The organism is Acinetobacter variabilis, assembly GCF_000369625.1.
GTDB classification, from domain to species: domain Bacteria; phylum Pseudomonadota; class Gammaproteobacteria; order Pseudomonadales; family Moraxellaceae; genus Acinetobacter; species Acinetobacter variabilis.
In genome coordinates this window covers 389,504-447,174 of record NZ_KB850113.1, presented here as the reverse complement: position 1 = coordinate 447,174, position 57,671 = coordinate 389,504, and the positions used below count along the sequence as shown (strand labels likewise).

The 57,671-nt window shown below is 42.0% G+C and carries 43 protein-coding genes, 6 tRNA genes and 3 pseudogenes (1 of these 52 cut by a window edge); 23 read left to right on the top strand and 29 right to left on the bottom strand.

Translation table 11 applies throughout. The annotated features are described in order from the left end of the window. From F897_RS07770 to F897_RS07745, 6 genes are all read right to left on the bottom strand, one after another. On the bottom strand, positions 1-323 hold the 5' portion of the coding sequence (locus tag F897_RS07770) for an NAD-dependent malic enzyme (RefSeq protein ID WP_005234821.1). It extends 1,378 nt beyond the left edge of the window; the window shows 323 of its 1,701 coding nt (coding positions 1-323); the start codon lies at positions 321-323; its stop codon lies off the left edge, out of view. A 651-nt stretch (positions 324-974) separates the two neighbouring features. Next, complete coding sequence (locus tag F897_RS07765) at positions 975-1,736, bottom strand: energy transducer TonB (protein WP_005234819.1); 762 nt, start codon at positions 1,734-1,736, stop codon at positions 975-977. Beyond that, the gene (gene tolR / locus F897_RS07760) at positions 1,733-2,179 is read right to left on the bottom strand and encodes a protein TolR (RefSeq protein WP_005234817.1); all 447 of its coding nucleotides are present in this window, start codon (positions 2,177-2,179) and stop codon (positions 1,733-1,735) included. The genes F897_RS07765 and tolR overlap by 4 nt, the downstream gene beginning before the upstream one ends. A gap of 12 nt (positions 2,180-2,191) precedes the next feature. Beyond that, positions 2,192-2,890, bottom strand: a complete 699-nt coding sequence (gene tolQ / locus F897_RS07755; protein WP_005234816.1) for a protein TolQ — start codon at positions 2,888-2,890, stop codon at positions 2,192-2,194. 105 nt (positions 2,891-2,995) lie between these two features. Beyond that, positions 2,996-4,837, bottom strand: coding sequence for a phytase (locus tag F897_RS07750; protein ID WP_224213988.1), 1,842 nt, complete (start codon positions 4,835-4,837; stop codon positions 2,996-2,998). Between the two features lie 214 nt (positions 4,838-5,051). Next, entirely contained in the window at positions 5,052-7,538 is a 2,487-nt protein-coding gene (locus F897_RS07745; protein WP_005234812.1) for a TonB-dependent receptor, read from the bottom strand. 325 nt (positions 7,539-7,863) lie between these two features. Here F897_RS07745 and F897_RS07740 point away from each other — a divergent pair, with 325 nt between their 5' ends. Both F897_RS07740 and F897_RS07735 read left to right on the top strand, forming a co-directional pair. Next, on the top strand, positions 7,864-8,790 hold the full coding sequence (locus tag F897_RS07740) for a diguanylate cyclase domain-containing protein (RefSeq protein ID WP_005234810.1): 927 nt from the start codon (positions 7,864-7,866) through the stop codon (positions 8,788-8,790). Further along, a complete protein-coding gene (locus F897_RS07735; RefSeq protein ID WP_005234808.1) occupies positions 8,787-9,788 on the top strand; it encodes a helix-turn-helix transcriptional regulator in 1,002 nt (333 codons plus the stop codon). The genes F897_RS07740 and F897_RS07735 overlap by 4 nt, the downstream gene beginning before the upstream one ends. A gap of 72 nt (positions 9,789-9,860) precedes the next feature. On the opposite strand, the gene F897_RS07730 is transcribed toward F897_RS07735, so the two are convergent. From F897_RS07730 to F897_RS17470, 4 genes and pseudogenes are all read right to left on the bottom strand, one after another. Next, positions 9,861-10,550 carry a hypothetical protein gene (locus F897_RS07730; protein ID WP_224213987.1) on the bottom strand — a complete coding sequence of 230 codons (690 nt, stop codon included), beginning with the start codon at positions 10,548-10,550 and terminating at the stop codon, positions 9,861-9,863. A gap of 35 nt (positions 10,551-10,585) precedes the next feature. Further along, the gene (locus F897_RS07725; RefSeq protein WP_005234805.1) at positions 10,586-12,097 is read right to left on the bottom strand and encodes an alkaline phosphatase; all 1,512 of its coding nucleotides are present in this window, start codon (positions 12,095-12,097) and stop codon (positions 10,586-10,588) included. Between the two features lie 14 nt (positions 12,098-12,111). Next, complete coding sequence (locus F897_RS07720; RefSeq protein WP_034580891.1) at positions 12,112-13,728, bottom strand: alkaline phosphatase; 1,617 nt, start codon at positions 13,726-13,728, stop codon at positions 12,112-12,114. Positions 13,729-13,865: 137 nt separating this feature from the next. After that, positions 13,866-13,976 (bottom strand): annotated as a pseudogene (locus F897_RS17470) (IS5/IS1182 family transposase); the annotation flags it as partial. A 119-nt stretch (positions 13,977-14,095) separates the two neighbouring features. Here F897_RS17470 and F897_RS07715 point away from each other — a divergent pair. Next, positions 14,096-15,030, top strand: a pseudogene (locus F897_RS07715) (IS5 family transposase). A 118-nt stretch (positions 15,031-15,148) separates the two neighbouring features. Here the strand turns inward: F897_RS07715 and F897_RS07710 are convergent. The 3 genes from F897_RS07710 to F897_RS07700 form a co-directional block, all read right to left on the bottom strand. Beyond that, positions 15,149-15,239: transfer RNA gene (locus F897_RS07710), tRNA-Ser, on the bottom strand. 87 nt (positions 15,240-15,326) lie between these two features. After that, positions 15,327-17,363 carry an NADPH-dependent 2,4-dienoyl-CoA reductase gene (locus F897_RS07705; protein WP_005234798.1) on the bottom strand — a complete coding sequence of 679 codons (2,037 nt, stop codon included), beginning with the start codon at positions 17,361-17,363 and terminating at the stop codon, positions 15,327-15,329. Positions 17,364-17,510: 147 nt separating this feature from the next. Then, on the bottom strand, positions 17,511-17,864 hold the full coding sequence (locus F897_RS07700) for a hypothetical protein (protein WP_005234796.1): 354 nt from the start codon (positions 17,862-17,864) through the stop codon (positions 17,511-17,513). A gap of 243 nt (positions 17,865-18,107) precedes the next feature. Between F897_RS07700 and argG the strand changes: the two genes are divergently transcribed. After that, positions 18,108-19,451: an argininosuccinate synthase gene (argG, locus tag F897_RS07695; protein ID WP_005234795.1), complete on the top strand. Its 1,344-nt coding sequence runs from the start codon at positions 18,108-18,110 to the stop codon at positions 19,449-19,451. Positions 19,452-19,505: 54 nt separating this feature from the next. Here the strand turns inward: argG and F897_RS07690 are convergent, their stop codons facing one another. Further along, entirely contained in the window at positions 19,506-20,777 is a 1,272-nt protein-coding gene (locus F897_RS07690; protein WP_005234793.1) for a GGDEF domain-containing protein, read from the bottom strand. 152 nt (positions 20,778-20,929) lie between these two features. Here F897_RS07690 and pyrC point away from each other — a divergent pair, with 152 nt between their 5' ends. From pyrC to F897_RS07630, 13 genes are all read left to right on the top strand, one after another. Next, complete coding sequence (gene pyrC / locus F897_RS07685) at positions 20,930-21,964, top strand: dihydroorotase (RefSeq protein WP_005234791.1); 1,035 nt, start codon at positions 20,930-20,932, stop codon at positions 21,962-21,964. Next, positions 21,949-22,608, top strand: a complete 660-nt coding sequence (gene rnt / locus F897_RS07680) for a ribonuclease T (protein ID WP_005234788.1) — start codon at positions 21,949-21,951, stop codon at positions 22,606-22,608. The genes pyrC and rnt overlap by 16 nt, the downstream gene beginning before the upstream one ends. A 20-nt stretch (positions 22,609-22,628) precedes the next feature. Beyond that, a tRNA-Glu gene (locus tag F897_RS07675) sits at positions 22,629-22,704 on the top strand. A gap of 162 nt (positions 22,705-22,866) precedes the next feature. Beyond that, the gene (locus tag F897_RS17690) at positions 22,867-23,022 is read left to right on the top strand and encodes a hypothetical protein (protein ID WP_005234786.1); all 156 of its coding nucleotides are present in this window, start codon (positions 22,867-22,869) and stop codon (positions 23,020-23,022) included. Between the two features lie 132 nt (positions 23,023-23,154). Then, complete coding sequence (locus F897_RS07670) at positions 23,155-24,585, top strand: amino acid permease (protein ID WP_005234784.1); 1,431 nt, start codon at positions 23,155-23,157, stop codon at positions 24,583-24,585. A 213-nt stretch (positions 24,586-24,798) separates the two neighbouring features. Beyond that, positions 24,799-24,874 (top strand) — tRNA-Glu (locus F897_RS07665). A gap of 109 nt (positions 24,875-24,983) precedes the next feature. Further along, positions 24,984-26,396, top strand: coding sequence for an amino acid permease (locus tag F897_RS07660; RefSeq protein WP_005234782.1), 1,413 nt, complete (start codon positions 24,984-24,986; stop codon positions 26,394-26,396). 84 nt (positions 26,397-26,480) lie between these two features. Further along, positions 26,481-27,374: an alpha/beta fold hydrolase gene (locus F897_RS07655; protein ID WP_005234780.1), complete on the top strand. Its 894-nt coding sequence runs from the start codon at positions 26,481-26,483 to the stop codon at positions 27,372-27,374. A 248-nt stretch (positions 27,375-27,622) separates the two neighbouring features. Next, positions 27,623-28,534: an alpha/beta fold hydrolase domain-containing protein gene (locus F897_RS07650; protein WP_005234779.1), complete on the top strand. Its 912-nt coding sequence runs from the start codon at positions 27,623-27,625 to the stop codon at positions 28,532-28,534. A gap of 131 nt (positions 28,535-28,665) precedes the next feature. Continuing rightward, positions 28,666-28,741: transfer RNA gene (locus F897_RS07645), tRNA-Glu, on the top strand. Positions 28,742-28,765: 24 nt separating this feature from the next. Then, positions 28,766-28,841: transfer RNA gene (locus F897_RS07640), tRNA-Glu, on the top strand. A gap of 45 nt (positions 28,842-28,886) precedes the next feature. Further along, positions 28,887-28,962 (top strand) — tRNA-Glu (locus F897_RS07635). Positions 28,963-29,265: 303 nt separating this feature from the next. Continuing rightward, on the top strand, positions 29,266-30,687 hold the full coding sequence (locus tag F897_RS07630) for an iron-containing redox enzyme family protein (RefSeq protein WP_005234776.1): 1,422 nt from the start codon (positions 29,266-29,268) through the stop codon (positions 30,685-30,687). Between the two features lie 65 nt (positions 30,688-30,752). Here F897_RS07630 and F897_RS07625 read toward each other — a convergent pair whose 3' ends face one another. The 5 genes from F897_RS07625 to F897_RS07605 all read right to left on the bottom strand — a co-directional run bounded on the left by F897_RS07625 (position 30,753) and on the right by F897_RS07605 (position 39,355). Then, on the bottom strand, positions 30,753-31,997 hold the full coding sequence (locus tag F897_RS07625) for an NADH:flavin oxidoreductase/NADH oxidase family protein (RefSeq protein WP_005234775.1): 1,245 nt from the start codon (positions 31,995-31,997) through the stop codon (positions 30,753-30,755). A 130-nt stretch (positions 31,998-32,127) separates the two neighbouring features. Beyond that, the gene (locus F897_RS07620) at positions 32,128-33,138 is read right to left on the bottom strand and encodes an ABC transporter permease (protein ID WP_005234773.1); all 1,011 of its coding nucleotides are present in this window, start codon (positions 33,136-33,138) and stop codon (positions 32,128-32,130) included. Beyond that, a complete protein-coding gene (locus tag F897_RS07615) occupies positions 33,138-34,181 on the bottom strand; it encodes an ABC transporter permease subunit (protein WP_005234771.1) in 1,044 nt (347 codons plus the stop codon). The genes F897_RS07620 and F897_RS07615 overlap by 1 nt, the downstream gene beginning before the upstream one ends. Positions 34,182-34,203: 22 nt before the next feature. Next, positions 34,204-36,009, bottom strand: a complete 1,806-nt coding sequence (locus tag F897_RS07610; protein ID WP_420864482.1) for an extracellular solute-binding protein — start codon at positions 36,007-36,009, stop codon at positions 34,204-34,206. A gap of 43 nt (positions 36,010-36,052) precedes the next feature. Further along, positions 36,053-39,355, bottom strand: coding sequence for a LysM peptidoglycan-binding domain-containing protein (locus tag F897_RS07605; RefSeq protein ID WP_005234767.1), 3,303 nt, complete (start codon positions 39,353-39,355; stop codon positions 36,053-36,055). Positions 39,356-39,563: 208 nt separating this feature from the next. On the opposite strand from F897_RS07605, the gene dnaQ reads away from it, so the two are divergent. The 3 genes from dnaQ (at position 39,564) to nudC (ending at position 43,486) form a co-directional block, all read left to right on the top strand. Then, positions 39,564-40,937 (top strand): DNA polymerase III subunit epsilon, encoded by a 1,374-nt coding sequence (gene dnaQ, locus F897_RS07600; protein WP_005234766.1) that lies wholly within the window; start codon positions 39,564-39,566, stop codon positions 40,935-40,937. Between the two features lie 126 nt (positions 40,938-41,063). Then, positions 41,064-42,707, top strand: coding sequence for a hypothetical protein (locus tag F897_RS07595; protein WP_005234765.1), 1,644 nt, complete (start codon positions 41,064-41,066; stop codon positions 42,705-42,707). Further along, positions 42,707-43,486, top strand: coding sequence for an NAD(+) diphosphatase (nudC, locus tag F897_RS07590; protein WP_005234764.1), 780 nt, complete (start codon positions 42,707-42,709; stop codon positions 43,484-43,486). Before F897_RS07595 ends, nudC begins: the two co-directional genes overlap by 1 nt. Positions 43,487-43,557: 71 nt before the next feature. On the opposite strand, the gene F897_RS07585 is transcribed toward nudC, so the two are convergent. The 4 genes from F897_RS07585 to F897_RS07570 all read right to left on the bottom strand — a co-directional run bounded on the left by F897_RS07585 (position 43,558) and on the right by F897_RS07570 (position 46,637). Then, positions 43,558-44,436 (bottom strand): alpha/beta hydrolase, encoded by an 879-nt coding sequence (locus F897_RS07585; protein WP_005234763.1) that lies wholly within the window; start codon positions 44,434-44,436, stop codon positions 43,558-43,560. Beyond that, positions 44,426-45,118: a BON domain-containing protein gene (locus F897_RS07580; protein ID WP_004782863.1), complete on the bottom strand. Its 693-nt coding sequence runs from the start codon at positions 45,116-45,118 to the stop codon at positions 44,426-44,428. The genes F897_RS07585 and F897_RS07580 overlap by 11 nt, the downstream gene beginning before the upstream one ends. 136 nt (positions 45,119-45,254) lie before the next feature. Then, positions 45,255-45,668, bottom strand: a complete 414-nt coding sequence (locus F897_RS07575) for a YraN family protein (protein ID WP_005234761.1) — start codon at positions 45,666-45,668, stop codon at positions 45,255-45,257. Between the two features lie 9 nt (positions 45,669-45,677). Beyond that, entirely contained in the window at positions 45,678-46,637 is a 960-nt protein-coding gene (locus F897_RS07570; RefSeq protein WP_005234759.1) for a penicillin-binding protein activator, read from the bottom strand. 10 nt (positions 46,638-46,647) lie between these two features. Between F897_RS07570 and rsmI the strand changes: the two genes are divergently transcribed. Beyond that, positions 46,648-47,490 carry a 16S rRNA (cytidine(1402)-2'-O)-methyltransferase gene (rsmI, locus tag F897_RS07565; RefSeq protein WP_005234757.1) on the top strand — a complete coding sequence of 281 codons (843 nt, stop codon included), beginning with the start codon at positions 46,648-46,650 and terminating at the stop codon, positions 47,488-47,490. Between the two features lie 68 nt (positions 47,491-47,558). Here rsmI and F897_RS07560 read toward each other — a convergent pair whose 3' ends face one another. The 4 genes from F897_RS07560 to F897_RS07545 form a co-directional block, all read right to left on the bottom strand. Beyond that, positions 47,559-47,810, bottom strand: coding sequence for a hypothetical protein (locus F897_RS07560; RefSeq protein WP_004782870.1), 252 nt, complete (start codon positions 47,808-47,810; stop codon positions 47,559-47,561). A 174-nt stretch (positions 47,811-47,984) separates the two neighbouring features. Then, a complete protein-coding gene (locus F897_RS07555; RefSeq protein ID WP_005234756.1) occupies positions 47,985-49,232 on the bottom strand; it encodes an FAD-dependent monooxygenase in 1,248 nt (415 codons plus the stop codon). Next, a complete protein-coding gene (gene ubiH / locus F897_RS07550; RefSeq protein WP_005234755.1) occupies positions 49,229-50,437 on the bottom strand; it encodes a 2-octaprenyl-6-methoxyphenyl hydroxylase in 1,209 nt (402 codons plus the stop codon). The genes F897_RS07555 and ubiH overlap by 4 nt, the downstream gene beginning before the upstream one ends. A gap of 422 nt (positions 50,438-50,859) precedes the next feature. Continuing rightward, positions 50,860-51,300 (bottom strand): BLUF domain-containing protein, encoded by a 441-nt coding sequence (locus F897_RS07545; RefSeq protein ID WP_004782875.1) that lies wholly within the window; start codon positions 51,298-51,300, stop codon positions 50,860-50,862. 1,205 nt (positions 51,301-52,505) lie between these two features. Here F897_RS07545 and F897_RS07540 point away from each other — a divergent pair. After that, a complete protein-coding gene (locus F897_RS07540; protein ID WP_005234754.1) occupies positions 52,506-53,549 on the top strand; it encodes an acyltransferase family protein in 1,044 nt (347 codons plus the stop codon). A gap of 344 nt (positions 53,550-53,893) precedes the next feature. Further along, the gene (locus F897_RS07535; protein WP_079265503.1) at positions 53,894-54,919 is read left to right on the top strand and encodes an IS30-like element ISAba125 family transposase; all 1,026 of its coding nucleotides are present in this window, start codon (positions 53,894-53,896) and stop codon (positions 54,917-54,919) included. A 357-nt stretch (positions 54,920-55,276) separates the two neighbouring features. On the opposite strand, the gene F897_RS07530 is transcribed toward F897_RS07535, so the two are convergent. Together F897_RS07530 and F897_RS07525 are read right to left on the bottom strand one after the other, a co-directional pair. Then, positions 55,277-57,232 carry an alkyl/aryl-sulfatase gene (locus F897_RS07530; RefSeq protein WP_000693745.1) on the bottom strand — a complete coding sequence of 652 codons (1,956 nt, stop codon included), beginning with the start codon at positions 57,230-57,232 and terminating at the stop codon, positions 55,277-55,279. A gap of 81 nt (positions 57,233-57,313) precedes the next feature. Continuing rightward, a pseudogene (locus F897_RS07525) lies at positions 57,314-57,574 on the bottom strand (integrase core domain-containing protein); the annotation flags it as partial. Positions 57,575-57,671 lie beyond the last annotated feature (97 nt).

The window sequence follows — 57,671 nt, the reverse complement described above, 5'->3', positions numbered from 1 at the left end:
GTTGGCGTATAGATGATCGGCATCATTTCGCTTAAGTGATTTTCGATCAAATGATAGAAAAGCGTCTCATTGGTGTCCTGGATGTTACGTAGGTAAATATGCTTATTGATTGCATCATTGAATGAGCAATATTGCTGATACGAACGCTGACTTTGCTCCTCAATCGATTCGATCGCTTGGGGCAAAAGTCCATGTAAATTAAAATGAATACGTTCTTCTACAGAGAAAGCTGAGCCTTTATTCAGCAATGGGAGTTCAAGTAATGCAGTGCCTGCATAGGGAATATAAAGTGGACGTTTAGGATTCAGAGGTTCAGTTGCCATTTTTAACTCGCACTTTAAGATTCGACATGAATGAAAGCCGAAAAGAACAAAAAATTATCCTACTATCCTAGTCGACTTTCAGCTGTTTCAGTCATTCAGCGAATTAATAATGAAAAATGTTCTATTTAATAAACTGATAACGGCAATAAAATAAGCTTTAAATTTTTGTATCCTCTTGTCAGATAAAAATTTAGATCATACTTTTTTTAATTGAGACTTATTAGATACTTGTTATGTGCTCACCTCAAACAACTCAGTTAGTTCAAATTTTGGCAATAAAAAAAACATACTTAAAAAAGGCAGATAAGATGTGCAATTAAAGAAATAGTTGGTTTTATAATACAGTGCCTATGCTCATCAGTAAAAGTATTTAACTCAGACAGGCGCAAGACTTGTTCTAGACTTGCTTCTTTAGCTCATCTACACTGCCCAATTACACTAACTCAAATTAATATAATACTTTACAATATTCATTTTGGCCATATAGCTGATATTGGAGAATTCGCTACACTAGGTAACATCCATAATAATTCCAATATTATTTTACTGCACAAAAAAATCTTTCAAATTAGATATATTTGCTCCACTAAATTATGAAATCCTCATCAAAAATGATTATATATATCTAGAATTTTGGTTATTATTCAACAATTAAATTTCAATCCTATATTGGAAAGTATTTTTAACATTCGATACACTGGTTGGTTTGCCATCGACGAGACGAGGCTGGTATTTAAAAGTGAGTGCAGCCTGAATCGAAGGTCGTACAAACATCGGATGGCAGTCACCTTGTGCCTTTGGATTTTCTACCCGTCCTTTTTCATTCACGTTATACACCACCGTACAATCCCCCTCCAGCTTACGATCCAAAGCTTGTTCAGGGTAAGCTGGTGCTATTTTTACAACAGGTTGATAATTTTTAACATCAAATGATTCAGGATGAGTTTGTGCTTTAGGTTCTACTGATTTCTGGGTCTTCGTCTGAGTTGGTATATCCGCTTGGGACTGCGTATCTACTGTTTTCTGAGATTCCGCTACTGCCGTTTGCTTTTCCGTCACGACTTGCTGTGTCGGTTTAGCCGCTGTAGGTACAATTTTGCTACTCTGTGACTCTACAAACTTCTTGGTGGTTTTCGGTTGGACTTCAGTAGGTTTCTCAAGCTGTTTTTTGACAGGCTCATGTAAGGGTTTTTCTTCGACTATCGGCTCAGGCTTTTTAGGTTCAGGTTGTTGTTTGATTGGAGGGGGTATTTGCACAAATTGTAATTGAATGGTTTTCGGCTTGGGTTCCGCCAATGTTTCATGCATCTCAACCGTACATAACCATGCAATTAGCGCAATATGCAATCCAGCCGTGACCGAAAGTGCTAGACCTTGATCACGAAACCTAATTTTGGAAACGGTTGCCATCATGATTGTGGTTCCTCTGTCACTAGCCCCAAGTTCGTTACCCCACTTTTTTGCAAGGCTGCTATGGCCTGTGCAACCAGTTGATAATCAGCATTCTGATCGGCACGTACATAAAACTGTAAGCTTTTATCTTTTTGAATAATCGGAACGAGCTTTTGTTGCATAGTGGCTAAATCAATGGCCTGATCCGTAACTTTCTCGGTATTCACTTCTGATCCAATATTCCAGTAATACTGGCCATTGGCTTGAATAGATAAGGTTACAATACGCTGCTGTTGTGACGCGGGCATGACATTGGCATCCACTTTAGGCAAATCAATTTGAATGCCTTGCGTCAACATTGGTGCAGTCACCATAAAAATTACCAACAATACCAACATGACATCAATATAAGGAACCACATTCATTTCAGCATTGGGTTTTAATTTTTGAGGACGCTTAATCATGGTTCTTGCTCCTTAACGCGAAGTGCGCTCAGTGTGCCCCAACAAACGATAAATACGCGTTTGCAACTCATTGGCAAAACCGTAATAACGACTGGAAAGCTTGTCAGCACGTGCCGAAAAACGGTTATACGCCACGACTGCAGGAATAGCGGCAAATAAACCAATGGCTGTCGCAATCAGCGCTTCTGCAATCCCTGGGGCAACTGTATTGAGGGTTGCCTGTTCAACGGCAGACAGTCCTATAAACGCATTCATAATGCCCCAGACCGTTCCAAATAAGCCTATATACGGGCTGACTGAACCAACTGTTGCGAGAAAGGTCAGATTCTGCTGAAGCTTTTCTTCTTCCTCACTGATGCTACTGAGTAAACGACGTTCTACCCCATCAATCACATCACTTGTGGTGAGTTGCTCATCTTTGATCAATTGATGGTATTCATCCACCCCATGTTGAAAAATGCTGACAACGCCTTTTTGTTGTGCAGGCTGTTGGTAATCTTGCTGTAAAAGCTTGAGATCTTTTTGCTGTCTAAAATTCTTTAAAAAACGGTTCCAAAGCTGCTCTTGTCCACGAAGTAACATGCCGTGACGCACGATTAAATACCAACTTATGACTGAGGATAAAACCAAAATCAACATCACTACTTTTACCAACACACTGGCATGGCTAATCAACATCCAAACTGACATTTGATCCATCGTTGCTTGCATAACGCACTCCAATTTTTTTACTGCATGGTGCAGTACATATATATTTTTAAAATGGGCTGTGATTCTTTAGCAGCCCATGTACTCACTCAGGTACTAAAGCGCTATTTAGTCCAAATGCAGGGCTTGAGCGATTTTTTCCCAAGGCACATATTTAAAGTTCTGATTGGTTTCAGGCATACGTTTACGTCCGTCTTGCACCACCAACATGCCTCGCTTCCATTTGCCACCAAAATTTAGGGAACTCACATCCAGTCCATCTGTTTCAGACACAGCGTCAATGCCTTTTTCGGTATTGATGCCAATACGAAATGCGCCACGAACCGTGTAAGGTGCAGCGGCATCAAGCACCACAAAGCTGTCATTGCCTTGGCTTGAAACCACCAAATAACTTTGGTTTTTGCCGTGATAAAGTCCCATCCCCTCAATGTCATCATGCATCACATCTCCTACACCTATCACCTGCTGCATAGGAAGCTGAGTTTGTAGGTTGAGATCTTTTACCCACACCGCGACATCTTCTTCACCCAAGAAAATACGCCCTTTGGCATCGTCTACGACACAGCCTTCAGGTTGGGTTTTCACTGAAAAACGTTGTACTTCTTCAGCCCTTAATTTTTGCTGTGCAGCCGTGATGTGGTATTGAACAAAAGTCCCGTTTTTATCGTTGGGAATGGCATAGATTTCCCCTTGAGCGTCGCGGTACATGCAAATGCCATAGATATCATCCAATGTGGTTGCTAACTCGCCAAGCACAGAAACCTTGCCCGTTTTGGGTTGAATCGCAAAGAGATGCAGGCTGTTATGATCTCGGTTCGATGCCACCGCCAAATCGACTGTCTGATTGCCCCATTTGAAACCGTGGCGTACATCGACATTATTCAATCGCCCTACTGGCAAGTACTGCACAGTTTTACCCTGTAAGTCGTTAACCTGTAGACCACCTTGTTTATCTGTCGCTAGAATACGGGACTGACTCGGCTGTGCAGCGTTATGCCAAATCGCAGGATCATCAGCCGCGTCACCTGTACTTGGCACACCCTCCGTCTGCACTTCTGCTGGAATAGTAATGATATTTTGAGCTTTGGTCTGGGTCTGCGTTTCCCATTCTACATCTGTCACTTTCACGGTTTTATCATCTAAAATCAGCAAGGATTTATCAGTTAAATTACCTTGAACACTCAAAGTCTCTGCTTCTTTCACCGTGTCTAGTTGTAAAGGCGGCTGTGCTTTCCATTGCTTATCTTGCTTTTGATAACGATAAAGCAAAGGTTTTTCTGCATCGAGTACCGCGACATGATCATCTACAATCGCAATTGCAGAAGGTGAACCTTGAATCGAACCAAAGGGTTGCACGAGATCCACCGCCTGACGCACCATGTCTGCTTCAGAATGAGCTGGATATGCCCAAATGCCAACATTAGCTTCATTAATAAACAACTCTGCTGTGGCATCATTCACTTTGCATACACTACTAGCAGGTGGAAAACTGAGACGGCGTACCAACTGTGGTTGAACCAAAGCCTTCTCATGCTGAGCCACCAACCATTGTTCACCAAGCCCCTCTTCACCTACTAAAAAAGCAAAACTCAGCCCTTGAGCATCGGTATATAGGCAAACATCTTCAGACTTAAATGAACGCTTTGGAATAAAACTAGGCTTGTCCCATGCTTTATTTTTTAAGTTCATGCTCATCAGTTGAATTTGCTGTTGTTGCAAATTCGACGCAGCAATCAATAAATGCTCCGAACCAATCCGATAATCAAAACGCCCAAACTGACCTTGAATTTGATGTAGTACATTTTGTTGATCATCTAAAATTTGTAGCCCTTTATTTTTACTACTCAACAGTGCGGCAACTTCAGGCCATGCACTTAAGGTTAACCATTGCACATCCTCAGTTTTCGCCCCATTCATGTCGACTTCACGTAATTGCAACTTCGCTGCCATAGGCTGATCTATTGGTATTTCAACCGAGCTTAACGAATGGCTATTTTGCGGAGCTCGGGGCACGCTGTGCTGACTGCATGCGCTCAATAACAGCAAGCAACTGCTTAAAGCAGACCATTTAAAAGATGAAAATTTCATAGAGATACTCAAAATTGGGCAAGGAACCTCAGGTCTGCTTCTGTTGAGCAAACCTGAGTACTAAATTTAATTCGACTTAAAAATGGGTATAGGTCAGTGCCAGTTTGTAAGCTGGGCCATACTCTTCATATTGCGCGTTATAAGCCTTAGAACCTGCATAGTTGTAATAATGCTCATCGGTGATGTTTTGTACATCAAACTTGAGCTGTAAGTTTTTAGATAAGTTCACATGACTACTAAAATCAAGGAAGATTTGGTCATCGGTATAAATATCTTTTTCAGGCGTATCAATGTCACCAAGTTCATACAGATAACTCGATTTATAATTTGCTGAAAGTCGTACACCAAAACGTTCATTTTCCCAGCCAAGCATCGCATTCGCCACCACATCCGACTGATTTGGCAAATGAATACGACGACTCAGAAGTTCACCATCTTTCATCGAATCAATATCCGCCTCTGACTTACTAAAGGTGGTATTTAAACCCAACAAGAACCCGTTCCATGGTGCTCCTAAGTGGTCAAATTTTTGTGAATAGGCAAACTCCATTCCATAGAGTTTGGCACTTTGACCATTTTTATAAGTCACAGCTTCATCAAAGTCAGCCCACTGACCTGTCCCTGCAATATTGGTGTTATAGATAAAATTGTCGATATCTTTATAAAAACTATAAAAACTCACCATACTGGCTTTGCCAAAATACTTTTCTACACCCAAATCAAAGTTAGAAGACTCTAAAGGCTTTAACATTGGGTTACCAAACTCAGCTTCATCACCATCTATGTAAACACCTGGCGCACTTTGCGCAAAGTTCGGACGCACGACACTATTGGTCCATGCCGCACGCAGGTAGGTATTGTCCGCCAATTGATAACGCAAATGTAAGCTTGGCAACCAATGATCATAGTCATTTTCATATTTGGTCGCAGTGATCACATCATCATTAAACTCAAAACCACGTGCTTCAAATTTGGTATTTTCATAACGCAAGCCAGCAATCACACGCAATTGATCCAAATCAATCGTATTCATGACATAAGCCGCTTGTATGTCTTCATTTGACTTAAAGTCATTAATGATGGAGCCATCCGCAACCACATAGTCAGCAGCATTTAGCCCATTTATTTTGTCCTGAATGGCATTTTCATTGATGCTTGGACCAAACTGTCCCAGTTCATAGTGACTGTTTGAATTGAAATCTGAACTTGACGTGCTGAGGTCTTTATATTTCCATTCATCGGTATTATTGGTTTTCTCACGTTGACTGATTTTGCCCCCGAACTTCAATGCAGCAGGATAATTTCCCAACATATAGTCTTTTAAAAAGTCTAATTTACCGTTGTATTCTTTATCGGTGGTTTTAGACTTTTCCCACGACACCGAATCTAGCTCATAGTTGGCAGCATCATAAAAATCTTGATCTGCTGTTACAACTGGCTTTTGGGTACTGCTAAAGCCAACATTGCTAAACTCAGCTTTATATTTCGCCCCTGAAATACCGCCTGGGTTTTCCTCCGATGCTTCGCTATAACCGAGTTGGCCCTCAACAGTCCACGTGCCGAAACCTTGCTTGCCCCCTAAAACAAAGGACTGAATTTCTTGCGTTTCAACACGACTTTTTAATGAGCGAGTGACTTCGGCATCTCCACTTTGCCCTGCAAGTTGTGGATCGGCAAATTCAACTGAAACTTCTTGACGCGATTCGGTATCTTTAAATCGGCTATATAACGTTCTTAAATAGTATTCGCCTGTGTCATTGGGGCGGTAATCAAAATTTAACCCTGCACCAATGCGCTCACGCTCGATGTCATATTGGCGCATTGCGGTTTCTTCAAGTGCATCGCCATCCCAAGCCCCACCCGTTTCAACATTGTCCGAGCCAAATTTTCGGTTTTGATAACTCAGTGCCAGCGCTACCCCAAGGTTGTCTTGCCCCTCACCAACACTGAAACGGTTACTGATGGCACCCGATGCTTTAGGGCTATATTTTTCCCGTTTTTCATCATAACCACCTTCAACCGTTCCCGTATAAAACAAACCGTCATGGTCAAAGGCTGATAAACTTTCGACTTGCACCGTACCGCCTAATGAGTTGGCATCCATATCTGGTGTCAGCGTTTTCACCACAGCCAAAGACTGCACCAGCTCTGATGGTAAGACATCCAATGCCACGCCACGGCGATCGCTTTCAGGCGCGGGAACCAAAGTACCATTGATGGTCACTGCATTTAAGTCAGCACCTAAACCACGAACTGAAACAAAACGTCCTTCGCCTTGGTCACGCTCTGTAGATACACCCGGTATCCGTTGCAACGCTTCTGCGGCATTATCATCGGGTAATTGTCCGATGCCATCGGCATGTACCACACTGCTGATTTGGTCGGCACGTTTTTGTTCTTTGAGTGCTTTATCCATACTTGCAGCTTGACCAATGACCTGTACATATTCCACCGTGTTATCTTCGGCATGTAGATGCGTCATGCTCAGCATTGATAGGACCAGTGTACTGAGCTGAAAACCCGCACGCTTATGTTTCATGAAACGGCTCTGATTATTTTGCATTATGTTCTTCCCCTCAAGCCAAAGTGGCATGGTTTGAACGCACAATAGAAATTGAATGTGAACATGATGTGACAGTGCCTTTTACGATCTGCCCTTTTTATTTGTTTTTTGGTCATTTTCAGCAAAAAGTGAGCTAATTTGATCTGTATAGAGAAAATTCTGAGCATACAGAATGATGCATATTCACTACAAAGATAGGGTTTTTCAGCATTTTTATTCTCAAAAATCAAAAATACACTGATCTATTTTGACTCTAGCCTTTGCCATCAAACTTTCATCTAAATCTGTTTAGCTTGGGCGAAAATAAATCATTTCAAAAAATGCTATGCCTAAATACCTTGCTTACTACCGCTGGCCTTTGTTATGTGTAGCGACTGCCTGTAGCTTATCTCTCTGGTTATTTATCTTACTTGGGCAGAGCAAGTCGTTTGCTGAATGGAACTGGGTCGATATTTTAGGTGAAGGGGGAGCAACTGTTTTTATTGCTATTTGGATTTTCTTTATTATTAAAAGCCGTCCTTTGGGCCGTGTAACCAACTATATGTTTTATGGACTATGTTTTATTTTTTTCCATATGTGGATGGACAGCTTAGATGAGTTTATTCGCCTGCCTAAAGAAATCATGTGGGATGCATGGCTTGAGTCCATTCCTTTTCCAATTGGACTGTGCCTATTTACCATCGGGATTTATTTTTGGCATCAAGAAGAACTGGCGATTTCTAAACACATGCAAAAACGAGAACGTATTTATCGGGATCACCGTTTATTCGATGCACTCACCCCTTTAGCCGATGCTCATTACTTTAAAACACAGCTCAAAGCTGCAATTGAGCAAAACTTGCATGAACCCAGCGACATGTCCGTCATACTGCTAGATATGCATAATTTTAATCAGATTAATCAAACATATGGCTTTGATGAAGGCACATCTATTTTACAGCATGTTTCACAATTGATTAGCTTAAACTTACGACCACAAGACCTGCTCTGCCGCTTCGCAGGAGATCGTTTTATTATGTTGTTACCAGAGACGAAGCTACAACAGGCTGAAAAAATGGCAGCTCAACTTGAGCGCATGCTTATGGTCAGTGCTTATTATCAACGTGATCTGTCCGCACACATTCCTTTAAAAGCACTCACGACCTGCTGTTCAGTCGGGCAATACCAAACTGCTCAGCAACTTTTGAGTGCATTAAATCAGCAATTGCTCCAAGTGAAGCAATACTACTCACCAAAGCGAGTCGCGGTATGAGCTTTGAATGCGACTACAGTTACATTCCTGCGCATCATCAATTATCTATTTTAATTGATTTAGCAGTCAGCCATGAGGTCGAACATCACGTCCTACTTAGTGGTAGCGGTATTTTCTTGGAAGATATCTTTTCAGGGCAAAAGCTGATTAGCCAGCAACAGTTACAACAGGTTTTAACAAATGCTGAGCAGTGTTTTCGCAATCAGGACATCAGTTTTTTATTCGGTCAACGCAGCCTAACCACCCCCTTTAATGACGCCATTAAATCCATGCTGTATGCATCAACCTTCGATGAGGCGCTTAGCCGTTATTTAACATTTTCCGCATCTGTTTCACCGTGGTTATGCCCTCGACTCATGTATAGTCAAAGCCATATTCATATTTATTGGTTAGATGAAAACAAGCTTGAAAATCGTTTTTTAATCGAAAGCGCAATGAGTGCAATACAAGCATTTAGCCGTCAACTGTATCAAACCAAGTTAGCTTGGAAATTCGAATTTAATTTTTCTGAACCGGATTATATTGAACAATATTGGACGCATTTAGGCAGTGCTTTAGAGTTTAATCGCCCGATCAACATGATGAGCCTGCCTCGTGACTTGGTCCATGAAAAACTTCCCAATGCCTCTTCGACCTTAGCTGCAATCAGTTATCAACATGCGCTGAAAGAAATGACAGCTCAAAATATTCAACAGAGTTTTTTGCTCAGTTTGCATCAATACTTCATGCAAAATATTCAAAATAATATTCAACTTGAACAAACTGCTGATTATTTTCAAATGAGTTCTGCCACCTTAAAACGTAAACTGAAAAAGCATCAGACCCATTTTCAGGCGCAACTCGATCAAAGCCGTTTGCATACCGCCATCATTTTATATCGTGTGCATGGTTTTAAAACTGAACAGATTTCTCAGTATTTACAAATTAATGATGCCACTAATTTTCGACGTGCATTTAAACGTTGGAGTGGTTTAACAGTACAAGCGGCACAGTCCTAACCACCTATTTTCCCCAAAAAATCACGGATATTCCTGTTGTAACGCCGAAATTAAAAGCAAAAAACTCATCAGCTAATCACTAAAGTCCGCATAGTCACGTTCGCTGTATTTTTCTGTTTGCGTCCAAGGTGTAGCAACATGTTGGCCAATTTTGCGTACGGTAAAGGTTTTGGCATAGCCTGAGGTCGGTTTGAGCAATTCATATTTTTGAACCAGTTGATCCTGTTCACTCCATATAATATTCAAGGTTTGCCCAGCACTGCGTATTTGATAATGCGCTAACTTCGGATCACGTTGAATCAATTGTGCTCGCTTTAAAATGTCAGGATGAATCAAAGTGTATTCACAGCGCCAACAGTTTTTCATCCCTAGCATTTCTTGATCGACATCCTGCAATTGCACCCGCATTTTTTCATCTGGCAAAATATAAAAACGCTGAAACGGACTTTCTACGTTTGCTTGTCCGACTACATCTTTGCGCTGCATCCACTGAATTGCACTGTCAAAACTCTCATGCTCATGGGTGTCTGTTTTGGCAGACACATGAGCATTGCTATGTGTCTGGGCTTCGTCAGCATGCGTTTGAGTGTTTAAACGTTCAATCCAGATATTTTGCGCATCTCGAATCATTTTCTCACTGTATTTTTGAATGGTCGTGACCCCATTGGCATCCAACCGTTCAATCTGATAATCAATACGATATTCATCGGCCGACCATACCCATGGACTGAGCAAACTGAAAGACAATGCTAAGAACTTCATTTTGAATTTGAACGGCCGTATTAATCTTGTATCCATTAAAATCCAAATGCCTTTTTCAATTGCTCAAATACCCATGTATTTTCTTGTGTGCCTTTGAAAAGATTTGAATTCTTTCCTTCAGCAAACAGCATCACATCTCCGCCGCCATGTGTTTCGCTTTTCGCCAGTTGTACCCCGACTTCTTGTTTATAGTCGTCGGCAAAGGCTTGCTCGTTGCTAATACTGTCACGAATATCTAAACGCTTGCCCGTACCATTTCCAAAAACGAGCGTCGTTCCTGTTGCCCCATTTACATCGCGGTATGGATTATGTACTTGGCCATCAGCCAGCACTTTGCTGTAAGCATTTTGCTCTTTTGCAATATTATAGTCATAGCTCAGCCCCAAAATACCTGGATTAGTCTCCGTCGTTTGACCCGTTCGTGCGGCATAACCATTAAAGGTCATCACATGGTCATGGTCTGCCGTCACTACAACCAAGGTATTGCTCAAGTCCACTTTATCCAGTGCAGTTTGAATTGCATCATTAAATGCCTTGGTTTCCTGCAATGCCCGTTTGGCATTATTGGCATGTAGTGCATGGTCAATACGCCCACCCTCAACCATCAAGAAATAGCCTTGTCCATGACTCTGTGCTTGCAGTGCATCAATCGCTTTACTGGTCATCACCGCCAGACTCGGTTCAGTCTTTATATTCTTCTTGAGTCGATCCAAATCAAAATTTAAATGCGACTGTGTGGAGAATACGCCGAAAATTTTCTGAGTATTGACCGTCTGTGCCAAATCACTTTGGCTTAAAACGGTTTGATAACCCTGCTGTTTAAACTCTGCCAATAAATCACGGCCATCCAAGCGCCCTTTGGGGTTAGAGACTGCATCATAAGGCGTCCAGTGATTTAAGCCACCTCCCATAAGGACATTAATGCCATCCAATAAGTTTGGATTATAAGCTTTACCTTTTGGAACAGCTTGAAGCGCAATATCGTATTGTGCATCACGATGACAAATATGTGCATAGGTTGCCGCAGGTGTGGCATGGGTGAGTTCAGTCGTCGTCACTACGCCAACCGCTTTTCCCTGCTTTTTTGCCAGTTCTAAAATACTTAACGCAGGCATACCTGCGACCACACTACTGCCCTGTTCTGGACAACGGTTAATGGCTTTCGCTAAGCTTTTGCCATTCGACAATTTTCCATCTTCAGGTTCGACCGCAACCGTTCCTGTTGTCATGGCAATCACTTCATTTTTATTTTTCTGCCCAGTCATATAGGCGCCCATAGAGGGAGCGCTATCTGTGGTTTGACCATCCTCAGAATAGGTTTTAATCCGTGCTGCGTGCTTCATGCTGTCCATGGCCAGTTTGCCATTTTCCCCCACAGCATAAATACGACTTGCCGTCACTGTGGTTGGTCCCATGCCATCGCCTAAAAAGAATATAACGCTTTTCGTCGGTGTAACTGTGGTGTCAGCAGCATACAAAGCACTTGAAGAAATCGACGCTGTAAGCAGAAGCATCATGTATGGGATGCTTTTAAAAGTATGTTTCATGTGATATCCCTCTGCTATAAGCCTATGATCTTACGAATGAGGTGATTGACCTCAATATTTTCAAGGCTACCTGAGAACTGATCGGCTCCCTGACCAATTGCACCTAAAAACACATCTGCACCGCCATGTGTTTCTTTATCTTTATAGCCCGTTTGAATCACAGCTTCTTGTTGGAAATCATCCGCAGCAGTGCCCGTACACCAACCCGTTTCAGCCAAAGGATAGGTGAAACTATATTTTTCACCTTGCGGTGCCTTTGGCCCTTGTACAGGATGACAGACATCAGTGTCTTTTAAGTTCAGTACCAAGTCATCCATACGGTTTTGAGTGGGACGTTTTTTGCCCGTACCAAAACCGATAATCGGATAAGGTTGACCATGAATATCTTGAGCAAAGCCCGCTTGGTCATAATTTTTTACCAATCCAAGCACGCTGGTTTCCTTACCTTCGACGTATTTTCCTGTGCGCTTGGCATAACCATTTAAAACCAAGGTGTGATCATGGTCGGCTGTGATTACAATCAGTGTATTTTTAAGTTCAGGATCACTTCGTTTAAGCTTTTGAATGGTTGCTTCTAAAGCATCATTTAAGGCAATCGTGTCTTGTAATGCGCGCTTGGCATTGGTGTCATGCAGCGCATGATCTATACGCCCGCCCTCCACCATCAGGAAAAAACCTTTTTTATTTTGCGTCAGGATGTCTAAAGCAGACAGCGTCATTTGCTTGAGACTCGGCTCTGCCAAGTTTTTCTTGGTGCGATCCAAGTCGTAATTTAAATGGCTGTGATTAAATAAACCCAATAATTTTTCATTTTTCTCCAGTCGCACCTGGGAGAGTTGGTTTTTATCAAAAACCACCCTGTAGCCTGCCTTTTGCATCTCGGTAATTAGATTGCGCCCATCAGTACGTTCTCCACCTGCATCTTTAGGCAAAAATTGACGCTTACCTCCACCTAAAACCACATCGACCCCATCTTTAAGTTTGAGGTTATAGCGTTGATAATCATCGCCTTTTGAACTCGGGACCAACTGTGATGCAATGTCATTTTCAGCATCACGGTGGCATATATGCGCATAAGTCGATGCAGGCGTGGCATGCGTGATCCGCGTCGTGGTCACAACCCCTGTCCCCCAACCCTTTGCTTTGGCTAATTCGAGTAAAGTCTGTGTGTTTTGCTTATTTTGGTTTTGTGGGTTAGTCGCGCATTGGTTATTCCCTACTGAGTCAGGTTCAACTGCAATTGTCCCTGTCTGCATCGAGATCACCTCGTTTTTCATCTTCACACCAGTCATATATGCGCCCATCGAAGGTGCGCTGTCAGTGACTTGTGCATCCTCAGAAAAGGTACGAACAAAGGCCGACTCAGGCAGCCGATCAATCGCCAACTGACCATCTTCACCAACAGCATAAATACGTGAAGCGGTAAGCGTGGTAATGCCCATACCATCACCCAAGAAAAAGACCACACGTTTCGGTTGTTGGACTTTTTCTTGTTGGAGCTGTTGTGCTGTATTGGCCTGTTGATTTCGCGTTATCGTCGTACTTTGACAAGCAGTAAGCAATATAGCGCTGAAACTTATACATGCCACGCTGATTGTTTTTAATTGGAATTTTTCAAGAGAACAGATCATGGCATCAACCCATCTTAATATAGCTGGACCATACACAGCGGATATTTCAGTAAGATGACACATAAATATTAATACGATTTATTAAAAGCTTTATTGCAAATAAGATACCAATAGTGGATCACTTTCATAAGTGATTTTTAACTCAATCCCATATTGTAAATTCCAGTGATTAAAATAAATCTCAGACCAAGTCTTTTGCATCTATTTCGATAATGGTCAGCCAGAATTTCAAAGGTCTTAAGGCGACCAAATACGTACTTAATCCCGATTCTTCTTGTATTAATCTCTCGATTGTACATTTTAAGTTTAGGATGGCTTTGTTACACAAACCTATCTTTAAAGGCTTATTCCACAATATAATTTTCAAATGAATAAGCTTACACCTAAAATTTATCGTACAACCAATTGGTCTTCATATAACCGAGCACTCATTAATCGTGGAAATATTGCCATTTGGTTTGATCCTGCTACGCAATGGTATGCTCCATCAAAAGGCAAACAAGGACGAAATCAAACTACTCCGACACAGCTATCCAATGTTGCCTAATGATTAAATTTCTCTTTCGATTGTCCTTACGTATGGTCACTGGCTTTGTTCAAAGTCTCATCCATCTTTGTGTGTTAAATTGGGTAGCGCCAGACTACACTACAATTTATAGACGACAACAGCGTATTGATATTACGATTAGCTATCAAAAAAGTAGTAATGGACTACATCTGCTTGTCGACTCTACTGGCTTAAAGTTTATAGGTGAAGGTGAATGGAAACGAAAGAAACATCAGCCTGAATATCGTCAACAATGGCGCAAACTTCATATTGGTATATATGCTGAAACACTTCAAATACGGGCAGTTCAGCTCACAACCACCAACAATGTGAGTGATTCACAGGTGCTTGGCCATTTACTTGCTCAGATTCCAGAAGATGAGAGAGTTGATTCCGTGTATACCGACGGAGCTTATGATACTAAACAGTGCCGACAGGTCATTGTGGATCGGCAAGCACAAGCAGTGATTCCACTAAGAAAAAATGCGAAGCCATCGAAAGATAAAAAGATGGGCTCGCTAGAACGCAATGAATTGCTTCGAATAGTTAAGCGTTTAGGAAGAACTATTTGGAAGAAATGGTCAGGCTATCATCGGCGAAGGTTGGTTGAAACCAAGATGCATTGCATCAAATTGTTGGGGGATAAACTCAGTGGGAGAAATTTTCAAAGCCAAGTCAATGAGATTCATGCACGTGTGGCAGTATTAAATAAATTTACGGAGTTAGGCAGACCACATACCCGAGTTGTCACTTAAATTTGAGTAGATATGAGAAATCTTTACTTTTAATTCTTTGTGCAACAAAGCCGATAAAAAATAAGCCAAAGCCGATAAAAAATAAGCCCTTGTAAAAACAAGGGCTTATTAAGATATTTGGCGGAAGCGGTGAGATTCGAACTCACGGAGGGGTATAAGCCCTCGTCGGTTTTCAAGACCGGTGCATTAAACCGCTCTGCCACGCTTCCATGTGCGCAATAATACGGAGCTTTTAGGCGACTGACAAGTGAAAATTACAGTGAATCTCATCAACTGCATATAGTTTCATCAAATCCTTACAATTTTGCTGCCAATTCTGCCCCTTCACGAATTGCACGCTTGGCATCCAGCTCAGCAGCCAGCTTTGCTCCACCAATAATATGGTAATTCGCTAAAGTCTTTTGACCCTCTGAAGGCATGACATCTTTGACTGACTCCTGACCAGCACAAACGACGACCGTATCTACACGCAGCAACTGATCATGCCCATCCACTTCAATCCACAAACCTTCATCCGTGATCGATTTATAGTGCACGCCGCGTAACATGCGCACGCCATGTTTTTTTAGTTGGGCACGATGAACCCAACCTGTGGTTTTACCCAAACCTGCTCCTAAAGCAGTAGTTTTACGCTGTAATAAATAAATTTCCCGGACTGGTGGCTCGAGTTCTGCTGGCTGCAGTCCGCCTTCACTTACATAATTAGCATGCAGATCTACACCCCACTCCCGTTTCCATTCATCTACAGGTTGTGGTTGCGGCTGATGCGGGGGCTTTAATAAAAATTCTGATACATCAAAACCGATTCCACCGGCACCAATGACCGCGACACGATCTCCTACTGGTGCACCGCGCAATACTTCAGCATAAGACAGAACTTGAGGTGCATCACTACCGGCAATTTTCAATTCACGCGGAACAACGCCCGTAGCAACAATGACTTCATCAAAACCTTCGCGTTCCAATTGCTCCCGATTCACTCGAGTATTTAAACGGACATCTACCCCAGTTTTTTCCAGTTGTACTTTAAAATAGCGAATGGTTTCATGGAATTCTTCTTTGCCTGGAATCACTTTGGCCAGATTAAATTGCCCACCCACTTCACTAGTAGCTTCAAACAAAGTCACATCATGACCGCGGCTGGCAGCGACTGTGGCTGCGGATAAACCTGCCACACCACCACCCACCACGGCAATCCCTTTAGGCTTTTTGGTTTTGACATAAACCAGTTCGGTTTCATAACCAGCACGTGGATTCACTAAACAGGTAGCGCGTTTATTTTTAAATGTATGATCCAGACAGGCCTGATTACAGGCGATACAGGTATTAATTTCATCAACACGATTGGTTGCTGTCTTATTCACCCAGAATGCATCTGCCAATAGTGGGCGTGCCATTTGCACCATATCTGCCTGACCCGATGCCAAAATCGCTTCAGCAGTTTCTGGCATATTAATCCGGTTCGATGCAATGACTGGAACAGTAACATGCTTTTTGACTTCTGCGGTGTAATCTACGAATGCAGCACGAGGAACTGAAGTGACAATCGTCGGAATACGTGCTTCATGCCAGCCAATACCGGTATTCAGCAAAGTTATTCCAGCCTTCTCTAGTGCTTTAGCCACTGTAATCACTTCCTGCATAGTATTGCCATCATGCACCAGATCTAGCAAGGACAAGCGGAAACAGATAATAAATTTTTCACCAATTTCAGCACGGATTGCTTTAACAATCTCCACCGCAAAACGCATGCGGTTTTCAATTTCTCCACCCCAGCGATCAGTACGCTGATTGACGTGACGGCTTAAAAACTGGTTAATCAAATACCCTTCAGATCCCATGATTTCCACGCCGTCATAGCCCGCTTTTTTAGCCAGTTTTGCAGTTTTAACATAGTCCTGAACCGTATCCAGAATCTGGTTTTCAGACATCTGACGTGGTTTAAAAGGTGAAATTGGCGATTTGATCGGGCTCGCAGATACTACAAAAGGCTGATAGCCATAACGTCCGGCATGCAAAATTTGCAACAGAATCTTGGCCCCATGCTTATGCACGGCATGCGTAACCAGTCGGTGCGGTGCAACATCACCCAAGGTATTCATCGTTCCACCAGCAGGCAATAACCAGCCCTGACGGTTAGGTGAAATCCCGCCAGTAATCAGGAGACCCACACCACCTTTGGCACGTTCACCAAAATAAGCTGCCAGTTTAGGATAATTATAAAACCGATCTTCCAAGCCCGTATGCATTGATCCCATCACCACACGGTTTTTAATCGTGGTGAAACCCAGATGTAATGGTTTTAAAATATTTGCATAGCGCGTCGTTGTCATAAAATATCCCTGATTCTTATTTGGCTAAAAGCTTAAATCTTATCCATGTACTTTAACTGATTTTTAGAGGCTTTTTATGACTATCAGGTCCGCTTTCTCAGGCACAAATACCAATTGTGATATTTATGCCGTACCTTAATGGTGAATTTATTGCTGCCATTGATTTTTGCTCGATTTCCATAAGGCAATTACACCGAGTACTGTACCAATGGGAAAACTGAGCAGCATCAGGATCGCCATAATTCTGGACAAGGTGTGTCCTGAACCATTGCCCTGTTTTACCTTGAGACAGGCCTGAATATTCAAAACAATCAGCACAGCCAAAAGTAGCAACACAATAACCAGACTCAACATGGAAATCGTCGACTGCTGATATTCCAGATATAAAAATGCAACCGTACTAAAAACCAGCAAACCGGCATAGATTCCATGCACAATCGACAGGGTTTCATTTTTGGCAGCCGGTTGCAGATTAGGTAAAGGAGGAATATTTGGGCTCATGAGGGCTATCCTGAAGATGTTTTTTTAATGATGTTATTGAATCTTCCCAGATTTTCCTATTTTTTAAGCATTTGTCAAAAATACGGTAATTTTATGATTATCTAAGCCTATTGAATCAAGATTTTGAAACGAGTTTTTCTTTTCTAAAGCAAACCTAAATAAAATAATGATACAATTGACGCAATATGTGTTTTTTCAGGCCACCACTTCTGGCGTGCCTATTTCATATCATTAGGATGAACAATGTCTGATAATGCAACTATCTTGCAGAATGTCCCAGTAGGCAAAAAAGTTGGTATTGCCTTTTCTGGCGGTCTAGATACTTCTGCAGCTCTTTTGTGGATGAAACAAAAAGGCGCTGAACCTTATGCTTACACAGCAAACCTGGGTCAGCCAGACGAAGACGATTACGATGCGATTCCAAAAAAAGCTGAAGCTTATGGCGCAGTAAAAGCACGTTTGATCGACTGCCGTTTACAGCTTGCATTAGAGGGTATTGCTGCAATTCAATGTGGCGCGTTCCACATTTCTACAGGTGGCGTTCCATACTTCAACACGACTCCTCTTGGCCGTGCAGTAACAGGTACCATGCTGGTAACTGCAATGAAAGAAGATGACGTGAACATCTGGGGTGACGGTTCTACTTATAAAGGTAACGACATCGAGCGTTTCTACCGCTACGGTCTGTTGACTAACCCTAACCTGAAAATCTACAAACCTTGGTTAGACCAGACCTTCATTGACGAGCTAGGTGGCCGTGCAGAAATGTCACAGTTCCTGATCGACAATGGCTTTGACTACAAAATGTCAAAAGAGAAAGCTTACTCAACTGACTCAAACATGTTGGGTGCGACTCACGAAGCCAAAGATCTTGAATACCTGAATGCCGGTATCAAAATCGTTGACCCAATCATGGGCGTTGCATTCTGGAAAGAAGAAGTTGAAATCAAACCTGAAGAAGTATCGATTACTTTTGAAGAAGGTTTCCCTGTTGCAATCAATGGTCAACGTATCGAAGATCCAGTTGAGTTCATTCTTGAAGCGAACCGTATTGGTGGCCGTCATGGTCTAGGTATGTCGGATCAGATCGAAAACCGTATCATCGAAGCGAAATCTCGTGGTATCTACGAAGCTCCGGGTATGGCCCTTCTTCACATCGCTTATGAACGTCTGGTCACTGGTATTCATAACGAAGATACGATCGAACAATACCGTATCAACGGTCTTCGTTTGGGTCGTCTTCTGTACCAAGGTCGCTGGTTCGATTCTCAAGCATTGATGCTTCGTGAAACTGCACAGCGTTGGGTAGCTAAAGCTATCACTGGTACTGTGACTTTAGAACTGCGTCGTGGTAATGACTACACCATCATGAACACTGAATCTCCTAACCTCACTTATGAAGCTGAGCGTTTAACTATGGAGAAAGGTGATTCTATGTTCTCTCCAGCGGATCGTATCGGTCAGTTGACTATGCGTAACCTGGATATCACAGATACACGTGCGAAACTAGGTATCTATACAGATTCTGGCTTACTTGCAGTAGGTACAGGTTCTGCAGTACCTCAATTAAAAGACAAAAACAAATAAGTTTGTTAAGGTCAAAAAAACCGCTCATCTGAGCGGTTTTTTTATAGATTCGATTTAGGTATTCACACTGTTTGGATTTGCAGTGCGGATCGACTGATAATAAATCTGATTCCGTCCTAGCTGTTTGGCTCGATACAACGCCTGATCGGCAATTCCCAACAAAGCATCCTTATCAATGAAGTATTCACCACGATAAACGGTAATGCCCAAACTGATGGTGATATGGTTAGCTACACCAGATTTCTCATGCGGAATTTCCAGACGCTCAATTGCATTAAAGATATTGGAAGCCACTGCATAGGCGCCATGCGCATCAGTTTCTGGAAGCAGTACCACAAACTCTTCACCACCATAACGGGCCACAAAGTCCATATGCCGGATCGCATTTTTAATGGTAAAGGCAATACTGGAAATGACATCGTCCCCTTTTTGATGTCCATAAAAATCGTTATAGTTTTTAAAGTGATCGACATCGATAAACAAAATCGCCAAAGCATGCTGATTACGACGGGAACGTTCAAAAAAGATATCCAGTGTTTCATCGAAAGTTCGTCGATTAGAGATTTTGGTCAGTTCATCATGCTGGCTTAAATGCAGTAATTCTGTGGTATGAATCCGCTGAATTTTCTCACTGATTCTGGCCCGCATAGTATAGAGAAAAATCATTCGCTCACGGGCAAAAAGCATATAACTAATCACACATCCCAATAGGCTACTGCCGATCAGAATCCGTCCCAAGACCAGCGCATTAAAGTCGATCGATAATATGGATAACAGCCAGACTGTACAAAGTGCAGCAAATAACCCCGTGATTAACATCTGTAAAGGTTTTACTCCGGTCAGAATATAACCCAGAATGTAGATAATGGTGATGATCGCCATCGACTGATGTTGCAAGCTTACTGTTTGAATGGACATGGTCAGATAGGAGGTCGAGACTATCATCCAGAACATCAGCAGCATGGAAGCTTGCGGAAAAAAGCGTTTGATTTTAGGTAGACAGGAGAAGAAATAAAAAGCAAGTAAAGCTAGACTACCATTGATCAGCCCCAGCATACAGCGCACAAAATCTTGTACGAAATATTGTGAATCGATAATCCAGTAGTCCGTTGGAACCATAACGAGCAGAAAAATAAAATAGGTCAGTACACCTGCCCAAACATATTTTTCGACATGTTTACGTGCCCGCTCCAGGTTTTTGCTCCAGAACTCCTGTTCCAGATTCTGAGGGAAAATCGAACCTACACGCTGACTTTGCCGTGTGATTAATTCTTCTATTTTTTCTTTTTCATCTTGCAATTTTGCTAGATTGTACTTGTATTCCATTGCCAAGTAATTATGTAATTTTTTTATTAATTTTAAAATATCATACTTTTATAAATTAATTTATAGATATCCCTTATTTTGTATATATTTCTCGTTACCATTTTGGGCATAGATGCATTATCATTTGTTTTATTTCTCCGATTGAATTCGCCTTGAATACGATTACCCTTCTCCAGCCAGACGACTGGCATGCCCACTTGCGTGATGGTCTCGCTCTGCAACGCACCGTTCCTGATCTAGCCAAACAGTTTTCCCGCGCAATCTGTATGCCGAATCTTGTTCCCCCAGTTAAAACTGTGGAAGAAGCATTAAGCTACCGTGAACGTATTATGGCGCATGTTCCTGAAGGTAGCGATTTTGATCCACGCATGGTGCTGTATTTCACAGATAATACCTCTCCAAGTGAAGTCCAAAAGATTAAAGATTCTGAGCATGTCAATGCCATTAAACTTTACCCTGCTGGCGCAACCACCAACTCGGATAGCGGTGTAAGCGACATTCGTAAAGTATATTCAGTCATTGAACAACTCGAAGAGCATCAGGTGCCTTTATTGCTGCATGGTGAAGTGACGCATAATCATGTCGATATTTTTGACCGTGAAAAACGCTTCCTAGATGAAGTATTAGCACCGTTACTGAAACAGTTCCCGAAATTGAAACTGGTTCTAGAACACATTACTACCAGCGAAGCAGCTAATTTCGTGCTGGAACAGGATCGTAATGTGGCTGCGACCATTACTCCACAGCATTTACTGTTTAACCGTAATGATATGCTGGTTGGTGGGATCAAGCCGCACTTTTATTGCCTGCCAATTTTAAAACGTCAGACGCATCAGCAAACGTTGCTTGAAGTAGCAACGAGCGGTAATCCTAAATTTTTCTTAGGCACTGACAGTGCGCCGCACTCAAAAAATGCCAAAGAAAATGCGTGTGGCTGCGCAGGATGCTATAGTGCACCGACTGCAATTGAGTTATATGCTCAGGCCTTTGATCAAGTAGGTAAAATCGACCGTCTAGAAGGTTTTGCCAGCCACTTTGGTGCAGATTTCTACGGCCTCCCACGTAATACCAAAACCATTACGCTGGTCAAAGAAGATCAAATTATTCCTGAAAGTCTAGACTACTTGGATGGTGAACAAATCGTTCCGCTATATGCAGGAAAAACCATTCAATGGAGAAAAATGTGACAAATGAAACTCTTCCAGTCATTGGTCAGCGTTTCCGTGGATTTTTGCCTGTTGTTGTCGATGTTGAAACAGCAGGCTTTAATGCACAGACTGATGCCTTGTTAGAAATTGCGGCCATTCCAATTGTTTATAATGAAGATGGTCAGTTTGTGCCTGGTGAAGCTTACCATGCACATATCAATCCTTTCGAAGGTGCCAACCTGGATCGCCGCTCTTTGGAATTTATCGGGATTGACCCGTCAAATCCGATGCGGATCGCGATGGCTGAAGATGAAAAAACCGCGTTAAAACGTATTTTTAAATCAGTCAATGAAGTGCGTCGTCAGCAAGATTGTACGCATGCCGTTTTGGTCGGTCATAATGCGCATTTTGATTTGGGCTTTGTACAGGCCGCAATTGCCCGTACCGGAACCAAAAACCAGAACCCGTTCCACAGTTTTTCTGTGTTTGATACCGTGACTTTAAGTGCGGTGATGTTCGGTCAAACGGTTCTGGCTAAATCTTGTATTCAAGCCGGGATTGAGTTTGATGGCAAAGAAGCACACTCTGCGTTATACGATACGCAAAAGACTGCGGAACTGTTTTGCTATATTTTAAACAAACTCGCACCTCACCTGCTTGACACTTTGGTGGCGGATCAATAAGATACCGCCATCTTCTAAACGTCCCTATCGTCTAGAGGCCTAGGACATCGCCCTTTCACGGCGGTAACCGGGGTTCGAATCCCCGTAGGGACGCCATCTTATTTACCCCCACTCTTCTTTCATTTTTTCCAAGAAAACTCTTTTTCTTATTATTGCTTTCAATCCTATTGTTATAAATTCCGCATGACTGAGTTTGGTGCACTTTCTCGTTTGCTTAGGCTATAATCAAGTTGATGTTAGGTTTTGATCAATTTTCCCATGCTAAAGAAAATCTTGCTTGTTTTACTCATTCTGGCACCTTCAGCGCTTTATATTTATGTGATTAGTCGCGATGATAAAACTGCTGAGAATCAAGCAGAAACTACGCCTGCTGAAAAAACACCGACTGAGCAATACCAGACTCCAGATCACTAGTTTTTAAGAGGCTTTGCAAATATTTATTTTTCAAATTAAAAAAATAACTTTATGAGGAAATTCCAATTTATGTGATATTTCACATAATTAAAACTAAAATACTTTCTTTACATCTCTCCTTTTAATTGAGCTATGCAATCTCCCTCTCCACCTTCAGAGCATTCGTCTGTTGAGGGTCAAACTCCGTCATTAAAACGTGCCATGGGCACACGTCATCTGATCATGCTCTCCCTTGGTGGCGCAATTGGTACCGGCCTGTTTATGGGTTCTGGTGAAGTCATTTCTCAAGCTGGTCCTCTTGGTGCAGTCCTTGCCTATATTATTGGCGGCTTGATTGCCTATATGGTGATGCTCTGCCTCGGTGAACTGGCCGTACATTTACCTGTGTCTGGTTCTTTTGGTGCCTTTGCAACCCATTATATTGGCCCGGGTACAGGCTATATGGTGTCCTGGATGTACTGGCTGGGCTGGTCAGCCACCTTGGGTACCGAATTTACTGCCGCTGCGATTCTGATGCAGGAATGGTTTCCGCAAACTTCGATCTGGTTATGGACATTGATCTTTGCTGCAGGTGTTCTGCTCTCCAATCTAAGCTCAACCCGTACCTTTGCCGAATCAGAATTCTGGCTATCGCTGGTGAAAGTCGCGACTGTACTGATTTTTATTATTCTGGGCTTTGGTTGTATATTTGGCTTCATTCCATTTCAAGGTTATGAATCCGCACCGCTGTTCGATAATTTGACTGAACATGGCTGGCTGCCAAACGGTTTAATTCCGTTATTCACCACATTACTAATCGTGAACTTTGCCTTCAATGGTACCGAGATGATCGGGATCGCTGCCGGTGAAACCGAAAATCCTGAGAAAAATGTACCGAAAGCGATTCATGCTGCGGTATGGCGTCTGATGATTTTCTTTGTCGGGACCATTATCGTGATTAGCTCGCTGCTGACTTATACCGATGCGGGTTTACAGGTCGGTGGTCATGGGGGCTTAAGCAGCAGTCCGTTTGTATCCGTGTTTACCCAAATGGGTATTCCATATGCGGAAGACTTTATCCGTTTCGTAATTATCACTGCACTGCTGTCGACTGCAAACTCTGGCCTTTATGCAGCTTCACGTATGATGTGGGCATTGTCTTCACAAAACCAGTTACCGCGACTGTTTGCTAAAGTCAGTAAATCCGGCGTGCCTTATGTAGCAGTCTGGGTCACCATGATTGGCGGTTTGCCTGGTCTGCTCTCTGAGCAGTTTGGTGCAGATGTCATCTTTAAAAACCTAATGGGCGTGGCCGCTTTTACCATGGTGATTGTCTGGATGAGTATCTGCTGGAGCCAGTTTAATTTCCGTCGCCAATGGCTGAAGTCTGGTCATAGTGTCTCTGAACTAAAATTCCGTACACCTTGGTTCCCTTTAGTTCCCATTCTAGGTTTTGTAACTTGTACTGCAACCGGTCTGAGTATGGCAGCTGACCCTGAAATGCTCTCTGGTTTTATTGGCTGTTTATTGTTTATGGCAGCATGCTATGCAAGTTACTACTGGCTTTATCATAACAAAGCTTAATTTTTAGACTTCGGTATAGAGTTTTCTCTCTCTTTAATAAACCCAATTTCGATTGGGTTTATTTTTTCATATCAGGTAAATCCGTTCAGAAAATAACATATTAATAAAATAAAGTTTTTGTTTTGCCTAATGTTTAAACTGTTAAATACATTTTAGTAAAAACTCTTTTGACAAAGTCCGGCTTAGTCCTTAATATAGCCCTCACCTCGTAACGTCCCTATCGTCTAGAGGCCTAGGACATCGCCCTTTCACGGCGGTAACCGGGGTTCGAATCCCCGTAGGGACGCCATTATCTGATCGCACACGATCAAGTCTTATACATAATCCATATTAATACGTTGCAGATTTGTAGTTTTTCACTACAATAACCCGCTTCATTCTCTTATTTTTTGACTCCTATGCACTCATCTCCGAATGATGCTACGCATCAGGGCAATTCTGCGCCTTTAAAACGCGCTATGAGTACTCGACATCTGGTCATGATTTCGCTTGGCGGCGCAATCGGAACAGGCCTATTTTTAGGGTCGGGTGAAGTCATTGCACAAACGGGGCCTGTAGGTGCCATTCTTGCTTATCTCCTTGGCGGGATCATCGCTTACATGGTTATGCTATGTCTGGGTGAACTTGCCGTTCATATGCCCGAATCGGGCTCATTTGGCGCCTATGCCAAACGCTATATTGGACCAGGGACTGGCTACACCATTACCTGGCTATACTGGCTGACCTGGTCAGTGACCTTGGGAACTGAATTTACCGCTGCAGCTTTATTAATGCAGGAATGGTTCCCGGATAGCTCCATGTGGATGTGGACGTTGATTTTTGGTGCTTTCGTATTCGCACTGAATATGATTTCCACTCGCTGGTTTGCTGAATCTGAATTCTGGCTGGCACTGGTTAAAGTTGTTACTGTCGTGACCTTTATCCTGCTTGGCCTACTCGCTATTTTTGGTGTAGTAAGCTATCAAGGACAGGAAACTGCTCCGCTATTCAGTAACCTGACAGCTCAAGGCTGGTTCCCGGAAGGTCTGTTCCCAATCTTCACAACCATGCTGATTGTAAACTTTGCATTCTCTGGCACAGAACTGATTGGTGTGGCTGCGGGTGAAACCAAAGATCCTGCCAAAAATGTACCAAAAGCGATTAATACTGCAATTTTCCGCTTACTGATTTTCTTTGTAGGTACGATTATTGTGGTGACCTCCCTTCTTCCGCATCAGGAAGCAGGTCTGGCAGCTGAAGGTGTCAGTAGCAGTCCATTCGTGACAGTATTCCAGCATATCGGTATTCCTTATGCTGAAGATATTATCCGCTTTGTGATTATCACAGCATTGCTGTCTGCTGCTAACTCAGGTCTATTCGCTGCATCCCGTATGATGTGGTCATTGGCTTACAGCAAACAGTTACCAGCAGTATTTTCCCGCTTAAATGCGCGTGGTGTACCTTATATTGCAGTCATTGTCACCATGATTGGTGGTATGCCTGGTTTGCTGTCTGAACAGTTCGCACCGGAAACCATCTTCACTAACTTGCTAGGTATTGCAGCATTTACCATGGTAGTGGTCTGGATGAGCATCTGTCTCAGCATGTTCAACTTCCGCCGTGAATGGTACAAACAGGGTAAAACAGCGAAGGATCTTGATTTTGCTGCGCCATTGTTCCCGATCGTACCGATCCTGGGTTTTCTTTTCTGTCTGATTACCTGTATCAGTATGGTGTTTGATCCGAGCATGCGAATCAGTTTCTTTGGCTGTCTGCTGTTTATCGCGCTGTGCTATACCAGCTACTACAAGTTCTATCACAAAAATGCTTAAACATTAAAATGACTAAAAGAGCAGCTTCGGCTGCTCTTTTTTATTTATACTTAAAATGTTCTAGGCAGCCAGCGTGGTGTGTCGATGAAAATTATTTATATTCATGGCATGAACAAGCAGAAATTCAGCTCTGCTTCCCTGCGTCAACGCTGGCTCAGTCTGCTAAAACATGGTCTGGAACAGTCACATCAACAGGCACGTTTTGCTTATCTGAAACGACATGTTCGTATTCCTTTTTATGGTGACTTACTGTCCCGTCATCATTTACATAATGTGCTAAATGCCAGCACCTTGATGCCACAAGACTGGCCTCGCTTTCCCTTCCATCAGCCAGTTAAATCCCAGCCACCACCACCCCATCTCAATCAATATTCACCTGAAATTTGTGAAATTCCCGAGCTAAAGGTTGAGGATGCCATGACCTTTAACCAGAAGGTGAAGTTTATTAGTACTTTGAGCCGGAATACTCTATTACGGGATTTTGTGATCTTACTGAATCATTTCCCTCGCCTGCATGATACGCTGATCAAAAAATTTCTGATTGAAACCTATTCTTATCTGGCAAATTTCACATTCATGCAGCAGGTGCATCAGCGAATTGGCCAGCAACTGCATGGCGATAAACCCTGTATCCTGATAGCTCATTCCTTAGGAAGTGTGATTGCCTATCATTATCTGCTTCTGCATCCAGAACTGAATGTACAGCGTTTTATCAGTATGGGATCACCAATGGCTTTCCGGGTCATTCAGGAACATTTGCCACAGCCTGTTCACCGGCCAGAAGCTATTAAAGGTGACTGGATTAATTTTTATTGCAGTGATGACTTTTTAACTGCCTTTCCATTATCAGAACCGCCTTTTCAGTTTCAGCCTGCAATTATCAATCGGGAGATTCGTACTTCAATGTATCATCCGCATGATATTGATGGCTATGTCCAGCATCCGGAAGTCATCGAAGCCCTGCTGGAATTACTCTAAAAAGCATCTCAATTTACAGATTTAATTCTAATATTTTCTTTGTACTATTTTTCTGCTGAGTCAAATTCTTTATCCATACCTACTCATTTTCTGGTTTATTTATGACTTTTTTATAAATATACATATGTCTGTTAATTATTGTTTTATCAAAGATAATTTACACATTAACACCACAAAAAGCGCTGCTTTTGCTACGTTAATTTTTTCTATACTGTAAATATAATTCTATCGAACTCAGTGGGGTGTCGATGAAAGTTATTTTTATTCATGGAATGAATCAGCAACATCATAGCGCTGCCTCCATCCGCCAGCGCTGGCTCCATATACTTCAAAAAGGGATGCGCAAACACCAACAAGATGCCAGATTTAGCTATTTAAAACGTCACATTCGTATTCCATTTTATGGGGATCTGCTTTCACGTTATAACGTCCGCAATATTCTAGAAGCCGGCACCCTGATACCACAGGAATGGCCCAGCTTTCCTTTTCGCAAGCCAGCTCAACCTCAGCTTCCCGCCCCTGTTCCACGTCCTGGCTGGCGTAGGCCCACAATTACCGATTTTTCCCAACCCGGTTCAAGTGACACCATGGATTTCAGACAGAAATTCAATTATTTTACCGCTCTCGGCAGGAATGTGGCGCTTCGGGATTTTGCCTTATTACTCAATTATTTTCCCACTCTGCATCGCACTCTATTGCAGAGATTTCTGATTGAAACTTATCTTTATCTCGATAACCCTGATTTCATGAGAGAGGTACATGAACGGATTGCCCGACAACTGAGTGGTCGCAAACCCTGCATTGTCATTGCTCATTCTTTAGGAAGTGTGATTGCCTATAATCATCTCATCCAGCACCCTGAACTGAATGTACAGCGTTTTATTACTCTAGGTTCACCATTAGCCTTCCAAGTGATTCAATCCAGCCTGGCACAGCCAGTGGTACGACCTCAGGCAATTAAAGGCGACTGGATCAATTTCTATTCAACGGATGATTATCTTACTGCCATTCCGCTTACTCAACCGCCATTCAAGTTTGAACCTGAAATCATCAATCATGGCATTCGTACACATATTCACCGGCCACATGACATTACTGGCTATTTACTGCATCCGCAGGTCGTTGAAGCTATTCTGGAATTACTTAAAAATCCGGCTTAAATCCGGCATTTTTCAAGTATTCTACTAATATTGTTTTAAATTTATGCACTCAAAAGAAAAATTCCAAAAAACTCTGGAAAAGCGTTTGACACCCCCCTGTTTTCACCCTAATATACGCCCACCTCTGAAACGTCCCTATCGTCTAGAGGCCTAGGACATCGCCCTTTCACGGCGGTAACCGGGGTTCGAATCCCCGTAGGGACGCCAATTTCAGAAGTAATATTTTATTAAGTCCCTATCGTCTAGAGGCCTAGGACATCGCCCTTTCACGGCGGTAACCGGGGTTCGAATCCCCGTAGGGACGCCATTACTTCAAATCAAAAGTTCTGGTTTAAAATATCACTTCTATACTGTCCCTATCGTCTAGAGGCCTAGGACATCGCCCTTTCACGGCGGTAACCGGGGTTCGAATCCCCGTAGGGACGCCATATTCGAGATGGTTAATTTAATTAACTTCTCATAAAAAAGCCCAAGCATGATGACTTGGGCTTTTTTATTGCATGTTCCTTCATTCCTGTTTTTTAATGTTTGATCAAATTGTCTCGATTGCAATTTTATTTGTTTATAAATAATTCATTCAAAAATCTTATTCTTTTACATTTCTCTTCAACTCGTTATCCATTCATTCTCATTTACAGCAATCGCACTATAAATCCGAACAAAAAATCAACACCGGTGGTATAAGCATGCCATTAAGGTAGAAAGCATAATATATCTGCAAGGATCAGATTATGTTCGTCAGTACAAAGTTAAGTTCGCCTGAATCATCTATTAAAAATCATAATCATCAATTTAATAACTTTAAAGATTGGGTCAACTTCTTTCAAGATCAACAGATTTCGACGACAGTAAAGACCGAACAGGCCGAGAACTATTTAAGAGATTTAATCCATCAAGTTGATGTGGCTGGATTGGAATGGCTGGATCAACCCAGACATGTAGAGCAACATTTTCTGGAACAGCACCATCAAACCTGCGCAATTTTCCAGTCGTATGTAGAACGGCGTAAACAGCAGCAAGGACGTGAATACTTCCCGACTGTTTCACATGCATTTGAGTTCTTGGCCAAAGTCGCACCTGTAAAACTGGTAGACGGCTCATGGTTGTATTCAACTGTGCAAAACTGGAATCGTCCGGAAACCCAAGACCTGATTTATATCTATCTGGAAGAACTGGGCATGGGTCATACTCGTGCCAATCATGTCACCATGTATCAGGACTTGCTGAATCATTATGAGCTGAACAGTTATACTGAACAGCTGGATGCCAGTTACTATGAACAGGCGGCTGTCCAGTTGGCTCTGGCCTATGCGCCGCCAGAATATCTGCCGCTAGTGATTGGTTTCAATCTGGGTTATGAGCAACTGCCCTTACACTTGTTAATTACCAATTATGAGCTGTCTGAACTCGGTATTGATCCACATTATTTCAATGTACACATTACCATTGATAATGCTCACAACGGTCATGCACAAAAATCTCTGCAAGCGTATTTAGATCAGTATGCACTCGCTGAAGATCCTGCCCAGTATTTAGACCTGATTAAAAAAGGTTATGTGCTGAATGACATTGGCAAAAGTTCTGCCCAGATCATCAAGCAACTGGATACTGAAAAACTGGCTTTGAAAGTGTTCCAGAACAAAGCGCTGATTGGACAATATATCCATAACCAGAAATGCCAGTTTAGTGGCAAGACCATTAATGAATGGTTATCCGATCCGGCACAGATTGCGGATTTCCTGAAAGTCATGATTGAAAAAGGCTGGATTGTAAAAGATGCACCTGTAGAACAAAGCCGTTTCTGGAAAATGATTGATGATCCAGATGGCAAAATGTTTGGTGTATTTAATGCGACTGAAAAACAAATTATTAAAGACTGGATTCAAGGTGAGACTTTAGCTGCTCGTCTGTCATCACGTAGCAGATCTCAAGTACATAACCAGATGGAACCAGTGCTGAACCGTATTGACCAGCAACAGATCCATCAGCTGAAAAGTCGTCTGAATCGCTGTGCCGCTGCCGAACAAAAGATTGATTTATTGATTCCTTATGTAGCACCGCATATGCATCATCAGGAAGTAGGCTTGTGGGCAACACGTCAGCTTTCCCAGCTGCTCTTCCCTTTCCAGACCCAAGCCATGACTTATTCTTAGAAAGATCATTCATAAAAAACAGGGCATTGTATATGCCCTGTTTTTGCTTCAATACATTATGCACATTAAGCCGATTTACGTGAATTGATCTGACCTTTAATCACAGCTTTCACATTACCTTTTACGTAATTTAAAAATACCTTTAAAGGCGACAGTTTTGGATTTGGTCGATTACCTTTGGCAATTTCTTTAAATTGCGCGGCATACCAGATGATTTCCATAATCGCCATCTTATCGATCATTGGAATACCAGTTTTAATTTTCTCCACTGCATAACGTACATCCTGTCCTGCAACCAGACGGTTACCCAGATCAGGCTCGACTGCAAATGGACGTGCAATACCGACAAAATCACATGCGCCACTATCTAGGGCTGCATTCATACCTGTTGCGGTACGGAAGCCTCCCGTTACCATCAAATGACAATTAACTTCCTGACGGATCTTTTCGGCAAAGTCAAGGAAATAGGCTTCGCGGGCAACTGTTGATGCTTTACGTTTCTCTGCTTTTACCCCAGCCATTGCGGGTGCTTCATAGGTTCCGCCAGAAACTTCAATAATATCGATCCCGGCTGCATCCATCGCCTTAAAAACATAAATAACGTCTTCTTCACTAATGCCACCGCGCTGGAAGTCTGCCGAATTTAATTTCACTGAAATAACAAAATTTTCAGAAGTTGCTGCACGTACCGCCTTATAGGCTTCTAGCAAGAATCGACTGCGGTTTTCAATACTACCACCCCACTGGTCTTGACGTTTATTGGTCAGTGGCGATAAAAACTGGCTAATCAGGTAACCATGTGCCCCATGTAACTGCACGCCTTCAAATCCCGCCTTTTCACAAATAGCAGCTGAAGTCGCAAAGCGCTGGATAATATCTAAAATTTCATATTCACGCAGTTCACGTGGCGTACCGAAACTCATCACCAGTGCTGGACTGAAAGGTACAGCTGAAGGTGCTACGGTTTCTTTATTCAAGCCTTTTGGGCATTGACGTCCAGGGTGAGATAACTGTACCAGTTGTACCATACCATGACGTTTTCCGACATTCGCCCAGGCTTTTAACTTTTCCAGGTCACGTTCAGTTTCTATTACCACTACACCGGGTTCATTCTTGGCACGAAAATCCACCATGACATTACCTGTAATCGCACAGCCTAAACCACCTTTGGCCCAAGCTTCATATAACTTTAAATGGGCCTGATTAGGTTGGCCTGCATCATTGGCCAATGCCTCACTCATGGCACCTTTAATGATACGGTTTTTAAACTGGGTATTACGGATCTGGATGGAATCGGCCAATTGTGTCATGTACTTTCCTAAAATGTTTATCTTATTTTGTATGTGTTATAACCTAACTTGCCATAATTGACAATTCATATTGTCAAATGGATACAAATTTTATTTTTAGATATTAGGGGGTAGTCTTAAAAAAATCATTTTAAATTTTGGGATCGAAAGCATCTCGGATGGCTTCACCGATATAGATGAGCAAAGACAAGACAATGGCTAAGGTCAGAAACCCGGACAAAGCCAACCACGGCGCATTGATATTATTTTTGCCCTGCAGCAATAATTCACCCAAAGAAGCGGTTTCAGGCGGCAAACCATAACCTAAAAAGTCCAGTGCAGTTAGTGCGCTGATGTTGGCGGTCAGCATGAAAGGAAGTTGTGACAGACTGGAACCTATGACATTCGGCAAGATATGCCGAAACATGATCCGGCCATGCCCTGCTCCAATGCTTCTTGCTGCCCAGACATATTCCAGATTTCTGGCTCGTAAAAATTCGGCGCGCACCATCGACACTAGTGTCGTCCAGCCAAAAAACAGCATGATCACAAATAGCCAGTAAATATTTGGACTAAACACACTGACCAGAATCATGACCATAAACAGCATCGGCAGGCTGCTCCAGACCTCAAGTGCACGTTGCCCGATCAGATCAATCCAGCCACCATAATAGCCTTGAACTGCCCCAACCAGCACACCTAATCCTGCTGACAGTAAAGTTAATGCAAAGCCAAACAGCAAGGAAATACGCAAGCCATATAAAATACGTGCTAGCACATCCCTTCCCTGATCGTCTGTTCCTAGCCAATTTTGTCGGCTTGGAGGTGAAGGTACTGGAATATCGAGTGCCAAATTGGGTGTGTCATAGCCGAAGTGGATCACCGACCAGATTGCCCAGCCTTTGGCATTAATCAGCTGCTGTACCGTAGGATCCTGATACTCGGCTTCAGTTTCAAAGACACCCCCAAAAGTCGTTTCAGGATATGACTTTATTACTGGCAGATAATAGGAATCCTCATACTTGACCAGTAAAGGCTTATCGTTAGCGATCAGCTCAGCACCAAGTGACAAGATAAAAATAATGGTAAAGGCAATGAAGCAGGCAAATCCGGTTTTATTATTTTTAAAACGTTGCAGGCTGGCGCGTAGCATTGGTGACATTATTTTGACCCTCGCGAATCAAAATGGATCCGGGGATCAATCACCCGATACAGCACATCACTGATCAAACGCAGCACCAAGCCCAATAAGGTAAAAATAAACAAGGTTCCAAAAATGACCGGATAATCCCGCTGCAGAATCGCTTCAAATCCCAGCATGCCCAAACCATCCAGATTAAAGAGGATTTCAATAAACAGGTTCCCGACAAATAAAATACCGAGCAAAGCTTCTGGCAAACTGGCAACCAACACCAGCACAGCATTGCGCAGTACATGACGGTAGAACACTGCTCTGTCCTGTAGTCCCTTCGCTCTTGCTGCCAGCACATATTGTTTACTGAGTTCTTCCATAAAGGAAAATTTCACCAGATAAGTCAGCCGTGCAAAACCGCCGAGTACCATAGCCAGTAGCGGCAAAGCCATATGCCAAAAATAATCCTGAATTTTTCCAAAGAGGGATAATTCAGCAAAATTTTCCGAGCTTAAGCCTTGTAAAGGAAACCATTGCAGATAGGAACCACCTGCAAAAAATACAATCAGCAAAATGGCAAAGATAAAGGCTGGAATAGCATAGCCCACAGCCAGCAGCAAAGACGTCGTTTGATCAAACAGGCTGCCATGCTTTTTGGCCTTCTGGATGCCAAGAGGAATAGAGACCAGATAAATGAGCAAGGTACTCCAGAAACCTAGAGACAGTGAAACTGGCAATTTTTCCCAGATCAGTTCAGTCACAGCTTGGCCTTTAAAAAAGCTCTGGCCTAAATCAAACTGGGCATAGCTTTTCAACATTTCCCAGAAACGTAAATAAACCGGCTGATCAAATCCATACTGAGTCTTGATCTGCTCCAGCATTTCGGGCGTCAGGCCTTGCTGTCCCTGATACTGCAAGCCACCGATCGCCAAATTATTTGCATGCTGTGCCTGATAGATGGCCTGTTCCACTGGACCACCCGGTGCAAGCTGAATCACCACAAAATTGATTAGTAAAACCATCAATAATGTCGGAATCATAAGAAGCAAACGTTTGACGATATAAGTGCTCATGGCACTCCCCAAAGCTGGAAATCTAGCGATATTTTAAGTACGGCGCCACTTGTCTGGCTTTAGCTGCATCCACCCACCAGTAATCAATACCCGCAGAAAGCTTGGGCTTGATTTTAGGCTGCTGATACATATTCCAGTAAGCATACCAGTATTCACCCGTACCATAAGTCGGAATATGATAATAACCGGCTCGCAATAAACGATCTAAAGCTCGGCTACTATAAATCAGCTGCTCCCGGCTTTGTGGTTGAACCACCTGATCAATCACCCGATCAATCACCGGATTTTGAATACCGGCATAATTATAATTGCCAGGCTGACGTGCCGCCTGACTACCCCAAAACTGTTTCTGTTCCTGCCCCGGTGTCAGCGATTGCGGCATAGTATCCACAATCATATCAAACTGATAATTTCTAAGGCGCTCATAGTACTGAGCCGTTTCCACCATCCAAATGTACGCCTGAATTCCTAAACGTTTCAAATGGCGTAGATAAGGCATTAGATGACGCTGCTGTTCAGCCTGATGCAACAGAAATTCAATCTGTACAGGTTTACCTTGAGCAGTCACCAGTTTTCCCTGCTGATAACGGTAACCGGCATTCAATAAAATTTGTCGCGCCTGTAATAAATTTTTGCGGTTAAACCCGGAGGCATCTGATTGCGGATAATGCCAATCCTGTAATACCGTCTGACGTTGCACCGGATGCAATTTAGATAAATTTGGCTGTAATATTTTCAGCTCTTGGGCACTCGGCTTGCCTGTAGATGCCAGTTCACTGTTACTAAAAAAGCTGTTGAGACGCTGATATTCCCCATGAAACAAGGCTTTATTTAGCCATTCAAAATCATAGGCCAGAGTTAAAGCTTGCCGGAAGCGGATATCGGCAAAGGGCTGACGCCGCATATTAAAAATCAGGCTTTGGGTTGGAATCGGATTGTGATGGTGAAAACGATAGGTTTTGATCTGGCCTTGCTCTACCGCAGGAAAGCGATAATCACTTACCCAGCGGTTAACCTGTTTTTCTTCATGCAGTGTGAACTGGCCCGACTTAAAAGCTTCAAACTTGATTTCCGGACTACGGTAATAACGATACTGTATGCGATCAAAATTATAACGCCCACGATTGACCAGCAGATCTTTACCCCAGTAATGCGGATTACGTTTATAGGAAATACTGCGTCCTGCATCAATACGTTCAATCACATAAGGCCCAGAACCCAAGATCGGTTTCAGGTTAATGTCTTTGAAATTACGCTTTTGCCATTCCTGCTGAGAATAGATCGGCATCTGAGTCACAATCATGGCCATTTCCGGATTATGGCGAGATTTAAAACTAATCTTAACTTTTGAAGGTGACAGGACTTCGGTTTTTTTAATATCTGCCAGATACATCTGTAAGCCAAAATTAGACTGGGTCTGGTACAGATCAAAACTGTATTTCACATCTTTAGCCGTCACTGGCTGACCATTACTGAATCTGGCCTTAGGATTTAAATGGAAAATAATATAAGCAGTCTGCTTTGGATCGAAACTGACTTTCTCCGCCAGCAGAGGATAATAAACGCCGGGCTCATCCAGGGATTTCGACATAAGGCTGTCAAAAATATAATTAATCCCTTCAGTGACATTCCCCTTACCATTCATGCTGTTCAGATTATCAAAACTGCCATCGGCTGCCTGAATAAGAATGCCGCCTTTGGGCGCTTGCGGATTGGCATAAGGCAGAGATTTAGCCTGTGCATATTTGGGTGCACCATGCAGTGCAATATAAGGTGTCGTAATGACTGCTGCCCCGCTAGAACTGATGATCCAAGGGGCAGCAAGAATCCATAAGACATGGACGGGATTAAACAATTTCACGATCCAGAAATTAATTTGGAACCTTAATCACATCACCAATACGCAATTGAGTATTGGGTTTCAGCTCATTCATTTCTGCCAGCTCATTGGTTGCCATACCATAACGGGATGCCAGACCAATCAAGGTATCGCCACGCTTCACCTTGTATTCAGTGACCAGCTTTGGAAGCTGAAGCGTTTGGCCCACACGTAAACCAGCACGTGGACTAATATTATTCAGGCTCGCCAGATCAGTAACGGGTACTCCTACACGATTGGCAATCGCAATCAGTGATTCTCCGGATTTTACCGTATAGGATTCTGTCGCCTTAGAAGAGGCAGATTTTGTTGCGACTTTTACTACCGGCTCTTTTTTGGCAATCTGAATATCTTCATTAATTTTTAAACGCTGTCCAATCCGCACATTGCTATTGGTGCTTAGGCCGTTCAGGTCTGCCAGATAACGTAATTGTAGATGATATTGGCGGGCAATCGAGCTTAAGGTTTCACCAGATTTCACGATGTGAGTATCTGATTTGACATTGTTTTCCTGAGTCTCGGTGACCACTTCCTGCACAGGTTCAGGACTACCAGATAATTTCAGATGCTGACCCACACGCACATTGGCACTACGGGAAATATTGTTCAGGTTGGCAATCTGATCCATCGACAGATTATATTTTGCTGCAATCCCGGTCAGCGTATCACCCGATTGAACCGTATAACTGTCAGGAACCTGACTACCGGCCGGAATCTTGATGGTCTGACCAATGCGTAAGCCGCTGTTTGCAGAGAGGCCATTTAACGCTGCCAGTTCAGATACCGTCAATTTACTTTGATTGGCAATGCTGTACAGGGTTTCACCACGTTTGACCTGATAGCTTTCTGTTGGCGTATGATCAACCTTAACGTTCTCAAACTTCTGTTCGATTTTTTCGGTTTTCTTGCTGCTCGCAGTCAGTTCATCAACTTCATTGAGAGGAACATTAATCTTCTGTCCGATCATCAAACTGCTACCCGCGGTTAAACCCGGAGTTAGTGCAGCAAGTTCTGCATTCGACAATGCGTAGCGATCTGCAATCAGTTTCAGATACTCACCACGTTTAACGGTATAGGACTTGGTCTGGACTTTGACAGTTTCGACTTTTTTGCTGTCTTCAACTTTCGCTTTGCTGGTACTTTCTTTTAGGGAAAGCTTTTGCCCCACAAATAAACCACTGGTCGTACTCAGATCATTATAATCAGCCAACTGTTTAACACTCAGGCCGAACTGGCTGGAAACGCTGGTCAAAGAATCATTGGCCTGAACCACATAACTTTCCGGTTTCTCTTTGGCTTTCGGTACTTCCTGTACTGGGTTGGCATCATAGAGATAAATTGTGGTGCCCACATATAATGTAGAGTTTGGATCAATCTGGTTCCATTTCGCGACATCACGCCAGTTCACGCCATTCTTCGCTGCAATCAATGCCAGATTATCGCCCGGTAAAACCTTATAGGTACTGCGCTTACCTTTCGGTGCCACAACCACAACTTCTGAATCAGTTTTTACATAGTTTTTGCCCTGATTGAGTCGAGCTTCAACTGAATCTGCACTGGTGTTTACAGCGACTTCTTTCGGATATGAGAATCCTTTGGTCAGTTCCTTGCCCTGCTGCTCGGCAATAGACTGACTGGTCTGAATTGCAGTCAGTTTGATCTTGCCATCATAAGGGTCAACAATTTCTGTGCCTGCAGGTGCCAGTGCTTTCAACTCTTCAATGACCTGTGCCTGTTCAGCTGCAGTCGCCACAGGTTGTAAAAGCTCATCCACGGTCTTATTAATTTCTTCTGCTGACACCACTTTCTGGATTTGCTGACGTTCAGCTGCGGTAATTGGTGGCTCGACCTGGATAGGCTTCACTGAAGCAACTGGCGTCACAGCAACCGGAATACGTGGCGCGCTTGGAATAGGCAATTCACTTTTTGCCGCAAATTCAGCAAGTGCTTCGGAACCACGTGGTGTGCTGACCCGTTTGGTGGTTTGTGCAGTTAGATTAGGTGTCGTCGTGGTTGACACTGCTGCTGGTGCAGTCGTAGCTGGCTTTGGTGATGTAGTCGCAGTTGGAGCTTTAGTTGCTGTTGCAGTCTTAGCAGTCGTAGTGGCAAGCACCGGCGGAGTCTGCTTGGCAGGTACGATGGTGGTACTGGTTGATGCTGGTGCTACAGTTGGATTTGGAGTTACTGTAGTGGTCGTTTTAGGCGAGTTACTGACAGTACCTGCCCATAAGCCGCTTGAACTAGACTGCAGTTTTTTCAGTTTTCCATCAATCGATGGACTTAAGTCAGCCGGAATCAAAATACGGCGCGGACTTTCCGGATCAATACGATCACCACGATGCCCCGGGTTAAGCTGATACAGTTCAGCACGGCTTAAACCGGTAATGGCTGCAATCTCATTTAAATTGGCTGCACCGACAGTCACTTCACGAAAGTGAGGACGGTTGGCAATTGGTGGCAAACTCACGCCATAAGTACCCGGATTTTTCACAATCTGCGCAACTGCCAGGAAACGCGGCACATAGTTCATGGTTTCCTGAGGCAGTTTCAAGGACCAATAATCGGTAGGCAAGCCTGCGGCCTTATTACGGTTAATCGCCTGCTGGATACGGCCTGGACCGGCATTATAAGAGGCCAAAGCCAATTCCCAGGAACCAAACTGGTTATATAAGCTGCCTAGAAACTCATAAGCCGCACGAGTCGACTCAACGACATCACGACGGCCATCGTAAAGTGAGGTTTGTTTCAGACCATAAATACGGCCAGTACTTGGAATGAACTGCCATAAACCTGCTGCTGCTGCACTACTGGTCGCCGCCGGGTCATAAGAACTTTCAATGATCGGTAATAAAGCCAGCTCTGTAGGCATGCCACGGCGTTCTGCTTCTTTCACCGTATAATAGAGATAGCGCGATGCACGGGCACTCAGGCGGTCCAGATAAGGCTGACGGGAAATAAACCAGCCACGCTGTGCATCAATACGCGGATTCCAGGTATTCAGATCCATCTTGAAACCCACGGTCATCCGTTTCCAGATATCACCATGCTTCAAAATCAGTAAGCGGTCACCTTCAACCGCACGCATATCCGTTGCAGAAAGTAAATCTTCCAGCCCATCCAAACTGCTTGCATCTAGATATTGTGAGCCAACCTGCTTGCTTGACGCTTTTTGGGTCGCACTTTGTGTAGAAGAACAGCCCGTCAGTCCCAAGGAAGCGAGTGCCGTTCCAAGTACAGAAAATTTTAAAAATGTTGGTAATGCAGGCTGCCACAAAATTGCGGTTGGTTTATACATAAAGAAATCCAAACAATTCGTATATAAATTTATTTTTTAGATATGCCATTGTAGTGAAGCATGTCGTGGACACAAGGCATTAATTTACCCCGATTTCACGTTAAATGTTACAAGAAATTAAAAAAACTGGTGCATCTAGACGCATCAAGCGTATTTGCGTTATACAATATCCGCTTCAGCAAGTTCTTTTTTGATCGGATTTTAATTTATGTCTCACACTATCACGCTATATGTTGATGGCGCCTGTCGCGGCAACCCGGGTTTAGGCGGTTGGGGTGCGTACATAATTACCGAACAGCAGGAACACAAAATTTGCGGTGGCGAAGATCATACCACCAATAATCGCATGGAGCTGACCGCAGCGATCGAAGGCATTCAGTTCTGTCCAAAAGATGCCAAGCTGGTCATTTATACCGATTCCAATTATGTCAAACAAGGCATTACCGAATGGATTCATGGCTGGAAAAAGAAAAACTGGAAAGACGTTAAAAATCCGGATCTATGGCAAAAACTGGATGCCACCTGCCAAGGCCGCGATATTGAATGGCACTGGGTAAAAGGCCATGCCGGACATCCTGGCAATGAAATGGCCGATCAACTGGCCAACCAGGGGGCAGATGAAACTTTGAAAAAATCCAAATCAGTTACTGCAATCACTGAAAATAAAAAAAAATCTGAACCTGACTGGCTTCTAGACGACCCTTTCGGGCTGGATCTTGTCGATAGTGAAGAAGAACTCGAAGAGAGCATGGAAATGGCCGAAGAAGAAATGGAACAGACTGAAAATTTAGAAACAATTGAAAATACCGATGAGTCTGCTTCAGTCACTTCAGATTCAACCGAACTACATCCGCAAATTGTGATTACACCGCCGACCTTAGAGCTGCATGGCCCCCGTCAATTGATTCTGGATACGGAAACCACCGGTTTCTATTATCAGGATGGTGACCGGATCATTGAGGTGGGTGCGATCGAAATGATTAACCGGAAACTTACCGGCAGCTCAATCCATATTTATATCAATCCGAAAAAACCGGTTGGCGATTCGGTAAATGTCCACGGTATTACCGACGAGTTCCTGCAAGACAAGCCGCTGTTTGAAGAAATCTCACAGGTACTGTTTGACTATCTGCAAGGTGCCGAAATTATTGCGCATAACGCGACCTTCGATATGAACTTCCTGGATATGGAATTCAAGCGTGCAGGCTTTGTCGCACTTTCTGAAGTTTGTGAAGTAACCGATACTCTGGCAATGGCCAAATCCAAGCATCCCGGACAGAAAAACTCTCTAGATGCCCTCGTGCGTCGTTATGAAATTCCACAGCGTGACCGTACCTTCCACGGTGCCTTGCTCGATGCGGAAATTCTGTCCGATGTTTATTTGGCCATGACCGGTGGACAGGTCTCTTTTGATATGGATGCCCTGTCACATACCGAAGAACAAGGCGGCAGTTCAGGCACTGTCAAAATCGAAATTGAATTGCCTGTGATTCTTCCATCAGATGAAGAACTTGCCGAACATGAGAAATGGGTCAAACAATTTGAAGAAAAGCAGGGAACGCCTTGCCTTTTTGCCAAATAAAATCTAAATTTCAAGCAGTAATTTCGCTTTTAAAATACAGTTCTTCAGTTATAGTAATTCCAAAGAGGCCCCGTCCGATAAAGCGGGGCTCATATATAGATAATACTCAAGGAAAGGTGCAGATCCATGTCTTACCAAACCTCTATACATTTTGATCCAACAGCTTTACTGATAATAAAAAATGAGGTTGATAACTCGATCAAGTTAGTCGAATCAGCAGTAAGCACCTTGGTAGAAGATCAAACTTTACCTTTTGGCATTGACGATGCATTAAATCAGTTCGAACAATGTGCACAGGTACTGGCACTGATTGATATGCCGAATCTGGCACAAATTGCTCAATATTCAGCAGAACTGATGCGCAAGATTATGGGGAATCCGGCGCAGGTCAACACTCAGGATGTGATCGCATTGAGTGAAGGCACCACCATGCTGAAACGCTATATCGAATTTATCTGCTTGCGTGAAGTGAAAATTCCGCAGTTCCTGCTCGATACCCTGAACCGTCTGGAACTTGCGCTTGGCAAACCATTGACGACCGAAGGTCAGCATATTGAACCTTTGCTTGATCTGATTACTCCAGACTTCCAGTTACCCCAAGTACCAGGTCTGGAAAAATCGAAATATGTGCAACGCCTGTACAAGCTGTCTCTTAACAAACTGCTGAAACAGGAAGAAAGCGAAATGGACCTGCAGGCGATCAAACTGGTCGGTACTTATCTGGCAGGCCTTTCAGCAAATCATCCAAGCAAGCAATACTGGCATCTGGTACATGTTGCTTTTGATAATATTGATCACCTGCTCATCAATGAACCACGTTTACGTACTTTAATCAGTATTGAACGCAACATGGCACAGTACTTTAGTTCAGCCGACAGCTTCAAAGCCTCTCTGTCTGATCTGGCAAATGTATTGAGCTTATGTATTAGTCAGGAAGATGCAACTGCACAGCAAATCCGTAGCCAGCTGAATATTGGTGATGATCTACTGACAGATATGCAACTTCAGGTGTTCAGCCGTCACCTATATGGTCCGGACTTTGAAACCATGCATACCATTAGCGAGCTGGTGACTGCGGAAATGACCCAGATCCGCAATGATATCGAATACAACTATCAGCACATGACACCTGAAAAAACGCAGGAACTCCAGACTCAGCTGAATAGCTTGGCCAATACCTTCAAGGTTCTGAACCTGAACGAAGCCTATCATGATTTAAACCGTCAGGCAGCTTCACTCAGCCAGGCAGATATTCTGAAAGATGAGTCTTTTGCCCAGCAGTTGATGAATGTGATTCTATCCGCGATGAACTCGATTGGTGTATTGGAACGTCACCATACTTCGAGCCGTCTGCAGCTACGTGTGAATAACATGAATATCTCATTGGATCGTCTGGACGAAGCACATAACGCTTTGTTGAATGAAACCAAGGCACTGATTGAATTATCTAGCCAGATTCTGACTGATTATCTGCAGGATCAAGATCTGACCAAACTCGAACCTGTACCCATCCAGTTCTGTGAAATTGGCGGTGCTATGCTGTTCCTGAATGCTGAACATGTGAAAGCTGCATTCACTACAACTGCCCTGTTTATCAAAAACCGTATTGAACAGTCGGTCGCATTAACGCCAGCAGAAATTCATCATGCGCTGGATGCATTGGCTAGTGCCGACATGATGATCGACAACTTAAAGAACAAACAGCCTGTATTACAGTCCATGTTTAAGGTAGCATTAGACAGTAGTGAAAAACTGAAAATCGTTGCCTAATGTCTGAAAAATTATCACTTGCTTATATTTTCCAGCAGCAACAGTTGCTGGTCGACCAACACTTTCAACTGCCTCGAGTTGAAGCTCTGGCAAGTGATTTGCTGCTGAATCCGGGTGATCAGGTGATTGCCCGTGATCTTCTTCCAGATGAGCCAACTCCTGAAGGCTTGCAACTGGTTCCGATCCGTCAATTATTACAGTTCTGGAATGTTCAGCAATTTGAACAGGCCAGCCGTGCTGTGCAACTACTGGAATGGCGCCGGAATCACAAGTTCTGTAGCCACTGTGGCACCCCGACTGAAGCCCATGCTGTTGAATATGCCATGGTTTGCCCAGCTTGCCATTATCGTCAGTATCCAAGGGTGCAACCTTGTGTGATTACTGTGATTACCCGTGGTGAAGATGAAATTTTGCTGGCTAAAAATGCACGTAATACCAAAAGCCAGATGTATGGCCTGATTGCCGGATTTGTCGAAGTTGGGGAAACGCTTGAAGAAGCGGTACGTCGCGAGACGCTGGAAGAAGTCGGCTTGAAAGTGAAAAATATCCAGTATCTGGCCAGTCAGCCCTGGCCCTTCCCGAGTAATCTGATGATTGCCTTCAAAGCAGAATATGCTGGCGGTGAGCTGCAATTGCAGGAAGAAGAAATTAGCGATGCGAAATTTTTCAAGTTTGATCAGTTGCCGGAAATTCCGTTTAAAGGCAGTATTGCCCATGCCATGATCATGCATGTGACTCAAGGCACACCAGTCGCAGATGATACCCGTGAATGGCTCTAAGGTTTTCAATTAAAAAAAGCCCGGTTTTCATACCGGGCTTTTTTTGTGGGAATTACCATGATCACTGATCTTCACTTAAAAGCATCCTCTAGCGCCCACATCACACGTGGCTTGGTTTCAAAGAACCGGCTAAACAAACTGGACAATGAACCAATCATTGTAATATGGCCCAGTTTCGGAATCGTAATCAGCTCGCTATGATTGCCATGGTCTTTTAATACCCGATCCAGATCCTGACTGTTGAAATGACCGACAATATTGTCCCGCTCTGCCATGAACAGATAATGTTTGGTGGAGGTATTTTCCACAAAATAATATGGCATCACCTGCTGATACGGAATCGACTGGTCAAAAGCATCGGCACAAATTGGATCATCTTTATAGTTAAAATGATACGGTCCTGCCAGACCAATAATGGCGCGGATTTGTTCCCGCTCAATCATGGCCTTTTGTGGATGGTATAGCGCTGACATGACATTAAATGCCCCGGCTGAATGTCCCATCAAGACCAAATTTTCCGTAGAAACATTTAACTGGCCTGCATGCTGCTGCAAATGATTTAGCAACAGATGCAGGTCATTAATATAGATCGGGAAAATGTGTTCAGGCGCTAGGTGATAGTTCATCACCACCACATCATAGCCTTCTTTGGCAAAAGTCTCGCCAATGAAATGGTAATCCTTTTTATCACCGTGCAGCCAGGCACCACCATGGACAAAGACAATCAGGGGGCGATGCGCTAAAGGCTGATGACTTAAAAACAGATCAAAACGTTGACGGGCTCTTAAGCCATAGGCTAACTGGGTTTCAACACTATAACCCTGTTTTGGGGTTAAACGGTTCAGCGCATAACTGCCAAAATCATAGATCCGGAAATCTTTATAACGTTGCTGGACTTCAAGGATCCGATCTGAAAGCTGCGTTTTAAATTGACCGACCTTATGGAACATCAGTCGGTTCAACTGTATCAGGATCAATGGCGACTGGAGTCTGTTCAACACCCGACTGTGCATAAGATGCAGGCGCTGCAAAATTCTGGTTAGTATTATAACCAGAGCGCTGATCCACGTTGTCGATTAGCGTGACAATTTTAGTGATATTACCCACTTGTTGCAGTACCTGATTCAGATCATCGATTTCAGCACTGTTCAGACGTCCCATCACATACAGCACGCCATCTTCAGTATGCACATGCACTTTGCTGTCAGACACCACTGGTGCTTTCATAATCAGGCCACGGGTATTCGCCGTCACGGCGGTATCCTGCATGATCGTAGTGTAGCTGCTCTGGTTACCCACAGTAATAAAATTGTGCACCGCTTTGACGTCACTCATGGATTTGACATTATCTTCTGCCAATTGCTTGAGATGCGCATCCGGCACCTGCCCGGTCAACAGGACATTGCCATGGAAGCTTTCAATATTGACCCTTGACTGTTTAAAACGTGAATCCAGTTTATAAAGATTAATTTTTGCAGTACGTACAATAGAAGAATCGATAAATACCTGTCCTAGCGTCCGAGCTCCATTTTCGGTACCTACAGGAGCCGTACCAGTACCGCTAGAAATAAAGCTGGCACAACCCGATAAACTTGCGACACACAGCATTGTTATTGCAATACGCTTAACCACTCAGCAAGACTCCTTAATTTTAATCAGTCTTATTTCAATATAATAATCTGTTTTTTCAAGGCCAGATGTTCTTCATCATACTTGAACTTTCCCATGATGCTGCAAATTTTATCTACCGCATCAGATCTTATTTTATTCAAAGATTAATAAACTCTTGATCAAAAGTAAAAGCATTTTCAAACCAGTGCAGATCATAAGGGTATTGCGAAAAATCATGCTGTATGGTTTTTGCAAAATACCGATTAAAATCAAAACAAATCACATCAAAACGATAGTAATAATGTGCAAACTGTGGATTTTTTTGAATAAAACATACAGCCGTTTGTAGGACTTTTCGTTGCTTGGCAGAGGAAACAGATTCAAAAGCCAATGCATAAGCTGTTTTAGCCCGTGCTTTTACCTCGACAAAGACCATTTCCTGCTCACGCTGCATGACCAGATCAAGTTCACCATAGCGACTATGCCAGTTTCTGGCAATGAGCTGAAAGTCTTGTTGCTGCATCAGTTGGGCAGCCTGCTGTTCTGCCCATGCGCCTAATTGTTTCTGCATCGCTGACCCTTATAGTGCCTTGAGACCTTTGGCACTCTGCTGAAAACAGGACGGTGTGCGTTGTATGCCTTGATCCGATACCCGAATCATTCCAGTACGACCCTGGAATTCAATATTGCGTATTTTTTTATTGTTTAAATAATACTGGGTGATTTGCCAGGCATCGCCACCAAAAGCAATCAAACGCTGATAGGACATATTCACCGGTGCCTGTTGATAAGCCTGCATCACATCAGGCCAGTTAGCAAAATAAAGTACCGGCACATCGCAGAACTTGATACCTCGTGGCGGAGCATGCTGTTCATTAATTGCATTCGCGACTGTGTAAATCCGTTTATGTCCTAAACCCTGTAAGGATGCCAGCCAGTCCGCATTGCCGAGCAATAGGATCCCCTGCTTGCTCTTCAGAAAAAATGGCGGCTTCTGGATCATTTCCAGTTGCAGCTCACTCTGGCTAAGTAGTGACATTAGCAAGAGTTCATGTTCTGACTCACTGCCCGGTTGACGCAGCACAAACAGTTGCTGAATCCCATCTAGCGCAATCTGCTTCTGTAAGGCAGCTGCATCTTCTTTTTTCGACAGGCTAAATTGCCAGATATTTGGGGCCGTGAGGCTAGTTTCATTCAAACTCAGTGTACGAATCTTGGGTTTAGTCTGCACCAGCTGCTCTACATCCTGACGTCCCAGAGGACCGATCACCATTTGCGTCTTTTTACTGACATGCTGTTTGAGTAACTGAGAGATTTTTTTCTGGTCTGAATTGACCCATTTCAATGGTACTTTCTGTCCGGACGCCGTATATGCACTGAGAAATCCTTGCTTGATACTCGAAGCAGCTCGCGCCAAGGGGCCGGTTTCAGGTAGAATAATCAGCACTTCCGCTTGTACGCTGCTGACGCAGACCAGTAACCCCAAGCCCAAAATTTTATTTTGAATCTTCCATTTTTTATTATTCGACTTATTCCACATGGAGAAACCTATGAGTGCTCAGTTATTTGTTGTTGCGACTCCAATCGGGCACTTAGATGATATTAGTTATCGTGCAATTAATGTATTGAAATCGGTGAGTCTTATTGCAGCTGAGGATACACGAACTTCTGCACAATTACTTAAACACTTTAATATTCAAACACCTTTGACAGCCTGTCATGAACATAATGAAAGCAACAAGATTGATCAGTTGATTCAACGCCTGCTCAATGGTGAAGATATAGCATTAATCAGTGATGCAGGCACACCACTGATTAGCGATCCAGGATTCAAGTTTGTCCGTGCTGCGCAAGAACATAATATTCGAGTGGTTCCTGTGCCGGGTGCATGTGCTGCAATTGCCGCTTTAAGCGCAGTAGGTTTACCGAGTGACCGTTTCAGCTTTGAAGGTTTTTTGCCGTCTAAACAAAGCCAGCGGCTCTTGACTCTGGAAAAACTGAAAGATGAAACCCAGACCTTAATTTTCTATGAAGCACCGCACCGCATTCTGGAATGTGTTAAAGATCTGGCAGCGGTATTCGGTGCAGAACGTCCTGTCGGTTTTGCCCGTGAAATTACCAAGACCTTTGAAACCATCAAGAAAATGACACTGGGTGAACTGGTCGAATTTGTTGCCAATGACCATAACCAGCAAAAAGGTGAAATCGTACTGGTGATTGGTGGTTCTATCGAAGAGAAAGATCTGGATCAGGAAAAACTGGACAAGCTGTTAGTGCGTTTATTACAAGACCTGTCTGTCAAAGCAGCTTCACAACTGGCTGCAGATTTGACCGGGATCAAGAAAAAAATTGCCTATCAACGTGCTCTGGAACTGACTTCAGCCAACGATTAACTTTTCTTTATCCATAAAAAACACCACAATCAATGTGGTGTTTTTTTATTCGCGAATATCAAGTGCAATTATTCTCTTGCAACGGATTCATCAGCTGGAACTTCAGTAATACGGCCACCACTTGCCAGAAAAGCTGCAATTTCATCCTCAAGTGCCTGACGTTTTTTCTGCTTAGCAGTTACAGTCAAAGTTTCAGCTTCTAATACGTCTGTATCATTCACAACTTCTTCGCTACTTGCAGCACCTTTTTCTGCTGCTTTTGCTTCATCGTCGTCGATTACAGGATCTTCTACATCATCATAATCATTTACGTCTGTCATTTTGCTCTCCCCACAAACGGCTTCGCTTTTATCTATTGAACCAAGCTTTAAATTAACTGAAATTTAGCAATCTCTTTGGTCTTCGCCTAGCCCTAATTTTCAAAAAATCGTATCTTTTTTAAACAAAATAGTTACTCTTTATAGATGTTTGTTTAAAAAATTTACATTCGGCCACTAGGTTGAATAACGTGTATCTTTGAGTAAACTTAAACCATTCGCCTGAGCCATAAATGCATCTTTCAGGACTGCCTGTTGCTCTACCTGTTTCAGCCCGAAATTACGTGCCCATACCACTGGGAAAAGCTCAGTAGTTTCCATCCAGCCAATCGCCGACATGCTATGCATCATCGCATCATTCTGGCCTTTACGACGATGCTCATAACGTTTTAAGGTCTGCACATGGGCCCACACTCCACGCGCTTTGTCATGTAGCAACACCTCACAAAGTACAGCAGCATCCAGACAGCCGATATTAACCCCTTGTCCAGCAAGCGGATGAATCACATGCGCAGCGTCACCAATTAATGCTAAGCCATCTTGTACATACTGCTGTGCAGCACGAGCTTTGAGTGGGAATTTAGCTCGCGGTGTCGCTTCCAGCACTTCGCCCAGCATATGATAGCTTTCACGGGTCAATAGTTGAGTGAAGTCAGCATCTGATAATGCTGCATATTCATCGGCATAATCATCAGGTAATGTCCAGACTATGGATTGCCAGTGGCCTTGCTCTTCTTCTTTAAGACCTGCCATTGGCAGATAAGCCAAAGGACCGGTTTCCAGAAAAATCTGACGAGCCACATGCTGATGCGGCTGGGCTGTTCTAATTGCACAGCTGATTCCAGCCTGTTTATAGTCCAGTACATCGATATCGATAAAGGCTTGTTCACGTACAAAGGAGTTCGCGCCATCTGCGCCAATGACCAACTTGGTTTTGAGCTGGGTGCCGTCTGCCAGATGAATGATCCAGACATTTACACCACGTTCCACCCGGCTAACTTTGACCTGTGTGCGGTAATCTTGCACCTCTTCAAGCATCTTTTGCTGTATGGCCAGATTCAGGATACTCGGTTCTACCATCGAGCCTAGCGCCTGCTCTACAGAAGGTGTCCTTTCTGAAGAATGACCAAAGTTAATTTCACCGTAGCCATTTTTATTCCAGACCTGCATTCCAGTATATGGCTGCTGGCGTGCAAGTTTGTCCCACACACCCACGGTTTTTAATAAATGAATGGTCGCCTGACTTAAAGCCAAAACCCGCGGATTGGCTACGCTTAAAGTTTTGTCTGCATCCAGAATAGGCGCAGCATCCAGCACAGTAGCTTGCACACCACCTTGAGCAAGTAATAAAGCGGTCAGGCCACCTACTAGCCCACCACCAACAATGACAACATCTAATACATCAGAACTCGGATTCAGACTCATGCTTTTAACCCCATGGCATAGTTAGCGACCAGTGGCTTGATGCCAGGAATAGTATCAAAAGCAATCAGTCCGGTATTACGGATCAGTTTCAAGAATGGATTCTGATTACTAAAACCACGTACGACTGAATCACAGAACTTGATCACTCTTTGCTGATCATTCAAGCGGGATTTCTCATAGTCCTGTAATACCGCTGCATCACCTAAGTCTGCGCCTTGTGACTGCTGCTCTTTCAGGTAGCGCACCAATACATGCGCATCTCGCATACACAGGTTAAAACCCTGACCCGCTACTGGATGAATCGTATGTGCAGCATTACCCATCAAGACCACGCGGCCCACAGCCTGTTTTTCTGCTAATACTTGGGACAATGGAAAACTGAAGCGCTTGCCTGTTTTCTGGAATTTACCGGCACGATCGCCATAGGTTTCTTGTAAGGCGTTCAGGAAATGCTGGTCATTTTCCTCACCCAGCCATTCTCCTTCCGTTCCTTTCTTCACAGGCCAGACGACAGAACGACGATATTCACCTGGAAGTGGTAATAAGGCTAATGGTCCTAGGTGGCTAAAGCGTTCAAAGCCAACATGATTATGCGGTTTAGAAGTTTGAACGGTAGTGACAATGGCGACCTGATCATAGTCATGCTCTGAAGCCCCAATGCCAAGCGCTTTACGACAGAAAGAATCACGCCCATCAGCAGCAATCACCACTTTGGATTGAAGTCTCAATAAAGCATCACCACGTTGTGCTTCAAGATAAGCAAACTCAGCATCTTGAGTCAGAGAGCTGACCTGAACCCCATCAATCAGTTCAATGAGTGGTTCTTTTTTGACTTGAGTTAATAGCACACGACCTAGCCAGGCATTTTCAATCACTTGGCCAAAGCTTTCGACTTTTTCCTGTTCTGCAATTAAGCGCGCCTTACCAAAACTGCCCTGCTCAGTGATATTCACTTCAAGAATCGGCGTTGCATGTTCCTGCAAGGCATCCCAAAGCCCAAGTTCCTGATAAATCTGTACACTACGGCGTGATAAGGCACTGTTACGTGCATCAAAACTGGAATGATAGGGTGCAAGATTTACATCATCATAATCTGGATATTTGATCGCTTCCAAAAGTTTGACTGCAATATTGGTTTTAGCCAACATCAGCGCGAGACTCAGGCCGACCATACCACCACCGACAATGATGACTTCTTGTTGCATGCTGTAATCCTTTTAATATCGTATCTATATACATAGATACTTATAATCATGATGAATTTTATATTAGCCTAAAAAATTTCTTTTTTATAATAAATTAGGTAGCGGTTTCAAAGCGAAGTCTGCTTGTGGTTAATTTATAGCTAACCTCAACGGCCTACTTAAATTTTTCAAAATACAGAAGTGTCGTCTGCCTGATGAAAAGCAGAAGAATTTTGCACTGATTGTTAGGTTTAAAAGCTTGGCTTGGTATGAAATGATAAGGATGAGATCTGGATATATTTTTTTGAATTAACAATATTTATGTTTTTGAATTTATAAAGTATTTTTTATTTAACTTATTTAAAGTAAATACTCATTTTAAAAAATTTTTAAAAAATCATACGATGCAGGGCTAAAGCTTATATCGCATGATGATGTAAGGATTAACTTGCTTTCAATGTATAGGCATGGTCATTCAAACTTGCCAATATCTGAATAAATTGAGGAATGGTCTCGGCATTCAAGGTATAAGGATTGAATTCATCCAGATTATGTTCGGCAAAGAATCCAAGAATATCCTGATGGATATTGGCATATTTCATATGCCAGTCTGAGAAGAGTCGATCATTTACATCTTCAAAATACAGTACTTCACAATTTTTATGTCGAGGATCTTTCAAGATTTTTTTATAGAACAGATCTTCAATCTTGTTCCTATCTCCTTCCAGACATTGAACAAAGTAACCATTCCCATAATACAGAGCCCCAAAAATCGCATTACGTGAATTGAAATTCAACGCTTCTGTAAGAATATTGAATAGATCATTCATTGGATCTTCGCAATCATACAACTTACTAACATATAAAAGTCTTGCGTCGCTCATTGTCTACCTCAATATTTTAGATTATGTACATTACTCAATATTTTTCCGTTTAATATATATAACTGATTTTATAAAAATTTTCTATGATTATATACAAAATAATTTATCGAATAGTAAAATAACTTGAAAAATAAAATGAATTTTTATATAAATTCAGTCACTTGCTTTTAATATGCATTTTCCAAATATTTCTATATTAAAAAGCTTCAAAATTTTGCTATTTGAGATCTACCATCAAGTATCAGTTTTTTTACTTTCTAAATGCTCATGTAATTTGAGCACCAGATATCTTTGCCAGAACAGCAGCAAGCCAGCAAAAATGTAAATCAGCGATTTGTTCTCGATCAGTAGTGCAACTGCTACAAATACAATAGCAAAGATGAAGGAAAAGATTAAATGAGTCTTGCTACTCTACTTAGAAACGACAGTCTAAGTCGAGCTCAAGCAACTTATTAAGCATGGACATTCTTCTTCCTCTTTTCTCAAAATATTTTTAAAGGTTAACTGTTTTAAATTTCTAAACGATACAAAAAACATGCCTATTTAATAATCAATCCTGTAGTCTTTGACTTACAGTCATTCAAGTCCTTTACTACTATTTTGGTTAAATGAATTTTCATATGATGATTACATCAGGAACAGGAAGTTCCACATAAGAATAACAATAGATAAGCACAAGGACGGTAAGGTACGACAGGAGTTATACCAAGCTAACCAATACGAAAAACCCCGGCAGGATGCCGGGGTTTTTTATTATCTAATGATTAAAAATTTGAATATAGTACCAAGGTTTCTAAACAGAAATCTTAGCAATTACTGTAAAATATATCTTTCATTTATGTATAGAAAATTCCCAAATTTTGGTGTGAAGAAGATAATGTATACGTGATCTTTGAATTGATTCATAAATGGTTTCTGAAATTTCTTTTATTAAGCTGATTACTTTTACTTTTTATTAAAATTTTGAAATATATTTTAAAGGGGCTAATAAATAATAATAATTAATAAAAAATTCAATTTTCATTTATTTAAAATACTCTAGCAAACAATCGAATTCTCGTAAAATAGGCTACTTTTATATAAAAATAACCGTAATAATTTTAGATTAAATAATCAGTAATATTCACGGTCTTTCACCAGGTATATTTGTGAGACAAACATTGAGTATGATAGTTTAAATTAAATACTTTAATAAAATAATAACTATGCTTTATTCAGTGCAATTTCTTAGGGGGATTGCTGCCTTAATGGTAGTTATAAGCCATACCTCCTTTAAAGGACAACAATACAATGTAGATGCGCTCCAGTGGTATCACATAGGCGGTTCTGGCGTTGATTTATTTTTCATCATCTCTGGCTTTATTATGTGTTATACAACATATAATAAAAAAGTTAATTTTTTAAATTTCATGAGAAACCGATTCATCCGAATCATTCCTCTTTATTGGATTCTCAGTTTTTTTGCTTTAATCGTATTTCTGATTTCTCCAAATCTTATAAATTCATCTGGTGGTGAAACAGGAATTTTCGAATCCTTCTTCTTAATTCCGAATGGCAGTAAATTTTTAATCAATAATGGATGGACCTTAAGCTATGAATTTTATTATTATTTTATTTTTTCATTTTTCCTAATCTTTTTATTAAAAGACTTATATAAATATTTTTTTATCATTCTATATTTTTCAGTTGTTGTGGCTACAGGTTTAATACTCCAACCAAAATCTGAATTTCTGATGTTTTTAACCCATAATCTTTTGCTTGAATTCGCTTTAGGCGTTCTAGCATTTATCATTATAAAAAATACTAACCTTTCACGATTAATGTCTTTATTTATGGTTCTTGTCGGCGCTTCCATCTTAGCCTATCAAAACTTTTATAAACTACCTGATTTCATCACCTTGAGATCATTAAAAATCGGGATCCCGATGTTTTTCATTTTTATTGGATGCGTAGCTTTAGAGGACTTAATCACTGAAACCAAATCACTAATTTTAAGATTTTTTAATCATCTTGGAGATTCATCTTACTCTTTATATTTGATTCATCCTTTTACTTTAAGCCCAGTTGCTATGGTTTTAAACAAACTCAATATATTAAACCCTTACCTATTTAGCTCTATACTTATTACTTCTTCTATCTTAGCAGGTTCTATTACTTATCTGGTTTTAGAAAAAAGGTTAATTAAATTAGGCAAAGAACAATTTAACTTCTTTAAGTATTTTTATCCGGTTGATAGAAAAAACTTATAGAGATTTTTTGATCACTTTATACGGTTTTTATCAATTTAAAATTTTATATAGGTTGACCAATTTAAAGACGAAAAACGGAGCCTAAGCTCCGTTTCTGTTAAATGCCTTTATATCTTTTAAATTAACTAATCTATTATAGGCATCAGTTAATTAAAAAAATATCAATGATTTCAATTAACTTTCAGTCAGTTAACGTACTACTCGAGCCTGAGACTCATGATGTACATCGCGTCGACCCAATTTTGTACCCGTATAAATCAGATACAAGGCAGACAAACCAACCAATACATGGCAGAGTAAAACTTGAAGTGCGACATAAACCACCTAATTAATTTAAAGGGTTTATGGAGTATATAAAATTGTCATACCATCATCTTAACTTTGAAGATCGTACTGCATTAATGCTTGAGTCAAGAAAAGAAGGCTTTTCAGCCAGAAAATTTGCTGAACTCATTAAAAGACATCCTAGTACGATCTATCGTGAGCTTAAAAGAAATAGCATCAATGACGTTTATCAAGCTCGATATGCTTCTGATAACACCTTCGCTAGACGTAGACGTGGTCACAGAAAACTCAAAATCGATTCAATCCTCTGGAAATTTATTGTTGAAGCGATCCGTTGTTTATGGTCTCCTCAGCAAATAGCAAAGCGTTTAAAGACATTTCCTGATTTGGATCAAACAATGAATGTAAGCCATACAACGATTTATTCAACGATACGCGCATTACCAAAGGGTGAGTTGAAAAAAGACTTATTATCCTGTCTGCGTCATGAAAATAAAAAGCGAAAAGCTAACGGTGAACCTAAAAAAGATTCTATATTACAGGATATTAAAACTATTCATGAGCGCCCAGCCGAAGTTCAAGAAAGAAAAATACCGGGTCATTGGGAAGCTGATTTAATTAAAGGTAAAGACAATAAAAGTTCGATAGCAACACTTATTGAACGAAATACACGGCTCTGTATCTTGGCAACATTACCTGATGCAAAGGCAGAATCAGTGCGCAAGGCTTTAACTGAAGCTCTGAAATATTTACCTGCAGAACTGCGTAAAACGTTGACCTATGACCGTGGACGCGAGATGTCAGAACATAAAATACTCGAAGAAGATTTAGGCATAGATGTATATTTCTGTGACCCACATTCACCTTGGCAAAAAGGCACATGCGAAAATATGAATGGTTTAATTAGGCAATATTTACCTAAAGGGATTGATTTAAATCAGGCAGATCAGCATTATTTAAATCAAGTTGCCATGTCACTGAATACTCGTCCTAGAAAAGCGTTAGATTGGCTTACACCATTAGAGAAATTTGCTCAGCTTGTTGATTATCATAAGACTTTTCAAACTGTCGCACCTCATGTTTGAATTCGCCCTAATATAAAAGCTTATTTTCAATAAAAAACACATCATAATACCCCCTTGCCTTTTAACCACAAAAATATTGAAGTTATTATTTAGAAGCAATTAATAGAAAAATAAACAAATCTTTTTTAAACAAGCTACTAATAAAAATATCTCCATCGAAAATAAAGTATAAAAATTCAAAAACCATTTAATAAAGTATCAATAGAGTTAAAATACATATAGCTTACTTTTAATTTTAAAGAGGAATACAAGAAATAATTTCTTGTATTCCTGTTATAAGATTGGGAGAACCAAGTTGATAATTTCACCCATTTCTTTGGATCTATTAATTTAAGTTTCGACTTTACTTATTTGAGCTTAGCCATTTGGTCGAGTCACAATCGGGAAAATTGAATCTGGACGTTTAAACATTGCAAAGAATTTTCCAATTTTCAGTGGATTACCTTTGACTTTACTGTCTTTAGAAAGCAGGACTTTTACCCCTTCTATTTGACCTGTAATCATTTTTAGATATAAGGGCTTGGTTAAGGTTAATGTAGGGCAATCCAATGCCAAATCTTTACTTTCATCATAACGCTTAAACTGCATGACTGAGTTTTCAACCCATAATGAAAAATGCTCTTTGGTATCCGACAAAACCAGATTGATACACTGGTTTTCATTTTTTAAATTTTCCACATCTAAATTTGTCGCCATAGCTTCAAGAAATCTTTCAGTTGGTGTATGAATCAATAAATCACTCGGATCAGAAGTATTTTGTAGGGGTACATTATTTTGTAGCTCTTGAGCGCCCACCAAAAAGAAATTACGCCAAGTTGAAGCCTCAGCAGCATAGCCCAATTGACGATAAGTATTCGCCAATAAGTCTTTTGCTTGTTGGTTTTGAGGGTTATTCAACACAATATGTTTTAAAATCTCGGCAGCCCATCTATAGTCAGCTTGAGCGTAGGCATCCCGCGCATTTTTCAATGCATTGTTCTCCCCACCTGCTAACTCAATATATTTTTTTGCAACAGCTTTAGGGGGTAATGGATCTAAATTGGAAGGATGGGCATCGAACCATCCCATATAATATTGGTATACTGCTTTTACATTATGTTTTAGGGTTCCATAATAGCCATGAGCATATAGTTTTTGATCAAGTGCCGCTGGAAGCTTAATTTTTTCGGCAATTTCAGCGCCATTAAAACCAGAGTTCATATATCTCACCGTCTGATCATGCGTGAACTTATAAACATCTCGCTGGGTTTTAATAAAATCTTGAATATTGTCATTGCCCCAGACAGGCCAATGATGCTGTGCAATCAATACATCGGATGCTTTGGCATGCTGCATTGCTTGGTCTAGATAGCCCACCCATTTTAAGGCATCACGGACTTTAGCACCCCGAAGGGTATAAAGATTATGCATGGTATGAGATAGAATTTCTGCGCCGTTATAAAGTTTCAATGATGGGATAGAGAACGTTAATTCTGCTGGTGCTTCTGAACCCGGCACGTTATAAAACACAAAATCCAAGCCATCAACCGTCATTTTCTGTTCTGGTTGAGTGATCAGTTGTGTAGGCTCAAGGATGCCCATTTTTCCCACAGCAACAGCCTTACCTAAACCTGTATCCACCAATCCTTCCGCATTTTTAGGTAGAAAAGTTCCATACATATAAGTCGCACGACGTATCATGGCTGAACCTGCCATCACATTTTCACTGGTCGCTTCTTCCATAAAGCCTTTTGGCGCAATAATTGGAGTTTTTCTAGCGTTAATTTCTTCGCTAGAAAGAACGCCTAATGCACCACCAAAATGATCGATATGGCTATGGGTAAAGATAATGGCTGAAATTTTTTGCTCACCTAAATGCTGTCTAGCAAATTTAAGTGCTGCTTCAGCCGTTTCTTTAGAGGTTAATGTATCCACAATAATCCAGCCAGTATCACCCTGAATGATGGTCATATTTGCCAAATCAAAACCACGAATTTGCCAAACTCGATCTGTTACTTTAAATAGCCCAACATTGTTGTTTAATTTTGCTTGTCGCCATAGAGTGGGATTAACGGTATTTGGTGCTTGATCTTGTAAAAAACTAAATGCATCAAAATCCCAGATAACATTGCCTTTCTCACTTTTAATTTGACCTGTTGGCTTGGCAATAAAGCCCTTTTGAGCCTGATTAAACTCAGTCATATCCTCTAAGTTATACTTCGCCTTATATGTATTATTTGATTCAATGACCGCTTTTTCTACTACAGTATTTGCTGCAAAAACAGAAAATGGCAGAATAAGCATCAATGAAACTGTTAAAAACTTAATTTTCATCTTCTTTCCTTTTTTTAAATAGAGGTGGTCCCACATGTTTGAACAACTAAAAGCTTATTTATAAGTGATACTCTGCTCTAGTTAAGCTACCTTATTTTGTTGTGGTAGCTGGTCATAGTAAAACTCATCTGGAGTCATTTTGTCCAGACTCGAATGAGGTCGTTTCAAATTATAAAATTCAAAATATGCGTTTAATTGCTTCTTCGCATCCAAAACATTGCTGTAGGCTTTGAGATACACCTCTTCATATTTAACGCTCCGCCATAATCGTTCAACCATCACATTATCAACCCATCGACCTTTACCATCCATGCTGATTTGGATGTCATTTGATTTCAATACATGGCAGAGTAAAACTTGAAGTGCGACATAAACCACCTAATTAATTTAAAGGGTTTATGGAGTATATAAAATTGTCATACCATCATCTTAACTTTGA

Excerpts from the sequence above, each read along its gene's own strand:
- F897_RS07765 (WP_005234819.1), bottom strand. The coding sequence starts at position 1,736 with ATGATGGCAACCGTTTCCAAAATTAGGTTTCGTGATCAAGGTCTAGCA.
- tolR (WP_005234817.1), bottom strand. The coding sequence starts at position 2,179 with ATGATTAAGCGTCCTCAAAAATTAAAACCCAATGCTGAAATGAATGTG.
- tolQ (WP_005234816.1), bottom strand. The coding sequence starts at position 2,890 with ATGCAAGCAACGATGGATCAAATGTCAGTTTGGATGTTGATTAGCCAT.
- F897_RS07750 (WP_224213988.1), bottom strand. The coding sequence starts at position 4,837 with ATGGCAGCGAAGTTGCAATTACGTGAAGTCGACATGAATGGGGCGAAA.
- F897_RS07745 (WP_005234812.1), bottom strand. The coding sequence starts at position 7,538 with ATGCAAAATAATCAGAGCCGTTTCATGAAACATAAGCGTGCGGGTTTT.
- F897_RS07740 (WP_005234810.1), top strand. The coding sequence starts at position 7,864 with ATGCCTAAATACCTTGCTTACTACCGCTGGCCTTTGTTATGTGTAGCG.
- F897_RS07735 (WP_005234808.1), top strand. The coding sequence starts at position 8,787 with ATGAGCTTTGAATGCGACTACAGTTACATTCCTGCGCATCATCAATTA.
- F897_RS07730 (WP_224213987.1), bottom strand. The coding sequence starts at position 10,550 with ATGAAGTTCTTAGCATTGTCTTTCAGTTTGCTCAGTCCATGGGTATGG.
- F897_RS07725 (WP_005234805.1), bottom strand. The coding sequence starts at position 12,097 with ATGAAACATACTTTTAAAAGCATCCCATACATGATGCTTCTGCTTACA.
- F897_RS07720 (WP_034580891.1), bottom strand. The coding sequence starts at position 13,728 with ATGATCTGTTCTCTTGAAAAATTCCAATTAAAAACAATCAGCGTGGCA.
- F897_RS07705 (WP_005234798.1), bottom strand. The coding sequence starts at position 17,363 with ATGACAACGACGCGCTATGCAAATATTTTAAAACCATTACATCTGGGT.
- F897_RS07700 (WP_005234796.1), bottom strand. The coding sequence starts at position 17,864 with ATGAGCCCAAATATTCCTCCTTTACCTAATCTGCAACCGGCTGCCAAA.
- argG (WP_005234795.1), top strand. The coding sequence starts at position 18,108 with ATGTCTGATAATGCAACTATCTTGCAGAATGTCCCAGTAGGCAAAAAA.
- F897_RS07690 (WP_005234793.1), bottom strand. The coding sequence starts at position 20,777 with ATGGAATACAAGTACAATCTAGCAAAATTGCAAGATGAAAAAGAAAAA.
- rnt (WP_005234788.1), top strand. The coding sequence starts at position 21,949 with ATGGAGAAAAATGTGACAAATGAAACTCTTCCAGTCATTGGTCAGCGT.
- F897_RS17690 (WP_005234786.1), top strand. The coding sequence starts at position 22,867 with ATGCTAAAGAAAATCTTGCTTGTTTTACTCATTCTGGCACCTTCAGCG.
- F897_RS07670 (WP_005234784.1), top strand. The coding sequence starts at position 23,155 with ATGCAATCTCCCTCTCCACCTTCAGAGCATTCGTCTGTTGAGGGTCAA.
- F897_RS07660 (WP_005234782.1), top strand. The coding sequence starts at position 24,984 with ATGCACTCATCTCCGAATGATGCTACGCATCAGGGCAATTCTGCGCCT.
- F897_RS07655 (WP_005234780.1), top strand. The coding sequence starts at position 26,481 with ATGAAAATTATTTATATTCATGGCATGAACAAGCAGAAATTCAGCTCT.
- F897_RS07650 (WP_005234779.1), top strand. The coding sequence starts at position 27,623 with ATGAAAGTTATTTTTATTCATGGAATGAATCAGCAACATCATAGCGCT.
- F897_RS07630 (WP_005234776.1), top strand. The coding sequence starts at position 29,266 with ATGTTCGTCAGTACAAAGTTAAGTTCGCCTGAATCATCTATTAAAAAT.
- F897_RS07625 (WP_005234775.1), bottom strand. The coding sequence starts at position 31,997 with ATGACACAATTGGCCGATTCCATCCAGATCCGTAATACCCAGTTTAAA.
- F897_RS07620 (WP_005234773.1), bottom strand. The coding sequence starts at position 33,138 with ATGTCACCAATGCTACGCGCCAGCCTGCAACGTTTTAAAAATAATAAA.
- F897_RS07615 (WP_005234771.1), bottom strand. The coding sequence starts at position 34,181 with ATGAGCACTTATATCGTCAAACGTTTGCTTCTTATGATTCCGACATTA.
- F897_RS07605 (WP_005234767.1), bottom strand. The coding sequence starts at position 39,355 with ATGTATAAACCAACCGCAATTTTGTGGCAGCCTGCATTACCAACATTT.
- dnaQ (WP_005234766.1), top strand. The coding sequence starts at position 39,564 with ATGTCTCACACTATCACGCTATATGTTGATGGCGCCTGTCGCGGCAAC.
- F897_RS07595 (WP_005234765.1), top strand. The coding sequence starts at position 41,064 with ATGTCTTACCAAACCTCTATACATTTTGATCCAACAGCTTTACTGATA.
- nudC (WP_005234764.1), top strand. The coding sequence starts at position 42,707 with ATGTCTGAAAAATTATCACTTGCTTATATTTTCCAGCAGCAACAGTTG.
- F897_RS07585 (WP_005234763.1), bottom strand. The coding sequence starts at position 44,436 with ATGTTCCATAAGGTCGGTCAATTTAAAACGCAGCTTTCAGATCGGATC.
- F897_RS07575 (WP_005234761.1), bottom strand. The coding sequence starts at position 45,668 with ATGCAGAAACAATTAGGCGCATGGGCAGAACAGCAGGCTGCCCAACTG.
- F897_RS07570 (WP_005234759.1), bottom strand. The coding sequence starts at position 46,637 with ATGTGGAATAAGTCGAATAATAAAAAATGGAAGATTCAAAATAAAATT.
- rsmI (WP_005234757.1), top strand. The coding sequence starts at position 46,648 with ATGAGTGCTCAGTTATTTGTTGTTGCGACTCCAATCGGGCACTTAGAT.
- F897_RS07560 (WP_004782870.1), bottom strand. The coding sequence starts at position 47,810 with ATGACAGACGTAAATGATTATGATGATGTAGAAGATCCTGTAATCGAC.
- F897_RS07555 (WP_005234756.1), bottom strand. The coding sequence starts at position 49,232 with ATGAGTCTGAATCCGAGTTCTGATGTATTAGATGTTGTCATTGTTGGT.
- ubiH (WP_005234755.1), bottom strand. The coding sequence starts at position 50,437 with ATGCAACAAGAAGTCATCATTGTCGGTGGTGGTATGGTCGGCCTGAGT.
- F897_RS07545 (WP_004782875.1), bottom strand. The coding sequence starts at position 51,300 with ATGAGCGACGCAAGACTTTTATATGTTAGTAAGTTGTATGATTGCGAA.
- F897_RS07540 (WP_005234754.1), top strand. The coding sequence starts at position 52,506 with ATGCTTTATTCAGTGCAATTTCTTAGGGGGATTGCTGCCTTAATGGTA.
- F897_RS07535 (WP_079265503.1), top strand. The coding sequence starts at position 53,894 with ATGGAGTATATAAAATTGTCATACCATCATCTTAACTTTGAAGATCGT.
- F897_RS07530 (WP_000693745.1), bottom strand. The coding sequence starts at position 57,232 with ATGAAAATTAAGTTTTTAACAGTTTCATTGATGCTTATTCTGCCATTT.